Source organism: Serratia sp. Z4, from assembly GCF_009900725.1.
In the GTDB taxonomy this organism is placed as follows: Bacteria; Pseudomonadota; Gammaproteobacteria; order Enterobacterales; family Enterobacteriaceae; genus Serratia; species Serratia nematodiphila.
The window spans coordinates 115035-172705 of sequence record NZ_JAAABD010000008.1 but is presented as its reverse complement, the minus strand read 5'-3'; the positions used below and the strand labels follow the sequence as shown (position 1 = coordinate 172705).

Below are 57671 nucleotides of genomic sequence, written 5' to 3'. Positions count from 1 at the left end.
GGCGCTGACCGTCAACGCCCTGGACTTCACCCCGCAGTTCCGCCAATGGGCGGAAGAAGGCCTGGTGACGCTGGCCGAGGGAGAATTCAGCCCGAGCCTGTTGGCGGAAAAATGGCTGGTGATCGCCGCCACTGACCGGCTGGAGGTCAACGCGCGGGTGTACCAATGCGCCAACCAGCAGCGGGTGTTCTGCAACGTGGTCGACGACCCGAAACGCGCCAGCTTTATCATGCCGTCGATTATCGACCGTTCGCCGATCATGGTGGCGGTGTCCTCCGGCGGCAAAGCGCCGGTGTTGGCGCGGCTGCTGCGCGAGAAGCTGGAAGCGATGCTGCCGCAACACCTCGGCAAGCTGGCCCAACTGGGCGGCTCGCTGCGGCAGCGGGTAAAACAACGCTTCAGCGGCCTCGGCGCACGCCGTCGCTTCTGGGAACGGTTGTTCGCTCACGATCGGCTGGCGCAATCGCTGGCCAACGGCGACGCCGCGCTGGCCGAACGCCAGCTCGAACAGCTGTTCAGCGAACAGCCGGCAGATCGCGGTGAAGTGGTGCTGGTGGGCGCCGGGCCGGGCGATGCCGGTTTGCTGACGCTGAAAGGGCTGCAACAGATCCAGCAGGCCGACGTGGTGGTTTACGACCGGCTGGTCTCCGAAGAGATCATGGCGCTGGTGCGCCGCGACGCCGAGCGCATCTTCGTCGGCAAACGCGCCGGGCACCACTGCGTGCCGCAGGAACAGATCAACCAAATTCTGCTGCAGCAGGCGCTGCAAGGCAAACGCGTGGTACGGCTGAAGGGCGGCGATCCCTTTATCTTCGGCCGCGGCGGCGAAGAGCTGGAGACGCTGGCGGACGCCAACGTGCCGTTCTCGGTGGTGCCGGGCATTACCGCCGCCTCCGGCTGTTCCGCCTACAGCGGCATCCCGCTCACCCACCGCGACCATGCGCAGAGCGTCCGCCTGGTGACCGGCCACGCCAAGGCCGACGGTGGATTGGACTGGGCGACGCTGGCCGCCGGGCAACAGACGCTGGTGTTCTATATGGGGCTGTCGCAAGCGGCGGAAATCCAGCGCCGGCTGATCGCGAACGGACTGCCGGCCGCCACGCCGGTGGCGCTGGTGGAAAACGGCACCTCTTGCCGCCAGCGGGTGATCGAAGGCGAGCTCCACCAACTGGGCGCCTTGTCCCTGCAGGCCGCCAGCCCCAGCCTGATCATCGTCGGCAGCGTGGTCAGCCTGCGCAGCAAGCTCAATTGGTTCGCCAGCGAGGAATCGCCCGCCAGCCTGGCGCAAATGGCGTAATACCGACGTAAAAAAAGCGGCCTTAGGCCGCTTTTTTTATTTGCGCCGGCGTTACGCCTGCGGCGGTACGAAACCGACGGCCTGGTAGACCTTCGCCAGGGTTTCCTGCGCGCGTGCACGGGCCTTGGCGGCGCCGTCGCGCATCACCTGCTGCAGATAGGCTTCGTCGTTGCGGAAGCGGTGGTAGCGCTCCTGCAGCTCAGCCAGCATGCCGGAGACGGCTTCCGCCACCGCGCCTTTCAGGTGGCCGTACATCTGGCCTTCAAACTCGGCTTCCAACTGCGCAATGCTCTTGCCGGTCACGCCGGCGAGGATATCCAGCAGGTTGGAGACGCCCGCCTTGTTGACCACGTCGTAACGCACGACAGGCGGCTCTTCCGAGTCGGTCATTGCGCGTTTGATCTTCTTGGTCACCGCTTTCGGATCTTCCAGCAGGCCGATCACGTTGTTGCGGTTGTCGTCCGACTTGGACATCTTCTTGGTCGGCTCCTGCAGCGACATCACGCGCGCGCCGGATTTAGGAATAAACGGCTCCGGCACTTTGAACACGTCGCCGTACAGCGCGTTGAAACGCTGGCCCACGTCGCGGCTCAGCTCCAGGTGCTGTTTCTGATCTTCGCCCACCGGCACCTGATTGGTTTGATACAGCAGGATGTCCGCCGCCATCAGCACCGGATAGCTGAACAGCCCGGCGTTGATGTTCTCCGCGTAGCGTGCGGATTTGTCCTTGAACTGCGTCATGCGGCTCAGTTCGCCGAAATAGGTGTAACAGTTCAGCACCCAGCTCAGCTGCGTGTGCTCAGGCACGTGCGACTGCACAAAGATGGTGCTTTTTTCCGGATCGATGCCGCAGGCCAGGTACAGCGCCAGCGTATCCAGCGTGGCCTTGCGCAGCTTCTCGGCGTCCTGGCGCACGGTGATGGCATGCAGATCGACGATGCAGTAGATGCAGTCGTAGTCGTCCTGCATCTGCACCCACTGACGCAGCGCACCCATGTAGTTGCCGATGGTCAGTTCGCCGGACGGCTGCGCGCCGCTAAATACGATGGGCTTACTCATGTTTAAATTTCCTGATTCTCTAAAGATGACAGCCCAAGAGCGGGCAACAAATCGGCGAAGCGCTCCAACACCCGATCGGGGTGGCTCAGGGCGATCGATTCACCGTAGTTATAACCGTAGGTAAAGCCGACGCTCGGGCAACCGGCGCCCTGAGCGGCTTGAATATCGTTGCGTGAGTCGCCGACGAACAGCAGTTCATGCGCGCGCAGGCCAAGCTTGCCGAGCACCAGGTACAACGGCGCCGGGTGCGGTTTCTTTTCCGTCACGTCGTCGCCGCCGATCACCAGCGAGAAATAGTCGCCAATGCCCAACGCTGCCAGCAGCGGCGCCACGAACGGCGTCGGCTTGTTGGTCACCAGCGCCATCGGGTAACCGTGCGCGGCCAGGCGGGCCAGCGTCTCTTGCACCTGTGGGAACAGACGGCTGCCGCTGTCGACGGTCTGCGCGTAGAAATGGTCGAAGCGTTCACGCAGCCGGCTGCACTGCTCCGGCGTGCCTTCCGCCTCCGCCCAACGCAGCGCGCGCTGCACCAGCACGTCGGCGCCGTTGCCGATCCAGGTGCCAACCCGCTCCTCACCCGCTTGCGGCAGGCCCGTCTCTTCCAGCGCCATATCGATGGCGGCCGCCAGACCCGGCGCGCTGTCGACCAGCGTGCCGTCCAGATCGAAGGCCAATGCGCGGATCGCGCCGAAATCAGCCATGGGTAACCTTCGCCAGCTCGCTGCGCATTTCGTCAATCACCTTGCGGTAGTCCGGCTGGCCAAAGATGGCGGAACCGGCGACGAACATATCGGCGCCTGCGGCGGCGATTTCGGCGATGTTATCCACTTTCACCCCGCCGTCGACTTCCAGGCGGATATCGCGACCGCTGTCGTCGATCAGTTTGCGTACCTGGCGCAGCTTGTCCAGAGTGCCGTGGATAAACGACTGGCCGCCGAAGCCCGGGTTGACCGACATCAGCAGGATCACGTCAATTTTATCCATCACGTAATCGAGGTAGCTTAGCGGCGTCGCCGGGTTGAACACCAGGCCGGCCTTACAACCGTGCTCTTTGATCAGCTGAATGGTGCGATCGACATGTTCGGAAGCTTCGGGGTGGAAAGAGATATAAGACGCGCCGGCCTTGGCGAAATCTGGCACGATGCGATCTACCGGCTTGACCATCAGATGCACGTCAATCGGCGCGGTAATGCCGTAGTTGCGCAGCGCTTCGCACACCATCGGACCGATGGTCAGATTGGGCACGTAGTGGTTGTCCATGACGTCGAAGTGCACCACGTCGCCGCCTGCGGCCAGCACGTTAGCGGTATCTTCACCTAACCGGGCAAAATCTGCCGACAGAATGGACGGGGCAATCAAAAACTTTTTCATCCGCTTCTCCAAACGTAGGGTCGAGTTGTTATGCGCCGGGGTGCCCCCGGCTTAGCGATACAGCGCCAAAAGCTCGTTCACTTTGCTGCGGCCGAGAATATTGCGGCTGATCGTGCGGCGCGCTTTCACCACATACAGCGCAGCATGCTGGTACCAGTCGCGCGTCAGCTCGGTATCGTGATTGGAGATCAATACCGGTACCTGGCTCTCTACCGAGAGCTGGTGCGCCAGATGCGCCAAACTCTGCTGATCGGCAATGCTGAAGCTGTTGGTGTGGTAAGCGGTGAAATTCGCCGTCGCCGACAGCGGCGCGTAAGGCGGATCGCAATACACCACGGCACCGGCCACGGCCTTCGCCATGGTATCGCGGTAATGCTCGCAGACAAAAGTGGCATTGCGCGATTTTTCGGCAAACCAGTAGAGCTCTTCTTCCGGGAAGTACGGTTTCTTGTACCGGCCGAACGGCACGTTAAACTCGCCGCGCAGGTTATAGCGGCACAGGCCGTTATAGCAGTGACGGTTCAGGTACAGGAACAGCAGCGCCCGGCGGTAAGGCTCGGTGCTAGTATTGAACTCTTCTCGCAGCAGGTAAAACTGATCCGAGTTATTGAATTCATCGGCGAAAAGCGTGCGGGCATCGCGCACGAAGTCATCCGTGCGCAGCTTAACGATGTTATACAGGTTGATAAGATCGCTATTGATGTCGGCGAGAATGTAGGCGTCGTAATCCGTATTCAGAAAGACGGATCCCGCACCCACGAAGGGCTCGATTAAGCAGTCTCCCGCCGGCAGATGGCGACGAATCTCATCTACCAGCGGGTATTTTCCACCAGCCCATTTTAAAAAAGCGCGGTTTTTCTTCATGCCGTCAATTAGCTACTTATACAATTCAGAGCGGCGGATTGTACTCTGTTTCAGACAGCACATCAGCGCACAAATTTAAATGATTTATTTTTTAAGATCTTGCTGCACTTGGTGTACAGGTCGGACCCACGGTTTTTTCGCCTGCACATCCGCCGGCAACGAAGCAATGGCGCGCTTCGCTTCTGCGGAAGAAGCATAGTTGCCGCTCACCAGTACGTACCACGGCTTGCCGTCACGCTTGGTGGCGTACACCAGGTAATTCTGCAGCTTCTGCTGTTTGGCGTAGGCGTTCAGCGTATCGGAACGCGAAGCGCTGCTCAGCTGCAAGGTATAGTGGCTGCCCGGCGCAGACTGCACAGAGCTGCCGCTGCTGGCGACCGCTCCCGCTTTCGCGGTGGAAGACGGCTTGGCCGGCGGCGTATACACCGTGGTCGGTGATTTATGCTGCGTTGCGGTCGGTTTGGCGGCGGCAGTTTTCGCCGGCGTTTTATGCTGTTGCGGCGCGGTTCCCTGCACAGGACGCGTCGCTTCGCGCGCTGCGGCACCGCTCATCACCGTCGCCGGTGCGGTCGGCAACGTCGACGCTGCGCCGGTCATGCCTTGGGTCGCCGCATCCACCTGTCCCTGCTGCTGCGACAACGCATCCGCCATGTTGCCCGGCAAATCGACGCGCTGCTGCGCACCGCCCTGCTGAGGCTGCGTTTGCGCTTCGGTCGGCGTGCCGGAGATCGGCGGAACGCTGACGTTCTGCGGTTGCTGCGGCTGAGTCGCGCTCACGCCGTTGTTATCGTGGGTATCCGTGGTACCGCCCGGCACGCCGTTGTTGGCGGTAGTCAGCGACGAAGAACCGGACAGGTTGATATCGCGGGCTCCGCCGTTTTGCGCGCCGTTCTCCTGAGCCGCTTCATGTTTGGTCGGCGCCTTCAGGGCGGAACCGATGCCGATAATCAGCAGCAGCAGCACCAAAATGCCGATGCCAATCATCAAATGTTGGCGTGAAACGGCGAAGCGCGGCGCGGCGGCCGGCTTGCGCGAGCGCGTAGGGCGACGATCGCTGCTATCAGGTCTGAGATCGTCTTCCGGTTTAAACTCGTCCATCTGAAACCCTCCAACTAGAGGCAAAAGCCCACCACCGTAGACCTACCGTGGCACGGGCAGATTAACCCGATGATGGCAAAGCGACACCCGTCGTGCTCTGCTCACTGTATTAATATAGATGCAAATGGCGGCTAAGCCACTGTTACTTAGTCCGATTTAATTACGCGTCTGCTCAGGCAGGCAGGCGGCGATCGACGCCAACACCAGCTCATGCCCTACGCCTCCGCGCACTTCCGCCGCACCGATCGCGGTCGGCAGCACCAGGCGCAGTTCACCCGCCAGCACTTTCTTGTCGCGCAGCATGTGCGGCAGATAGGATTCCGGCGTCATTTCCTGCGGCCCGCAGACCGGCAAGCCGGCGCGCAGCAGCAGCGTTTTGATGCGTTCGATATCTTCAACGGAGAACTGGCCGAGACGGTGCGCGGTTTCCGCCGCCATCACCATGCCCGCAGCCACCGCTTCGCCGTGCAGCCATACGCCGTAGCCCATTTCGGCTTCGATGGCGTGGCCGTAAGTATGGCCCAGATTCAGCAAGGCGCGCAGGCCGCTTTCGCGTTCGTCGGCGGCCACCACCTCGGCCTTGAGCTCACAGCAGCGGCGGATACAGTAGGCTAACGCCTGCATATCCAGCGCCATCAGCGCATCGATGTTGTTTTCCAACCAGACGAAGAACTCGCGATCGAGGATGATCCCGTATTTGATGACTTCTGCCAGGCCGGAAGAGAGTTCACGCGTCGGCAAGGTTTTCAGGCAATCCAGATCAACCACCACCGAAGCGGGTTGATAGAAAGCGCCAATCATGTTTTTGCCGAGCGGGTGGTTGACGGCGGTCTTGCCGCCCACGGAAGAGTCCACCTGCGACAACAGCGTGGTGGGAACCTGAATGAAGCGCACGCCGCGTTGGTAGCACGCGGCGGCAAAGCCAGTCAGATCGCCGACAACGCCGCCGCCGAGGGCGATCAGCGTGGTATCACGCCCGTGCGGTTTTTCCAGCAGCGCCGAAAACACCTGCTCCAACACCGCCAGAGATTTGTACTGCTCACCATCGGGAAGGATCACCTGATCCACCACGACGCCGCCCTGCTCCAACACCTGCCGGACACGCTCAAGATAAAGCGGCGCCAGGGTCTGGTTGGTGACCAACATCGCTTGCTCACCCGCCTTCAACGGCATAAAAGAAGCCGGATCGTTAAACAATCCGGCGGCGATGGTAATCGGGTAGCTGCGCTCCCCAAGCGTTACAGTAATTCTCTCCATGTCGCGCTCAGTTCTCTGTATGGTGCGGCGGTGGTTGATCCCCGCTGCGGCGGGGAACACAAATCAGTTTTCCGCATTGGCCGACGGCGAACGCGGAAAGCGGCAATCAGTTGCTTTCCAGCATGTTGATGATCTGGTTGGCAACCACTTTAGCGCTCTGATCGTCGGTGCGGATGGTGACATCGGCAATCTCTTCATACAACGGATTGCGCTCTTTCGCCAAGGCTTCCAGCACTTCACGCGGCGGAGAATCGACCTGCAGCAGCGGGCGTTTTTTATCACGCTGGGTACGAGCAAGCTGCTTCTCGATCGTGGTTTCCAGATAGACCACCACACCGCGCGCGGACAGACGGTTGCGCGTTTCGCGCGACTTCACCGAACCGCCGCCGGTCGCCAACACAATCCCTTGTTTTTCCGTCAGTTCATTAATGACTTTTTCTTCACGATCGCGGAAACCTTCTTCCCCTTCCACGTCGAATACCCAGCCCACGTCAGCTCCGGTACGTCGCTCAATTTCTTGATCGGAGTCGAAGAACTCCATATTGAGTTGCTGAGCTAACTGACGGCCAATAGTGCTTTTGCCGGCACCCATAGGCCCAACCAGAAAGATATTGCGTTTCTCTGCCATGTTTTTCGGTATTACTAAGACAATTCGTTAATGTTAACCCGCCCCGCCAATCAAATCAGCGGCGGGACCTAAACTGAAACCTCATGAGCGATAGTGCGAGATCAGACGAAAAATTATCTCAACACTCTTGGTAGTTTGGCAACCGAATAAATCGCAATCCACGCCGCGGGAGGGAAACCATATGTTTTTAACGGCGTCTTGACGCTAACAAAAAACCTCGGTGCTCAATTCGGTAACCCTTGTAAGCTAAATCGGCCGCAGCGTCAAACGCAGATCCCCCCAAGGAGATAAAAAAGTGTATCTGCTCATCAACTTTAGGAGATTTGCCGCCCGGCCGACAGGCCGCCGCTTATCCCTTAATCAGAGTCGGCGTAATGAAGATCACCAGCTCGCGTTTTTGCTGTTGTGCGCCGCTTTGTCGGAACAAGCCTCCCAATAACGGCACATCCCCCAACCCCGGCACCTTGTCCGCCGTCTTGCCGCTATGCCGTTGAAAAATACCGCCGAGCACCAGGGTTTCACCGTTTTTCACCGTGATCTGCGTCTTAATCTCCTGTTTATCGATGGTCAGTGCCTCACCCGCCCCGCGGCTGATAGCGCGCCCCGGCATATTTTGGCTGATGTGCAGCGTCAGCGTGATGCGCCCGTCCGGCAACACTTTCGGTGTCACCTCCATGCCCAGCACCGCCTCTTTGAACTCGATGGCAGTCGCACCGCTGGCGCCGCTTGACACTTCGTAAGGGATCTCGGTTCCCTGCTTGATACTGGCGGTTTGCAGGTGCGCCGTCAGCAGGCGTGGACTGGCGATGATCTCCACCTGATTCTCCTGCTCCAGCGCCGTCAGCTCCAGGCTCAGCAAGCGCCCGCTGATGCGCGCCAGATGGAAACCGGCGTTCACCGCGCTGCGCTCCAGCGGCAGGTTGACACCGACATTGCCCGGCCGCAACGGCCGCGCCGGCCTGTCGTCGGGCGCCAACCCCCAACGCACGCCAAGCTCACGCAGGCTTTCGCGGTTGATGGTCACGATATGCGCCGCCAGTTGCACCTGCGCCAGCGGCGCGTCCATTTCCGTTACCCGCTTTTTCAACTGCGTCAGGATTGGCGCGGTGTCGCGCAGCAGCAGCGTATTGGTGCGTTTATCCGCCAACACGCTGCCACGCTCGCTCAGCAACGCGCCACGTTGGGCGTTGAGGCTTTCGGCAATTTCCGCCGCATCGCCGTTCTGTAACGTCAAGGTCAGGCTGTGCAGCGGTTGCCGCTGCGCCAACGCCTCTCGCTGCTGCCTTTTTTCCTGTGCGTCCGGCTCCGGCGAGATCAGTATCACGTTGCCTTCCCGCGTCATCGCCAGTTTGCCCATGCGCAGGGTCAACGCCAGCGCCTGCGGCCAGGGCACATTCTCCAGCCGCAGCGTCAGGTTGCCGCTCACGCCGGGCGCGGCGATCAGGTTCATTTGCCGATAATCCGCCAACGCCTGCAGGATGACCGTGACCGGCGCATCCTGAAATTCCAGGGAAACCCGCTGTTTATCCTGCGCCTGCGCGGTGCCGAGCGCCAGGCACCACAGCGCCAAGCCCAATCCAGCACATCCTTTCATGGTTTGCCATCCTTGTTGTCCATCATGAGCGAGACGTCGCCCTGGCTCGCCGGGCAATCTGGTTCGGCCGTCAGCGCCGTTAACGTCAGGCTACGCGCCTGCACCTGCGTCACCAGCCAGCGCTCGGCCAGCACCCGTTGCTGCGGCCGCAGGCGCAACCATTGCCCCGCCGGCGTCACCACCCAGCCATAGCGCAGCGTCGGTTGCCCGATGACGCCTTTCAGTCGCCAGCCCGCCGGCGACGCCTCCGTTTGGGCACAAGCAGGCATCGGCAGCGGCGCAAACGGGTCGCGCGGCTCAGCGCACAATGCCCATGGCCATAGCAACCACCACCAACGGCCGGGCCTTTTACTCATTGGGTTGATCCTCGGTGGCATCCTGCAAAACCAACCGCGCCGTCATGCCAAGGGACGGCGTCTCCACGCTCAGCTGCTCAAGGCGTAAATCGGTGGGCAGCGTCTCCAGCAGCGCCAGCAAACCGGCGTAGTCAATGCGCAAGCTCAGCGTTTGCCGCGGCGGTTTTTCCTGCCGCTGCCAGCGCAACAACGCGCCTCCCGCCCGTTGCAGCACGCTCGCCAGATCGCCGGTGGTGGACGGAGGTAGCGGCGCCGCCGGGATAGCGGTTTCCGGCACCTCGTCCAGTTGGCGTTGCACCATGGCGATCTGTTGCAACAGACGCTGTTGCCGCTCCGCCGCGCTTTCCCGCTGACGCCATTCGTCTTGCAGCATCCAGCCGCCGCCCAACAGCGCCAACGTGCCGATACCCAACCCTTGCGACAGCAGTAATAGCCAGCCCGGCAAGCTCAGCCAGAGGCGCAGCCTGGAGGACAAACGGTTATCCATCACGCCCCCACTGCGCCGCCAGATGAAAGGTGTACAGGCCGTCGTCGCGTTGCGCCACCTCAGCCAAACGCAACCGCGGCAACGCAGGCATCCCCGCCAGCCGCCGTTCGAACTGCGTGATGGCCGCAGGAGAGCGGCTCAATCCACGCAGCCGCAGGCCGTTCACCGCATCACTCTCCATCGCCGTGAGCCACAGCGGTGGAGGAATGCTGGAGGACAATTGCTGCAGCAGCTGAAAATAACGCCGGTTATGTTGGGCATTGCTCGCCTGCCGTTCGGCGCGGGCGCGCTGCAGCGCCCGCTGCGCCCGCTCTTGCTGTTGCTGACGGGCGAGCAACGTCAGTGCCGCCAGCTCTTCACCCAGCATCGCCAGCCGCGCCTGCCGCTGCGCCTGTTGGTGACGCAACTGGCCGGCGACCAGGAACAGCGTCAGCAGCAGTGCCGTTAGCTGCAACAGCAGCACGCCCAACCAGAAATAGCCGCGTCGCCGCTCGCGGCGTTGTCGCCAGGGCAGAAAGTTGACCTGATACATCAGCGATCCTCCTCGCGCAGCGCCAGGCCACCGGCCAACGCGAACGCCGAAGGATGCGCAGGCAACGGCGGACGCAGCTGCGTGAAGGCGCTGAGCGGCGACCAGGCAAGGCAACCGGCGGGCAAGGCACCTGCCAGCACGCTGCCGGCATAGATCGGCCGATCGTCACCCGCCGGCATCTGGGCTTGCAGTACCCGCAGCGCCTGCGCGTCATCGTCGCCCGGCGCCAGACCAAAGGCGAACGCGCCGTCGGCCGGCGCCACCCACAGCCATTCTCGTTCGAGACGGTGCATCAGCCCCGCAGCGGGCGGCACGCCTGCCGCCGTCGCCATCATCCGCAGCGCGCAGGGGGTGATATCGACCGCTTGCGGATGCAGGCCAGCCTGACGCAGACAATGCAGCCACTGCTGCAGCTCCTGCCGCCGCGCGGCGGTCAGCAACAGCGCCGCCTCATCCGCCGGCGCGGTGCGATAGTCGAGCGCCAGCGTCTGGCCATCGAGCGGAAACTGCTTCACACCGTGGCCGCCGATATAGTCGCTGCGTTCCGGCTCGCGCAGCCGCGCGTCCGGCTGCGCCATGCGTTGCTGCAACACGCGCTGCGCCGGCAGGGCAATGCGTAAGGAAATATGTCGCGGCAGTTGGACGCGCCATTGCCGCAGCGCCCGGATAAGAAATTCGGAAGGTTCCAGACAGCCATCGCGTAAAACCGCCTGCGGCAGCGCCTGCTGCCACCAGTGGCGCAACTGCCAGCCGTTGCGGCGCCGTTGGGCCGCCACCGCCCGCACGCAGTCGATTTGTATATCCAGCCCCACCTGCCATGCTTGAGGGAACATGTTTCGCAAGCCTCCATAACATCAGATGATAAAAGAACATATCCATGTCGCAGGCTTGCCTTTATACTACCGCGCGGTTGTTTATAAACTGCCCAAATGACTTAGAAATGGGAAATCTCAGGTGAAGTTCGTAAAGTATTTACTAATCCTTGCAGTATGTTGCATCGTGCTGGGAGCAGCCTCGATTTTCGGCTTGTACAAATATGTCGAGCCGCAGCTGCCCGACGTCGCAACGCTGAAAGATGTGCGGCTGCAGATACCGATGCAGGTCTACAGCGCCGATGGCGAACTGATCGCCCAATACGGCGAGAAACGCCGCATTCCGCTGAAACTGGATCAAATTCCGCCGGTGATGGTGCACGCATTCATCGCCACCGAAGACAGCCGCTTCTATGATCACCATGGCGTCGATCCGGTCGGCATCTTCCGCGCCGCCTCCATCGCGTTGGTCTCCGGCCACGCTTCGCAGGGGGCCAGTACCATTACCCAACAGCTGGCGCGTAACTTCTTCTTAAGCCCGGAACGCACCCTGATGCGTAAAATCAAGGAAGCCTTCCTGGCGGTGCGCATCGAGCAGATGCTCACCAAGGATGAAATCCTTGAGCTGTATCTGAACAAGATCTATCTGGGTTACCGCGCCTACGGCGTGGGCGCCGCCGCGCAGGTCTATTTCGGCAAAGACGTCAGCCAGCTGACCCTGAGCGAAATGGCGACCATCGCCGGCCTGCCGAAAGCGCCATCCACCTTCAACCCGCTCTATTCGCACGATCGCGCCGTTGCCCGTCGCAACGTGGTGCTGTCGCGCATGCTGGACGAACACTACATCACGCAGGCGCAGTATGATCAGGCGCGCTCCGAAGACCTGGTCGCCAACTACCATGCGCCGGAAATCAGCTTCTCCGCCCCGTATCTCTCCGAGATGGTGCGTCAGGAGATGATCAAGCGCTACGGTGAAAACGCCTATACCGACGGTTATAAGGTTTACACCACCGTGACCAAGCGGCTGCAGCTGGCGGCGCAGGAATCGGTGCGCAATAACGTGTTGGCCTATGACATGCGCCACGGCTATCGCGGCCCGTCAAACGTGCTGTGGAAAGTCGGCGAAGCGGCCTGGGATCGCAAACAGATTGTCGACTCGCTGAAAAACCTGCCGAACTACGGCCCGCTGGCGCCGGCGGTGATCACCGCCGCCAACCCGCAGGAAGCGACGGCGATGCTGGCCGACGGCAGCAGCATTGCCCTGCCGATGGCGACCATGCGCTGGGCGCGCCCATACCGTTCGGACACTCAGCAGGGCCCAACGCCGAAACGCGTCACCGACGTAGTGCAGGCCGGCCAGCAAGTGTGGGTGCGTAAAGTGAACGAAGCCTGGTGGCTGTCGCAGGTGCCGGACGTCAACTCGGCGCTGGTCTCTATCAACCCGAACGACGGCGCGGTGAAAGCGCTGGTTGGCGGCTTCGATTTCAACCAGAGCAAGTTCAACCGCGTCACGCAGGCCCTGCGTCAGGTGGGCTCGAACATCAAACCGTTCCTGTACACCGCCGCGATGGATAAAGGCCTGACGCTGGCCACCATTCTGAATGACTTGCCGATTACCCGTTGGGATGCCGGCGCCGGCACCGACTGGCGGCCGAAGAACTCGCCGCCGACCTACGACGGCCCGATTCGCCTGCGACAGGGGCTGGGGCAATCGAAGAACGTGGTGATGGTGCGCGCGATGCGCGCGATGGGCGTCGATTACGCGGCGGAATATCTGCAGCGCTTCGGCTTCCCGGCGCAGAATATCGTGCATACCGAATCGCTGGCGCTGGGGTCCGCCTCCTTCACCCCGATGCAGCTGGTACGCGGCTACGCGGTGCTGGCGAACGGCGGTTACCTGGTCGATCCGTACTTCATCACCAAAATTGAAGACGATAACGGCAATACGGTGTTCGAAGCCAAACCGAAAGTGGTGTGCGGCAGCTGTAACCTGCCGGTGATCTACGGCGATACCCACCGTTCGGCGGTGCTGTCCGACGACAACATCGAAAACGTCGCCACCTCGCAGGAAGGCAACAACAGCACGGTGCCGATGCCTCAGCTGGAACAAGTCACCCCGGCTCAGGTACAGCAGGACGGCGACCAACAGTATGCGCCGCACGTCATCAGCACACAGCTGGCCTTCCTGATCCACGACGCGCTGAACAGCAATATCTTCGGTGAACCGGGTTGGATGGGTACCGCCTGGCGAGCCGGGCGCGATCTGAAGCGTCATGATATCGGCGGCAAAACCGGTACCACCAACAGTTCTAAGGACGCCTGGTTCTCCGGCTATGGCCCGGATACCGTGACCTCGGTGTGGATCGGTTTCGACGATCACCGCCGCGACCTGGGCCGTTCGACGGTGTCCGGCGCTATCCCGGATCAGATTTCCGGCGGTGAAGGCGGTGCCAAGAGCGCCCAGCCGGCGTGGGACGACTTTATGAAAACCGCGCTGGAAGGCATCCCTGAGCAGAAAGTCACGCCGCCGCCGGGCATCATCAGCGTCACCATCGACAAGAGCAGCGGCAAGCTCTCAGGCGGTGGCGGCGGCAGCCGTTCCGAGTACTTCATCGAAGGAACGCAGCCGACGGACTACCCATCGCGCGATACCGGCACCACGTTGACCGATCCGGGCGGCGAAAGCCACGAGCTGTTCTGATCGAAAAGGGCCAGAGAAATCTGGCCCTTTTTTTATTCGGCGTGAAGCGTATCAGCGCGACGCGCGCAAAAATGCCTCGGAAAGGAACAGCGCGCTGACGTTGCGCGCCTCACGGAAATCCGGTTCCGCCAGCAGCGCCATCATGTTGGCGATCGGCCAGCGCACCTGCGGCAAGGGCTCCGGCTCATCCCCTTCCAGGCTCTGCGGATAGAGATCGTGCGCCAGCACGATATTCATTTTGCTGGAAAAGTAGGACGGCGCCATCGTCAGCTTACTGAGAAAATCAAAGCGTTTCGCGCCGTACCCCACCTCTTCCATCAGCTCGCGGTTGGCCGCCTCCAGCACCCCTTCACCGGGATCGATCAGCCCTTTCGGGAACCCCAGCTCATAGGATTCGGTGCCGACCGCATATTCGCGGATCAGCAGCAGGTCATCGCCAATCACCGGCACGATCATCACCGCTTCGCGATCCGAAGGCCGCATGCGCTCATACACCCGCCGAACACCGTTGCTGAATTCCAAATCGACCGACTCGACGTTAAACAAACGCGAACGCGCGACCGTTTCCACTTTCAGAATTTTAGGTTTTTGCAGGTGTTTATCCATGATTGCCTCAAAGAGGTTACCCAGGCGCGGACGGGGCAACCGAAAAAATGATTGGCGTAACGCACGGCTCGTTGGCGCTCAAACGCTGACCAAATTCGATCCTGATCACATTGTGCGTTAAGGGCAAGCTCCGCCGCAACGCGCATGAACAGTAATTTACTTTCTTTTAACAAGCGTAGCCAGCGGCCGGCGATTTTCCGTACTGATTCAGCAAACAGCGCGCAAGAAAATAGGATAATACCGATATCGACGACAGAGGCCGGTTGCTAGTATCACGCAGGCAAGAATCAGTGATAAAATGGCCTTGCGTCATGAAGGAATGAGATCCAGAGCGAGAATCTGTTTGTTCCCTCATTAGTTCTGGGTGCCTCCTGGCGGTTTACTCCGTATAATATTCAGCTTTTCATCAGGTTGGCGAAATTCACGGGTGTGAGATGGGGATTGCATGAGCACAATAGTGTTGATATTGGCCTTAGTGCTTGTCTGCCTGATTGCCGCCGGCCTGTACCTGTGGTTCAAGGCCCGCAACCCGTCGGCGCTGGCGCACGCATTGCCGTTTATCAAGCCTGCCCACCGCAAGCTGACCGACGAAGAGCGCGCCGCGGTCGAGTTCTATCTCAGTCAGCAAAACAAACTGAGCAACAAACTGTTGCCCGGCGGCGGCGCTACGCTGCCCGCGGCCAAGCTGGCGCTCACCCCGCAAAGCGATAACGTATATCCGGTCACGCACGCCATCACCCGCTACGGGCTGGCCAGCGACGATCCCAATAAATGGCGCTATTACCTCGACGCGGAAGAGGTGCATCTGCCGCCGTTTTGGGAACCCTATATCACCGCCGACAACCATGTGGAAGTGATCAGAACCCAGACGCTGCCGCTGGTGATTTCGCTCAACGGGCACTCGCTGAAAGATCACATTCACGACCGGCCGCAGCCGCCGGTGGTGGCCGCCACGCCGACCAAAAACGCGTCCATCCGCAAGGAAGAGAGCGAGCATGTCGAGCTGGTCAATATTCGCAAGGAAACGCCGGAAGAGCATGCGCTGAACCGGCCGAACGGCATCCGCGAAGCCGTCATCATCTCCGCCGCACTGCTGCTGCTGTTCTTCAGCCTGATAAGCCCGGTGCTGGTTATCCCCTGGATGATTTTTGTGGCGGTGCTGATGATCGCCTGGGGATGCTGGAACCTGTTCCGCCGTCCGGCGTCGCGTGAGCTGAAAGAGATCCACTGCCTGCGCGGCACGCCGAAGCGCTGGGGCCTGTTCGGCGAGTCCGATCAGGGGCAGATCAGCAACATTTCGCTCGGCATCATCGATCTTATCTACCCACCGCATTGGCAGCCGTACCTGACTCAGGATCTGGGCAAGACCACCGATGTGGACGTCTACCTCAATCGGCAGGTAGTGCGCCAGGGGCGCTTCCTCTCGCTGCATGACGAAGTGAAGAATTTCCCGCTGCAGCAGTGGGGCCGCAACGCGGTGCTGGTCGCCAGCTCGGCGCTGGTACTGCTGTTGCTGTTGATCTATATCCCGCTCAACCTGCCGCTGACCCTCAGCATGGCCTGGCTGCAGGGTGCGCAAAAAGTGGAAGTGACCAGCGTGCAGGCCCTGGAAGCCACGCCGCTGCGCATCGGCGACACGCTGAAAGTGCGCGGCAGCGGCATGTGCTATGTGCCGCCGCCGGCCAACGGTGGCGGCACCGTCAATTTTGCGCCGTTCGACTGCTCCGGCATCTATTGGAACAACGCTGCCCCGCTCCCGCAGCCGGAATCGGAAGTCATAGACAAAGCGACGGCCCTGCTGGCCACGGTCAACAGCCAGCTGCATCCGAGCGGCGCCGATCAGAAGGTCAACCCGCAGCTGGCCAGCGCCATCGAGAAATCCGGCATGATCCTGTTGGATGACTTCTCTGATATCGTTTTGAAAACCCAGGATTTATGTCAGGCAGAAAACGACTGCGTGCGGTTAAAAAACGCCTTGGTCAACCTGGGCAACGCCAAAAACTGGAGCGGCCTGATGAAACGCGCCAGGTCCGGCGCGCTGCAAGGCGTCAACGTTCTGCTGCGCCCGGTGAGCGCCGAGTCGCTGGAAAGCCTGACCAAAGTGGCCACGTCATCGTTCATCTTCAATGAAACGCGCCTGGCCGCCGCGGCGCTCAACAGCCCGCCACCGGGCGGTTTCCTGATCCGCAGCGACGAAGGCCGCCAACTGGTCAGCCACCCGCAATCCTCGGTGCCGCAAAGCGAATACAACGCCCTCGACCAGTGGAATGAGCTGCAGCGCCTTTCCACTCTGCTGTTGCATACCCCGTTCCAGGCCCAGGGGGTGATCACCAGCCTCAGCGTCGATGCCAACGGCACCCGCCACGTGGCGCTGCACAGCGAACCGGACATGATCACCCTGTGGCGTTACCTCGGCACCAGCCTGCTGTTGCTGGCGGTGGTCGTCAGCCTGGGCTATAACGCCTGGCGGCTGGTGCAGCGTCGGCGCATAAATCAACACCGCGTCGCCGATATCCAGCGTTACTACGACAGCTGCTTCAACCCGCAGCTCAATCCGATGTCGATGCGGCCGATGCCCTGAACCTGACACCGGGGCCTCCGCCCTGTCATCTGCTTATGCTACGCTAACGCTATTATTCTCATCTGCGGACCGCCCGTCGGTTCGCCCGTGGAGTTTTTATGGTTCCCGAGTTTGATTGGCCGCAGATCGATACCGTGCTGCTGGATATGGACGGCACCTTGCTGGATCTGGAATTCGACAGTCACTTTTGGCTCAGCCTGGTGCCGCAAGCGCTGAGCGAAAGGCGCGCCATTCCGTTTGACGAAGCCCGCAATATTATTGAGCGGGAATATCAGGCGGTGCAGCACACCATGAATTGGTATTGCTTCGATTACTGGAGCGAGCGGTTGGATCTGGATATCTACCGCATGACCAGCGAAGTGGGCAGCCGCGCCCGGCTGCGCGAGGACACCGAGCCATTTTTGCGGGCGCTGCGCGGCGCCGGCCTGCAAACCATTTTGCTGACCAACGCCCATCCGCACAGCCTGGCGGTGAAAATCGAGCATACCGGTCTGGATCGGCACCTTGATTTATTGTTTTCCACCCACACATTTGGTTATCCGAAAGAAGATCAGCGTCTGTGGCAGGCGGTGCAACAGCACACCGGGTTCAACCCGCAGCGCACGCTGTTCGTCGACGACGGCGAGCCGATCCTCGACGCGGCGCGCACTTTCGGCATTCGTTACTGCCTGGGCGTGCAAAACCCGGACTCCAGCACGGCGGAGAAAAGCTTCCAGCGCCATCCGTCGATGCGCGACTATCGCCTGCTGATACCGGCGCTGGCCAAGGGGGAAGCATGAAGGAAAAAGCGACGCGCGACGACGCGGTCCGGCTGGATAAGTGGCTGTGGGCCGCACGCTTCTACAAGACCCGTGCGCTGGCGCGCGAAATGATCGACGGCGGCAAGGTGCATTACAACGGCCAGCGTGGCAAGCCGAGCAAGATTGTCGAACTTAACGCCGAGCTCAAGCTGCGGCAGGGCAACGAAGAACGTACGGTGATCGTGCTGGCGCTGACCAGCCAACGCCGCGGCGCCGGCGAGGCGCAGCAAATGTATCAGGAAACCGAAGCCAGCATCGCCAACCGCGAAAAAATGGCGCTGGCGCGCAAGATGAACGCGTTGACCATGCCGCATCCGGACCGTCGTCCGGACAAAAAGGAGCGGCGCGACCTGATGAAATTTAAATTTGGTGAGCCGGAATAACCCCTCACCGCAATGAGAGAAGATTATGTCCAACCATGACCAATTGCACCGTTACCTGTTTGAAAACTACGCGGTGCGCGGCGAGCTGGTTACCGTCAGCGAAACCTATCAGCAGATCCTGAATAACCACGACTACCCGGCGCCGGTACAAAAACTGCTGGGCGAGCTGCTGGTCGCCACCAGTCTGCTGACCGCGACCCTGAAGTTCGACGGCGACATCACCGTTCAGCTGCAAGGCGACGGCCCGCTGAAGCTGGCGGTGATCAACGGCAACAACCGCCAGGAGATGCGCGGCGTTGCGCGCACCCAGGCGCCTATCGCCGACGACAGCACCTTGCATCAGATGATCGGCAACGGCGTCATGGTCATCACCATTTCCCCGACGGAAGGCGAGCGCTATCAGGGCGTCGTCGGCCTGGAAGGTGAAACCCTGGCCGAATGCCTGGAAGCCTACTTCCGCCAGTCCGAACAGCTGCCAACCCGCCTGTTCATCCGCACCGGCGAAGCGGAAGGCAACGCCGCGGCGGCCGGTATGCTGCTGCAGGTGCTGCCGGCGCAGGACGGCAACCTCGATGATTTCGATCATCTGGTGCAACTGACCAACACGGTCAAAAGCGAAGAGCTGTTCGGCCTGCCGGCCAACGAAGTGTTGTACCGCCTGTACCATCAGGAAGAGGTCACCTTGTACGAACCACAGGACGTGCAGTTCCGCTGCACCTGTTCTCGCCAGCGTTGCGCCGACGCGCTGCTGACCCTGCCGACCGACGAAGTGGCGGACATGCTGGAGCAGGACGGCAATATCGACATGCACTGCGACTACTGTGGCAGCCACTATGTCTTTGATCCGGTTGATGTTGCCGCGCTGTATGCGGGTAACACCGGCGAAAGCGACCAGTTGCACTAAGTTACACCCTTTCGGCGGGCGCGCCCGGCGCCCGCCAACGCCCGCCGTTTGCACGTTTGCTTTTTTCCGTGTGCTATCTCTCAGATCGTAACGAAATACCGCCTAAAACGTTAAATATTTGATACCCATCGCGGTTACGCACCGTTAGATCCCTACAATTGCCGCCAGAAATTCTGTGACCAAGGAGTAGTAACATGCGCGTTAAAGGTATAACCCCTCAGGATCTGGCCGCTTACGGCATTCACGACGTTAGCGAAATCGTTCACAACCCGAGCTATGAACTGCTGTTTAAGGAAGAAACAGACCCATCTCTGGAAGGTTTTGAGCGTGGGGTAGTCACCAAGCTGGGTGCCGTCTCCGTCGATACCGGCATCTTCACCGGCCGTTCGCCGAAAGACAAATACATCGTCCGCGACGACATCACCCGCGATACCGTGTGGTGGGCCGATCAGGGCAAAGGCAAGAACGACAACAAACCTCTCAGCCCGGAAGTGTGGGCCGATCTGAAACACCTGGTCACCGAGCAACTGTCCGGCAAGCGCCTGTTCGTGGTGGATACCTTCTGCGGCGCCAACGCCGACTCGCGCCTGAAAGTGCGCTTCATCACCGAGGTGGCCTGGCAGGCGCACTTCGTGAAAAACATGTTTATCCGCCCGAGCGACGAAGAGCTGGCTGACTTCGAACCGGACTTCGTGGTGATGAACGGCGCCAAATGCACCAACCCGAACTGGCAGCAGCAAGGCCTGAACTCGGAGAACTTCGTCGCCTTCAACCTGACCGAGCGCATGCAGCTGATCGGCGGCACCTGGTACGGCGGCGAAATGAAGAAAGGCATGTTCTCGATGATGAACTACCTGCTGCCGCTGAAAGGCATCGCCTCGATGCACTGCTCGGCCAACGTGGGCGAGAAAGGCGACGTGGCGGTGTTCTTCGGCCTGTCCGGCACCGGCAAGACCACCCTCTCCACCGATCCTAAGCGTCAGCTGATCGGCGATGACGAGCACGGCTGGGACGACGACGGCGTGTTCAACTTCGAAGGCGGCTGCTACGCCAAGACCATCAAGCTGTCTGAAGAAGCCGAGCCGGACATCTACCACGCCATCAAACGCGATGCGCTGCTGGAAAACGTCACCGTGCTGGCCGACGGCAGCATCGACTTCAATGACGGTTCGAAAACCGAAAACACCCGCGTTTCTTACCCGATCTATCATATCCAGAACATCGTCAAGCCGGTGTCCAAGGCGGGTCACGCCACCAAGGTGATCTTCCTGACCGCCGACGCTTTCGGCGTGCTGCCGCCGGTATCGCGTCTGACCGCCAACCAGACTCAGTACCACTTCCTGTCCGGCTTCACCGCCAAACTGGCCGGCACCGAGCGCGGCGTAACCGAACCGACGCCAACCTTCTCCGCCTGCTTCGGTGCCGCGTTCCTGTCGCTGCACCCGACGCAGTACGCCGAAGTGCTGGTGAAACGCATGCAGGCCGCCGGTGCCCAGGCTTACCTGGTCAACACCGGCTGGAACGGCACCGGCAAACGCATCTCGATCAAAGATACGCGCGGCATCATCGACGCCATCCTGAGCGGTGAGATCGACAAGGCGGAAACCGTCACTCTGCCGATCTTCGATCTGGCGATGCCGACCGCGCTGCCGGGCGTGAATCCGGAGATCCTCGATCCGCGCAATACCTACGCCAGCCTCGAGCAGTGGCAGGAAAAAGCGCAGGATCTGGCCGAGCGCTTCATCACCAACTTCGACAAATACACCGACACGCCTGCAGGCGCCGCGCTGGTCAGCGCTGGCCCGAAGCTGTAATTCGGTAGCATTACCTCTTCAGCTAAGGCGCGGATCCCGCGCCTTTTTTTATTTTTTCGTGATTGCTTTTTGACCAGTGAGACGAGAAAATAAGTCAATGCAATCATTGATAGCAAAGGAGGTTTAAATGGCGACTATCACCGTCAGAAATCTGGACGACGAAATCAAAGAACTGCTGCGTATTTCAGCGGCGAAAAACGGCCACTCCATGGAAGAGGAAGCGCGCATGATCCTGAAGCAGGCGCTGGTGAAAAAGCCGCCGCGCTATGGGTTAGGAACACGCATGCATCAGTACTTCGCCGAATTCGGCGGCGTTGAGTTGGAGATCCCCCCACGTGATGAGGCCCCTCATCGTATCGTCAACTTTGATGAAGATGATGAAAAATGATTGTGCTGGATACCAACGTCGTTTCGGAATTGCTGCGGCCGGCGCCTCACTACAATGTATTGCGCTGGTTAGATGAGCAGGATACGTATCGGTTCTATTTGAGCGCCATCGTGGTTGCGGAGTTGTATACGGGCATCGCCTGCATGCCTCACGGCAAGAAACAGCTCGAACTGCAAACTAACCTCGGCGACATGCTGCAGGAAGAGTTTTCAGACAGAATCTTACCCTTTGACGTCGGCTGTGCGATGCAGCATGCGGAATTAATGGGCGCCAATCGCCGCCGAGGCATTGGCGTCAGCATGCCCGATACCCAAATCGCCGCCACCTGCCTGCATTATGGCGCCACCCTGGCCACCCGCAATACCAAAGACTTCCTCCACTGCGGCATCGAGTTAATCGATCCGTGGCAGGCGCCGACCGGCCGTCGGTTGCATGAAGATGCGGCGGAATACTACGTGATGAGCAGAAAGTCCTGACGGGGCCGCAGCGGCGCGGCCCACACCAGAGGTCAGGCGTTTTCCCTAGCCGTTTGATGGCCGTTGGTCGACTCTTTTTTCTCCATCGGCAACGGAATATACGCGCGGATCAACAGCCCGCCGCGCTCGCTGGTGCCGATATCCAGTTCGCCGTCATGCGCGTCGATAATGCGCTGCACGATCGCCAGCCCCAGACCGGTGCCGCTGGTGCTGCGCGCGCTGTCTCCGCGTACGAACGGCTGCAACAGGTGCTTCAACTCTTCCGGCTTGATGCCCGGCCCGTCATCTTCCACCTGGAACCAACCGCGCTGCAGCTCACGGCCGCTGCTGACCTTGATCCAGCCGTTGCCGTAACGCGCCGCGTTCACCACCATATTCACCGCCGCCCGCTTAATCGACAGCGGATGCACATTCATCATCAGCTCGCCCGGCGACAGCGCGGTTTCAATCACCCGCTCATAGCCGCTCTCGGCCGCGACCACTTCGCCTAAAATGGCGTTCAGATCGCTGCTTTCGGTCGGCATTTCCTGCCCGGTGCGCAGATAATCGATGAACTGCTCGATGATGGCGTTGCACTCTTCGATGTCTTTATTGATCGACTCAGCCAGATAGCCGTCTTCGGCGCTCATCATCTCCGTCGCCAGCCGGATGCGCGTCAACGGCGTGCGCAGGTCGTGGCTGACCCCGGCCATCAGCAACGTGCGGTCATCCGCCAGCTGTTTGACGCCCGACGCCATCTGATTGAATGCGCGAGTCACCGACCGCACTTCGGAAGCGCCATACTCGCGCAGCGGCGGCGGAATAATGCCCTTGCCCACCTGCAGCGCCGCATGTTCCAGCTCCACCAGCGGGCGGTTTTGAATACGAATAAACAGCCAGGCGCCGCCGATCGCCAGCAGCATGATCGCCAGCGTATAGCGGAACAGCGGCGAGAAGTCGCCCTGGTGGATTTCCGTCAGCGGCACGCGCACCCAGATATCGGGCTGCAGCCAGGTTTTCAGCCACACCACCGGGGAGTTCTTGTTCACCTCCACCCGCACATCGGTCGGCCCGCCGAGCTGCTGCGCCATCTGCTGGCTGAGGAACTGGTAGTGCTGCGCCCAGCGCAGGCCGCTCTCCTCCGCCGCCGAGTTGGTGTAGAGAGAGATGCCCAGTTCGCGGTAGATCTCACGGCGGAACGCCGGCGGCACTTCCAGCAACGTGCCGTCTTCCAGCTGCAGCCGATCGGTCATCAGCATACGCACTTCGTAGGCCAATACCTTGTTGAACTGCTGCAGGCTGGGCAGGATGGCGAAGTTCAGCACCACCAGATAGGTCGTCACCAGGCTGACAAACAGCAAGGTGACGATCAACAACAGGGTTCGGGCAAACGAGCTACGCGGTGAAAAGCGCAATCGCCTCATGCCTTACTGCCGTCCGGGACGAAGACGTAGCCGAGACCCCACACGGTCTGGATATAACGCGGATGCGCCGGATCTTCTTCAACCATACGGCGCAGACGAGAGATCTGCACGTCGATGGAGCGTTCCATGGCGCTGTATTCGCGGCCACGCGCCAGGTTCATCAGCTTATCGCGCGACAGCGGTTCACGCGGGTGGCTGACCAGCGCCTTCAGTACCGCGAACTCGCCGCTGGTCAACGGCATCGGTTCGTCTTCGCGGAACATCTCGCGGGTGCCGAGGTTCAGTTTGAATTTGCCGAACGCGATCACCGCCTCTTCCTGCGAAGGCGCGCCCGGCAGTTCGTTCGCCTGACGGCGCAGCACCGCGCGGATACGAGCCAACAGCTCACGCGGGTTGAACGGTTTAGGAATGTAGTCGTCGGCGCCGATTTCCAGCCCCACGATGCGATCGACCTCTTCGCCTTTGGCGGTGACCATAATGATTGGCATCGGGTTGCTCTGGCTGCGCAGGCGGCGGCAGATGGACAGGCCGTCTTCACCCGGCAACATCAGATCGAGCACCATCAAATGGAAGGATTCACGAGTCAGCAAGCGATCCATTTGCTCAGCGTTGGCAACGCTGCGAACCTGGAAGCCCTGCTCGGTTAAATAACGTTCTAAAAGCGCGCGCAGGCGCATGTCATCATCGACAACCAGGATCTTATGATTCTCTTGCATGGTATTACTCCCAAAGGCTTTATTGCCTGACTCGAATATTGTTAGAAAACCTTGCCATTTGAGACAGCGTTTAATGGTATGTATTCTAGACGAAATTGTTACAAAGCTTATTCTTTTCCCCATTTATCAACAATTTTCAGTGAATGTCGACGGGGGTTCGTTAAAATTTCGCCCTTTATCGGCGCAATGTGGGGTGACGGCCCAATTTTGCACAATTTCGCCACCGGCGAACCGACCGGTGGCGTTCAGCTGTCGGGTCAGGAAGTCTGCAGGAAACGCGCCAGCTGCCGGCGCAACTGCCGGTTCTCTTGCTGTAGGGCGTCAACCCGGTCGAGCAGCGTTAGCGCCATGGCGATCCCCGGCCAATCCAGATCCAGCTCGGCCCGCAGCCTGCGCGCGCGCTGCAGGTGGCTCAGCGCCGGATAATCGAACTCCCAGCGCGGCTGCGCCGGCTCCAGCGGCACGATAACGCCCAGGCCGACGATCTCGACCAATTCATCCTCTGAAATCTCCACCCTCTGACACAATTCCACCACGGTGAAAGTGATCTCTTTTTTCATCATCTGCTTTACTCCCATTCCGCGCGCGGGTTGAACGCCGCCTGTTCAGCCAGTTCCCGCCACAGGGCGCTGGCCTTCTCGTTCGGCTTCGGCGGCATCACCACCTTGAGAATAACGTACAGGTCACCGGGCTCTTTCTTGCCCGCCAGCCCTTTGCCCTTGACCCGCAGCCGTTTGCCGCTCTGGCTGCCGGCCGGCACGGTCAGCGCGATTTTGCCGGTCAGCGTCGGCACCTCAATGCTGGCGCCGAGCGCCGCTTCCCACGGAGCGAGCGGCGCCACGATGCTCAGGTTGTGGCCGTCGATCTCGAACAGCGGATGCGGCGCAAGGCGGATGACCAGATACAGGTCGCCGTTCTGGCCGCCGCCCACGCCGGCAACGCCCTGCCCCTTGAGGCGAATGCGCTCGCCGTCGCCCACGCCGGCCGGAATTTTCACGTTCAGCGTCTTGCTGGCTTCGCTTACCTGCCGCCCCAGTTCGTCGTACACCGGCAGCGTGTAGGAAATCTCGCGGCTTTGGCCATGCAGCGTTTCCTCGAGGAACAGCGGCACCTCCATCTCCAGATCCTGGCCGCGGAAGCCATGCCCGCCGTGCGAGTGCGAAGCAGAGCGATGCCCGCCCGCCGCCCGCCCGCCGAACATGCTTTCGAAGAAATCGGAGAAGTCTTGCGCGTCGGCGCCGCCGCCGTGCCATGAAGCGCTCTGCTGATAGCCGCCGCGATCGCCGCGCGCCTGGCGGCCAAAGTTCGGATCGTTGCGGTGCAGCCGGATCTGATCGTACTCGGCGCGGCGCTCCTCGTCCTTCAGCACCTCATAGGCTTCGGCCACTTCCTTGAACTTGCTTTCGGCATCGTCTTCAGTGCTCACGTCAGGGTGATATTTACGCGCCAGCCGACGGTAGGCCGTTTTGATGGTTTTCAGATCGGCGTTGGGCTCAACGCCCATCGTGGCGTAGTAATCTTTAAATTCCATGCGGTAATACCTTCAATGTGTTGGGTTGTGCGCCAAAATTCCTTGTCTCTCTCGCCAGATATCCTCCTTTCGTCACATTCCTTTTCCGCTACGCTAAGCATACTCCCGATCGTTAAAAGCTGCGCAAACTGAATAAAAACCGTGCGACAAGGCACAGGCCCGCGCGCCATTTCTAAAGCCCCCCGCATTCACGTACACTGTGGCGGTGGCCCCATAAAGATAAATCACGATGAGAACTCAACTGATAACCCGTGAAGGGTATGACAAGCTCAAACAAGAGCTGGATTACCTCTGGCGCGAAGAACGCCCCGAGGTGACCAAGAAAGTGACCTGGGCCGCCAGCCTGGGCGACAGAAGCGAAAACGCCGACTACCAATACAACAAGAAGCGGCTGCGCGAGATCGATCGCCGCGTCCGCTATCTGACCAAATGCCTGGAGCAGTTGAAGATCGTCGATTATTCACCGCAGCAGGAAGGCAAAGTGTTCTTCGGCGCCTGGGTAGAGGTGGAGAACGAAGACGGCGAAACCAAACGCTTTCGCATCGTCGGTTACGACGAGATTTTCGGCCGCAAGGATTACATCTCCATTGATGCGCCGATGGCGCGCGCCCTGCTGAAAAAAGAGGTCGGGGACGTCGCCACCGTCAATACCCCGCTGGGCGAGGCGCAGTGGTACGTTAACGAGATAAACTACCCGAAGTAAGCTTTCAGCTTTTTCCTAACCGCCGCCAACGCCGCCGTCTGCGCTGTTCTCCATGCCGCGGCCGCGCGGCGGCGGCCCGCTTCGCTGGCATTTTCCGCGATCAATCCGTATAACTGTCCCCTGTTTATTCACCGTTCTCAATACAGATACCAGACCTATGAATGACCCACTGAGCCGCATTATTGCAACAGAACTGCAGGCCCGGCCGGAGCAAGTCGACTCCGCCATCCGTCTGCTGGATGAAGGTAATACCGTGCCCTTTATTGCACGCTATCGTAAGGAAGTCACCGGGGGCCTGGACGACACCCAACTGCGCCAGCTGGAAACCCGCCTGGGTTATCTGCGTGAACTGGAAGATCGTCGTCAGACCATCCTGAAGTCGATCGATGAACAGGGCAAACTGACTGAACAATTGGCGGGGGCGATCAACGCCACGCTGAGCAAGACCGAACTCGAAGACCTCTACCTGCCGTACAAACCGAAGCGCCGCACCCGTGGCCAGATCGCCATCGAAGCCGGCCTGGAACCGCTGGCGGATACGCTGTGGCAGGATCCGCAACAGCAGCCGGAACAACTGGCTGAACGCTACGTCGACGCCGACAAGGGCGTGGCGGACGTGAAAGCCGCCCTCGACGGCGCGCGCTATATCCTGATGGAGCGCTTCGCCGAAGACGCCGCGCTGCTGGCCAAGGTGCGCGACTACCTGTGGAAAAACGCCCATCTGGTGTCCAAAGTGGTCGAAGGCAAGGAAGAAGAAGGCGCCAAGTTCCGCGACTATTTTGATCACCACGAACCGATTTCTCAGGTGCCTTCACACCGCGCGCTGGCGATGTTCCGCGGCCGCAACGAAGGCGTGCTGCAGCTGGCGCTGAACGCCGATCCGCAGTTTGAGGAAGCCCCGCGCGAAAGCCAGGCGGAGCTGATCATCATCAATCACCTCAACCTGCGCCTGAACAACGCCCCGGCCGACGCCTGGCGCAAGGCGGTGGTCAACTGGACCTGGCGCATCAAGGTGTTGCTGCACCTGGAAACCGAGCTGATGGGCACGGTGCGCGAGCGCGCGGAAGATGAAGCAATCAACGTTTTCGCCCGCAATATGCATGATCTGCTGATGGCCGCGCCGGCCGGCATGCGCGCCACCATGGGCCTCGATCCGGGCCTGCGCACCGGGGTGAAAGTCGCCGTGGTCGACGCGACCGGCAAGCTGGTCGCCACCGACACCGTCTACCCGCACACCGGGCAAGCGGCGAAAGCCGCCGCCATCGTCGCGGCGCTGTGCATCAAACACAACGTGGAGCTGGTGGCCATCGGCAACGGCACCGCTTCACGTGAAACCGAGCGCTTTTATCTCGACCTGCAAAAGCAGTTCGGCGAAGTCCGGGCGCAGAAAGTGATCGTCAGCGAAGCGGGCGCGTCGGTGTATTCCGCGTCTGAATTGGCGGCGCAGGAATTCCCGGATCTCGACGTATCGCTGCGCGGTGCGGTGTCCATCGCTCGCCGCCTGCAGGATCCGCTGGCGGAGCTGGTGAAGATCGACCCGAAATCCATCGGCGTCGGCCAGTATCAGCACGACGTCAGCCAGAGCCAGCTGGCGAAGAAACTGGACTCGGTGGTGGAAGACTGCGTAAACGCCGTCGGCGTCGATCTGAACACCGCGTCGGTGCCGTTGCTGACCCGCGTGGCCGGCCTGACGCGCATGATGGCGCAGAACATCGTCAATTGGCGCGACGAGAACGGCCGCTTCAGCAACCGTGAACAGCTGCTGAAGGTCAGCCGTCTGGGGCCGAAGGCCTTCGAACAGTGCGCCGGCTTCCTGCGTATCAACCACGGCGACAACCCGCTGGATGCTTCCACCGTTCACCCGGAAGCCTATCCGGTGGTGCAACGCATCCTGGCCGCCACCGAGCAGGCGCTGCAGGACCTGATGGGCAACGCCTCCGCGGTGCGCAGCCTGAAAGCGGTTGATTTCACCGACGACAAGTTCGGCGTGCCGACGGTCACCGACATTCTGAAAGAGCTGGAGAAGCCGGGCCGTGACCCGCGTCCGGAATTCAAAACCGCCACCTTCGCCGAAGGCGTGGAAACCCTCAACGATCTGCAGCCGGGCATGATCCTGGAAGGCTCGGTGACCAACGTCACCAACTTCGGCGCCTTCGTGGATATCGGCGTGCATCAGGACGGCCTGGTGCACATCTCCTCGCTGGCGGACAAATTCGTCGAAGATCCGCACACCGTGGTGAAAGCCGGCGACATCGTCAAAGTGAAGGTGATGGAAGTCGATCTGCAGCGTAAACGCATTGCGCTGAGCATGCGCCTGGATGAGCAACCGGGCGAGGGTTCACCGCGTCGCGGCGGCAACGCGCCTGCCCAGACGCGCGACAACGCCAACCGTTCGGCAGGCGGCAACAAGGCCAAACCGCGCAACGCGGCGCCGGCCGGCAACAGCGCCATGGGCGACGCGCTGGCGGCGGCATTCGGCAAGAAACGCTAAGTCGGAACCGACAGGGCGGAGCCTGCTCCGCCCTTTCCGAGAAAGAAAACTTGCGGCATTTTTTTGACCCGCCTCAATAAACCGTTATCTTTTTATTTCCCGTTGCTGCGTGACCGCCCTCCCATTGTTAAAGCGGCAAACATCCCTTCTGCAGCCGTTTATTAACAACGTCGTTAACACACATTTTTCATTCTGCGAATTGTGAGCGAAACACAAATGGTTACCGCTCGTATTACGGCGGAATAATGTTATTGAATTGCCTTTCATCAGAAATAAATAAGGGAAAAACGCCATCAATATTTGCAAACGAGAAAACTCGGCTACAAATACGCAACTGATTTAACTCACCATTCTCATTTGTCGCCGAGTAAAAGCAGTGGTAAAACGGGGCTTATCAAGACGACACAACCAAAAACTGTCGACGCCATAATAATTGGTTACAATACCCCTACTTTTTGTATTGAACGCGATAATGATAATTACTATTATTTGCGCTCACTTTATTGCATGACCTTATGGATGAATACCGCCGACGGCGTGGCATTTTCGCCGGCAACGTCCAATTATCATCAGCCCGATGTTCATCGGCACCCGGAAGGTTAATCACATGCAGCTTCAACCTAAACACACATATAAGATTGTCGGCTTTTCCGGTGAAATTGCGCCGGCCTACCGCCAGAAACTGTTATCGCTCGGCATGCTGCCCGGCTCTTCGTTCGACGTGGTGCGCGTCGCGCCGCTGGGCGATCCGATAGAAATAAAAACCCGCCGCGTCAGCCTGGTGCTGCGCAGGAAGGATCTGGCGCTGCTGCAGCTCGACGGCCAGTCCTGAACCGGCGCACCTCCATTTGCCGACGCGTCCTTGCGCCGGCGCGGCTCTCCTTGAAGACGACACGCAGAACTATGAAAAAACTCACCATCGGCTTAATCGGTAACCCGAACTCCGGCAAAACCACGCTGTTCAACCAGCTGACCGGCGCACGCCAACGGGTCGGTAACTGGGCGGGCGTGACGGTCGAACGCAAAGAAGGCCATTTCACTACCCCGCAGTCCGACGTGCGGCTGGTCGATTTGCCCGGCACCTACTCCCTGACCACCATTTCAGAGCAAACCTCGCTCGATGAGCAGATCGCCTGCCACTACATTTTGAGCGGCGACGCCGATCTGCTGATCAACGTGGTCGACGCCTCCAACCTGGAGCGCAATCTCTACCTGACGCTGCAGCTGCTGGAGCTGGGCATTCCCTGCATCGTGGCGCTGAACATGCTCGACATCGCCAAAAGCCAGCATATCGATATCGACGTCGCCGCGCTGTCGGCGCGCCTCGGCTGCCCGGTAGTGCCGATGATCTCCACCCGCGCCGACGGCATCGGCGTGCTGAAACAGATGATCGACAATCATCGCCTCAACGAACAGCAGGCGTTGGTAAACTACCCGCCGTTGCTGCTGAAAGCGGTCGCCACGCTGAGCGATGCCATGCCGCAAACGCTACCGGCGGTGCAACGCCGCTGGCTGGCATTGCAGATGCTGGAAGGCGACATCTACAGCCACCGGCTGGCCGGTCCCGCCGTCGCGCTGCTGCCTGCGGCCATTCAGGCGTTGCAACAGCAGCAGCAAGAAGACCCGGCGCTGGTGATCGCCGACGCGCGCTACCAGTCTATCGCCACCCTGAGCGACGCGGTCAGCAACTCGCAGCAGGCGATGCCCAACCGCCTGACCGACATGCTGGATAAAGTGATCCTCAACCGCTGGCTGGGCGTACCGATCTTCCTGTTGGTGATGTACCTGATGTTCCTGCTGGCGATCAACATCGGCGGCGCGCTGCAGCCGATCTTCGATATCGGCTCGGCGGCGATCTTCATTCAGGGCATTCAATGGCTCGGCTACACCCTGCACTTCCCCGACTGGCTGACCGTTTTCCTGGCGCAGGGCGTCGGCGGCGGCATCAACACCGTGCTGCCGCTGGTGCCGCAGATCGGCATGATGTACCTGTTCCTGTCGTTCCTGGAAGACTCCGGCTACATGGCGCGTGCGGCGTTCGTGATGGATCGCCTGATGCAGGCGCTCGGGCTGCCGGGCAAATCCTTTGTGCCGCTGATCGTCGGTTTCGGCTGCAACGTGCCGTCCATCATGGGCGCCCGTACGCTGGACGCCCAACGCGAGCGCCTGATCACCATCATGATGGCGCCGTTCATGTCCTGCGGCGCCCGGCTGGCGATCTTCGCGGTGTTTGCCGCCGCCTTCTTTGGCCAGGACGGCGCAGGGGTGGTGTTCTCGCTGTACATGCTCGGCATCGCGGTGGCGATCCTCACCGGCCTGGTACTCAAATACACCCTCATGCGCGGCGAAGCCTCGCCGTTCGTGATGGAGCTGCCGGTTTACCACGTGCCGCACCTGAAAAGCCTGCTGCTGCAAACCTGGCAGCGGTTGAAAGGGTTCGTGTTGCGCGCCGGTAAGGTGATCGTGGTGGCCAGCATATTCATCGGCGGCCTGAACAGCTTCTCGTTCAGCGGCAAAACGGTCGACAACATCAACGACTCCGCGCTGGCCACGGTTTCCAAGGTGCTGACGCCGTTGCTGCAGCCGATGGGCGTCCACCGCGATAACTGGCAGGCCACCGTCGGCCTGGTGACCGGCGCGATGGCGAAAGAAGTGGTGGTCGGCACGCTGAATACGCTGTATACCGCCGAGCACATCAACAAAGAGGCGTTCGACGCCGCCAACTTCAACCTGCTCGATGAGCTGGGCGGCGCGCTGCAGGAAACCTGGGACGGCCTGAAAAACACCTTCAGCCTGAGCGTGCTGTCCAACCCGATCGAAGCCAGCAAGGGCGACGGCGAGATGGGCGTCGGCTCGATGGGCGTGATGAGCAGCAAATTCGGCTCCGGCATCTCCGCCTACAGCTATCTGATCTTCGTGCTGCTGTATGTGCCCTGCGTCTCGGTGATGGGCGCCATCGCCCGCGAATCGAGCCGCGGCTGGATGATATTCTCCATCCTGTGGGGGCTGAACGTGGCCTACTCGCTGGCGACGCTGTTCTACCAAGCGGCGACCTTCAACCAACATCCGCAGTACAGCCTGACGGCGATCCTGGCGGTGCTGCTGGTGAATCTGCTGGTGCTGTTCGGCCTGCGCCGGGCGCGCAGCCGCGTCACGGTGCGCCTGGGCAACGCCACGCCGGCGGCCTGTTGTCAGGGCGCCAAAGGGAGCTGTCACTGATGGCCGGGCTGCTGCAGGTGCGCGATGCGCTGGCGCTGCGCGGCAGCGCCCAGGCGCAGCAGCTCAGCCAATCGCTGGCGACGCCGCTGCCGCTGGTGCAGGCGATGCTGGATCGTTTGACGGCGATGGGGAAAGTGGAGCGCATCGAACAGGATGACGGCGCCTGTTTGAGCGGCGGCTGCAAAAGCTGCCCGCAGGGCCAGGGGTGCAGCACGGTGTTCTACCGACTGAAAGCCTGAAGATAAGGGGCGCCAATGACGGGCGCCCCATTACCGTTCAAGGCTTATTGTTTGTCTTTGTAAACTTCGGCGATGGCGCTGAATTTACCGTGTTCGCGGCCTGCCAGGATCACGTAGTATTGACCGCCCTTTTCGTCAGCCAGTTTGGACAGCTCTTCCTTGGCGTCCATCGGTGACGTGGTTTCCGCCGTCGTGGTGACGGTGCCGATCTTCTCGTATTTACCCGGGTTCTTATCCAGATCTTCCTTGGTCAGCAGGGTTGCCGCCATGGAGCCGAAAGACACCGAACCCAGCACTGCCGCTGCAATAATCATCTTCAATGATTTCATGACACTAACCTCTCAATGGATAATTTATCTGTTATGAAAGCCGTCAAAAATCCATGCGTAGTACCGCAGGCTGCCGCGACATCCTCAGGCCTCGTTGCTTTCCCTGACGGGGCCCGTTTCCCAGAGACGAAACGCCAAAATGAAAAGCGCCGCACGCGGTCTTTTCATTTTGCAGCCAACGCATTGACTCACTAAGTATTGAACAGCTTTGTCTTTTATCCACCCGGCAGCGTTTTTTTTCGCGCTCTATCGTGCGTTTTCCCACTGCATTCAATGTGCTGCAATAAACGCTTCGATCATCGTCACAAATTCATCGGGATGAGAGATAAACGGCGCATGGGCGGCTTTGGCCACTATCTGCGACGTGGAGTTCGGCCAGGCGGCATCGAGCAGCTCGGCGACCTTGCGCGGCACTAACCCGTCCAGATAGCCGTAAATCCGCAGCAGCGGCAGATTCAACTCCGCCAGCGGCGCGCGCAGATCGGCGGTGCGCAGGATCTCCAGCCCGCCGTTCAACACCTCGACGCTCGGCGTCGGCTGATTAAGCACCACCGCTTTCAGCTGGCGCGCATCCTGACGCGCGCTCTCGGTGCCCAGCGTTTGCAGCGCCAGAAAACGCTCGACGGTGCGCTGGAAATCCAGGCTCAGCTGATGCTGGAAACCGCTCAGCACGTCCGGGCGGATCCCCGGCCACGCATCGCGAGCGGCAAAACACGGCGAGGAGGCCACGGTGATAAGCCCCTTGACCCGCCCGGGCTGCATCAGCGCCGCCTGGCTGGCCACCAGCCCGCCGAGCGACCAGCCAAGCCACCAGGCCTGCGGCGGGGCGGTCGCCAGCACGATATCCGTCATCTGCTCCAGCGACAGGGCGCCGAACCCCTGGCTGCGGCCGTATCCCGGCAGATCGACCAGGTGCAGGCGAAAATGCGGCGTCAGTCGCGCCTGGATGCAACTCCACACTTCGGCGTTCAATCCCCAGCCGTGCAGCAGCACAAGATCGCGTTCGCCTTCGCCTATTGTTTGCCAGTACAGCGCTGTCATTGGTTACTGTCCTTTCATGCTTATCCGTGTCGGAGACCCTATGCTATCAATCCGCAGCCGCTGTTGGCTATGCCGACAGCCGTTGAGCCTGGTGCGTCATGGCATCTGCAGTTGCTGCCTGCGCCATCTGCCGGTCAACCCTCCGTGTTGCCCGCGCTGCGGATTGCCCGCCGGCGAGACGCAAATGCCCTGCGGCCGCTGCCTGCAACGGCCGCCGCCCTGGCAGCGGCTGGTGTTCGTCGGCGACTACGTTGCGCCGCTCAGCCAACTGGTAAAAAGGTTCAAGTTCCACCGCGCGCCCGAGCTGGCGCCGACGCTGGCGCGCCTGATGCTGCTGCGGTGGCAGCAGGCGCGAAGAGAGCAGTATCTGAACAGACCCGACCTGATTTTAGCGGTACCCTTGCATGCATCACGCTGCTGGCGCCGTGGCTATAATCAGAGCGATCTGCTGGCCCGGCCGCTGGCGCGCTGGCTGGGCTGCGCCTATCGGCCCGCCGCCTTGCGCCGGGTGCGCAAAACCGCCCTGCAACAGCGGCTGAGCGCCCCTGCCCGCAGACGCAATCTGCAGCGCGCGTTCGCCTGTACCGTGCCGGTCGCCGGCCGGCATATCGCCCTGGTGGATGACGTGGTGACCACCGGCAGCACCGTCGCGGCGATCGCGGCGCTGCTGCGGCGGCAAGGCGCCGCTTCGGTGCAGATATGGTGCGTTTGCCGCACGTTGTAGTGCCACGGCAATGGGCGTATTATAACCGACTATAGAAGTCAACTATTGAGCTAATGCTATGATCCGTATAACAGATGCTGCACAGGAACACTTTGCCAAACTGCTGGCAAATCAAGAAGAAGGCACCCAAATCCGCGTATTCGTGATCAACCCGGGCACGCCGACGGCCGAATGCGGTGTCTCTTATTGCCCGCCGGACGCGGTAGAAGCGACGGATACCGAACTGAAGTTCGACAAACTGTCCGCCTATGTCGATGAGCTGAGCGCGCCGTATCTGGAAGACGCCGAAATCGACTTCGTGACCGACCAGCTGGGTTCTCAGCTGACGCTGAAGGCGCCGAACGCCAAGATGCGCAAGGTCGATGACGACGCACCGCTGATGGAGCGCGTGGAATACGTGCTGCAGTCGCAGATCAACCCGCAGCTGGCGGGCCACGGCGGCCGCGTAACGCTGATGGAGATCACCGACGACAACATGGCTATTCTGCAGTTCGGCGGCGGTTGCAACGGCTGTTCGATGGTGGACGTCACGCTGAAAGAAGGCATCGAGAAAGAGCTGCTGCAGAAATTCCCGGAGCTGAAGGGCGTGCGTGACCTGACCGAGCACCAGCGCGGCGAGCACTCCTACTATTGATACCCGGCGTTCGCGCCACGGTAGATAACACAATGCCGGAAGGGGGAACCCGTTCCGGCATTGTCGTTTTCAGCCCACCGACACCTTGCGGCGCCGCTTGTCCAAATCCTTCAGTAAGCGGTTTATGTGCGGGTCGGCAAACATCTCCTCCAGCGTCTGGGTCAGCTTGCGCCGCCAGTTAGGGTATTGATCGCTGGTGCCGGGAATATTGACCGGATCGGCCATATCCAGCCAGTCTTCCGGCTGCAGGCCGAGCAAGGCGCTGGCGCTGTCGGCAACATAGCGCTGCAGGCCGCGGTTGAGCAGCGGGCTCATGCCGAGCAGCGCCGCCTTCTTGCCCACCTTCTGCGGCACGCAGCCATAGCGATGCAATCCGTCCAGCAACCCCTGTTTGGCGCGTTCCCGATCGGCGAACAGCGCCCGCAGGATCTCCGCATCCGGGTAAAGGCCCAGCCGATTGCCGAGCGTCAGATCGTCGCTTTGCCAATAGCCGCGCAGCGTCGGCAGATCGTGGGTGGTGATGGTCGCCATCGCCTGCACCGGATAGGCCTGCGGCGCGCGGAAATGGTGCTCGCCGTCGCTTTCGAAATAGAGCACTTTGTAGGAGTAGACGCCGCTGTCGCGCAGCTTGCCGACGATCTCCACCGGCACCGTGCCGAGATCCTCGCCGATCACCATGCAACGGTGGCGCTGGCTTTCCAGCGCCAGCACCGCCAGCAGATCGTCCACCGGGTATTTGACATAGGCGCCGCGATCGGCGGTTTCGCCATACGGGATCCACCACAGCCGCAGCAGCGCCATGACGTGATCGATGCGCAGCGCGCCGCAGCTGGTCATGTTGGCGCGCAAAAGATCGATGAACGGCTGATACCCGCGCGCCGCCATCACGTGCGGATCCATCGGCGGCAGGCCCCAGTTTTGCCCCAGCGGCCCCAGAATATCCGGCGGCGCCCCGACCGACGCTTTCAGGCAGTACAGCTCACGGTCACACCAGGTTTCCGCCCCGCCTTCCGCCACCCCGACCGCCAGATCGCGATACAGGCCAATCGGCATCTGCTGCTGCCTGCTCTGGTCAAAACACTGCGCGAACTGGGTGGCCGCCAGCCATTGCAGCCACAGGTAAAAGCGGACCGCGTCCTGATGTTCGGCGCAGAACTGCCGCACCGCGTCGCTCTGCCCCTGCCGATAGCGCTCGGGCCAGGCCGGCCAGCCCCACTGGCTGGCGTCTTTGGCCGCCAGATGGGCATGCAGCGCATCAAACGCCGCCTGCTGATACAGGCTGTCGCCCCCCTCAGCCACGAACTGCTCGAACGCCTGACGCTGCGCGTCGTTCGGCTGGCGCGCCTGAAACAGCGGGAACGCCAGCTTCAGCGCCGCCAGCTTCAGCTGCATCACGGCGGTGTAGTCCACCCACTCTGCGGCGCGCGCCTTGGCCAGCTGCTTCTGCGTCGCCGGCTTCTGCCACCAGCGCTGCGCCGCGTCGCTGCGCTGGAAGTCCTCCACCGCGTTGACGTCGATATACGCCAGATTCAGCCAGCGGCGCGATGAGGGGCTGTAGGGGCTGGCGCTCTCAGGGTTGGCCGGATACAGCGCATGGATCGGATTGAGGCCGACGAAGGCACCGCCGCGTTCCCCCACCTGCTCCACCATCAGGCGCAGATCGCCGAAATCGCCGATGCCCCAGTTGCGATCGGAACGCAGCGTATACAACTGAACGCAGGCGCCCCACAGTTTCTTGCCGGTCAGCAAGGCGTCCGGCTCGAAGCAGCGTCTCGGCGCGACGATCACTCGGCATGGCCACTGCTGCTCGCCCTGGCTCAGCGTCAATTGGTGGTACCCCATCGGCAGATCGCCGGGCAGCGTCAGGGTCTTGCGCGCGCCGACGCGCCCCTGCAGGCATTCGCCGTCTTCACGCCGCAGCGCCCACAGGTACTCGCCTTCACCCGCCGGGGTCAACGCCAGCGGCGCGCCCTGATAGAACACCTTGACCGCCGGTAACGGTGATGCCGCGCCTTCCTGCGCGCCATCGGCCCGATTCATGGCCGCCAACAGCTTGCGCTTGGTCTCCGGTTCAATCGCCTGCCGCTTGCCGTGGGCATTGATAAAATCGGCAGCGATCCCCGCCTGCGCTGCCGCCTGATCGATACGCTTGCGATCCATTCGCTCTCCTTAACGTTTGGCTTGCCAGATACGCTGCTGATAATCGCGGATCGAGCGATCCGAGCTGAACATGCCGACGCGCGCGGTGTTAAGGATAGTCCGCCGCGTCCATTCGTCCCGATCGCGATACAGCTCGTCGACCCGGCGCTGCGCCTGGCAGTACGAGGCAAAGTCCGCCAGCACCAGGTAGGGATCGCCGCCTTCCAGCAGGCTGTGCAGCATCATGTCGAACGCGTGCTTGTCGCCGTGGCTGAAGGCACCGCTCGCCAGCTCGTCCAGAATCGCCTTCAGGTGCTTGTCTTTCTTGCGGTAGCTGAGCGGATCGTAACCCTTCGCCACTATCGCCTTCACCTGCTCCACGGTATTGCCGAAGATAAAGATATTGTCTTCGCCCACCTGCTCGGCGATTTCGACGTTGGCGCCGTCCAGCGTGCCGACCGTCAGCGCGCCGTTCAACGCCAGCTTCATGTTGCCGGTGCCGGAAGCCTCTTTGCCGGCGGTGGAGATCTGTTCGGAGATATCCGCCGCCGGGATCATCAATTCGGCTACCGACACACGGTAGTCAGGGATGAACGCCACTTTCAGGCGATCCTTCACCAGCGGATCGTTGTTGATCTTCTCGGCCGCCTGGTTAATGGCGTAGATGATGTTCTTCGCCAGGTAGTAACCCGGCGCCGCCTTGGCGCCGAACAGGAACACGCGCGGCACGATGTCCAGGTTCGGGTTGTCGCGCAGCTGGCGATACAGCGACAGGATATGCAGCAGGTTCAGGTGCTGGCGTTTGTACTCGTGCAGGCGTTTGATCTGCACGTCGAAGATCGCGTCCGGGTCGAGCGTCAACCCCATCACGCCGTGCACGTACTGGGCCAGCGCCACCTTGTTGTCGCGTTTGATCTGCTGATAACGCTGGCGGAACGCCGCGTCGTCAGCGAATTTCTCCAGCCCGCGCAGCGCGTCGAGATCGTTCGCCCACTCCACCTTCAGCGTCTCATCGATCAGGCCCGACAGCGCCGGGTTGCACTGTTTCAGCCAGCGGCGCGGCGTGATGCCGTTGGTGACGTTATGGAATTTATTCGGCCATAGCTGGTGGTATTCCGGGAACAGATCTTTCACCACCAGATCCGAATGCAGCTGCGCCACGCCGTTGACCGCAAAGCCGCTGACCACGCACAGGTTGGCCATGCGCACCTGCTTGTCATGGTGTACAGCCAGCTTGGCCCACACCGCCTCGTCGCCCGGCCAGTGCTTATCCACCAGCTTTTTGAACCTGGCGTTGATCTGTTTGATGATGGAGAAATGGCGCGGCAGCAGGCTGCGCACCAATTTTTCATCCCAGCATTCCAGCGCTTCCGGCATCAGGGTGTGGTTGGTATAGGCGAAGGTGTTGCTGGTGATCGCCCAGGCCGCCTCCCACTCCAACTGGTGCTCGTCCAGCAGAATGCGCAGCATTTCCGGAATCGCGATGGTCGGGTGGGTGTCGTTCAGCTGGATCACTTCATACTTCGGCAGTTCTTCAATCTTGCGGCCGGCCTGATGATGCTTGCGTAAAATATCCGCCACCGAGCAGGCGCACTGGAAATACTGCTGCATCAGGCGCAGGCGTTTGCCGGCTTGATGGTTGTCGTTCGGGTAGAGCACCTTGGTCAGCTTGTCGGCTTCTACGCCCTGCTTCTCAGCCTGCAGGAACTTGCCGTCGTTGAAATCGCTCAGGTTGAACGGATGCTGATGAGTCGCCTGCCACAGACGCAGCGGCTGCGCCACGCCGTTGCGATACCCCAGAACCGGCAGATCCCAGGCTTCGCCGCGCAGGGTGAAGGCCGGGCGCCACAGTTCGCGGCCGTCGGCCTGCTTTTCCAGCTTGCCGCCGATGCCCACGTCCACCGCCAGCGCGGCGTTGTGGCGGAACCACGGGTAGCTCTCGCGCTGCCAGTTATCCGGCGCCTCTTGCTGCTGCCCATCGCGGAACGACTGGCGGAACAGCCCATACTGATAATTCAGCCCATAGCCGGTGGCCGGTTGTTCCACCGTCGCCATCGAGTCGAGGAAACAGGCCGCCAGCCGCCCCAACCCGCCGTTGCCCAGCGCCGGATCGGTTTCCTGTTCCAGCAGGTCCGCCAGCTTGATGTTCTGCTCGGCCAGCGCCTGCTCGACGGTGTCGTACCAGCCCAGGTTGATCAGGTTGTTCGCCGTCAGCCGACCGATCAGAAACTCCATCGAGATGTAGTTCACGTGACGCAGCGGTTTGGCGCTTTTGCGCGGCGCCGGCTGTGCGGCCAGTTGCTCGGCCAGCGCCGCACTGACGGCTTCCCACCATTGATGTTGCGTCATTTGCTGCGCGGAACTGAGGCCGAACCGTTGCCACTGACGGGCGAGCGCCGCCAGAAAAGCATCCTTCTTGAGCGTAGGCTGTGACATAAGGAAAACTCTCTATCCAGTAAGTGGGTCAAATTGCCGCTATCGTGCCGGTGAGAAAGCCTGACGGCATCATCCCGCCTGGGGATTAGCTGGGGAGGAGGATTGGGGCGTAGCTGGAATTGTGATCTCAGGCACTTTTTGACTCCCTTGCAACGATGCAAAAAAGCCCGCCAACGCGTGCGGCGAGCACTGAGAACGTTAACCCTGACGTTAGCACAAGTATTCGCGCTGCTGAAGTTTTGTCCATGGCCGGAAATGCGATCCGCCACCGTATCGCCGTACTCCGACGCCAAACGTAAAAAAGTGTGATCGATAGCAACTTAACTCCAAGCCGATGCGGAAGCTTGTTGCAATACGTTTAGGGTTGGCAGAAGTTAGGGGGAGCTATTAATTACGAACCATAAAATAATTAGCGCCACTCCAATCCCGGCGGGAACCGCGATTTATACCCTGGAATACTATGCTGATCCCATCAAAACTGAGCCGCCCGGTACGGCTGCAAAATACCGTGATCCGCGATCGCCTGCTGGCCAAACTGGCCAGCGCGGGCAACTATCGTCTGACACTGGTCAATTGCCCGGCGGGATACGGGAAAACCACGCTGATCGCCCAATGGGCGGCCGGCAAGGCCGATCTGGGCTGGTATTCCCTGGATGAGAGCGACAACCAGCCGGAGCGCTTCGCCAGCTACCTGATCGCCGCGCTGCAGCAGGCCAGCGGCGGCCGCTGCGTCAAGAGCGAGGCGCTGAGCCAGAAACACCAGTACGCCAGCCTGTCGGCGCTGTTCGCCCAACTGTTTATCGAGCTGGCCGACTGGCATCAGCCGCTGTACCTGGTGATCGACGACTACCACCTGATCACCAACGACGCCATCCATGAAGCCATGCGCTTTTTCCTGCGCCATCAGCCGGAAAACCTGACGCTGATCCTGCTCTCGCGCACTCTGCCGCCGCTCGGCATCGCCAACCTGCGGGTGCGCGATCAGCTGCTGGAAATGGGCACGCAGCAGCTGGCGTTCACCCATCAGGAAGCCAAACAGTTCTTCGATTGCCGCCTGGCGGCGCCGATGGAGCAGCAGGACAGCAGCCGCCTGTGCGACGAAGTCGAAGGCTGGGCCACCGCGCTGCAGCTGATCGCGCTGTCGGCTCGCCAATCCGCCTCCTCGGCTCAGCTGTCGGCCAAGCGGCTGGCGGGGCTGAACGCCAGCCATCTGTCCGACTATCTGGTGGACGAAGTGCTGGACCACGTCGATGGCGATGCGCGCGCCTTCCTGCTGCGCTGTTCGGTGCTGCGCTCAATGAACGATGCGCTGATCGTGCGGCTGACCGGCGAAGACAACGGCCAGCAGCGGCTGGAGGAGCTGGAGCGCCAGGGGCTGTTTATCCACCGCATGGACGACACCGGCGAATGGTTCAACTTCCATCCGCTGTTCGCCTCTTTCCTGCGCCAGCGTTGCCAGTGGGAGCTGGCGCTGGAGCTACCGGGGCTGCACCGCGCCGCCGCCGAAGGCTGGCTGGCGCTGGGGTATCCGGCGGAGGCCATTCACCACGCGCTGGCGGCCAGCGACGTCAGCATGCTGCGCGATATCCTGCTGCAACACGCCTGGTCGCTGTTCCACCACAGCGAACTGGCCTTGCTGGAGGAGTGCCTCAACGCGCTGCCGTATGAGCGCCTGATCCAAAACCCCAAGCTGGCGCTGCTGCAGGCCTGGCTGGCGCAGAGCCAGCACCGCTACAGCGAAGTCAACACTCTGCTGGAGCGCGCCGAGCGCACCATGCGCGAACAAAAAATCGAGATAGACCAAACGCTGCACGCCGAGTTTGACGCCTTGCGCGCCCAGGTGGCGATCAACGCCGGCAAACCGGAAGAAGCCGAGCGGCTGGCGAGCGAAGCGTTGAAATTCCTGCCGCTGTCGAGCTATTACAGTCGCATCGTCGCCACCTCGGTGACCGGCGAAGTGCACCACTGCAAGGGCGAACTGGCGCGCGCGCTGCCGATGATGCAGCAGACCGAGCAGATGGCGCGTCGTCATCAGGCCAACCATTACGCGCTCTGGGCGCTGCTGCAGCAGAGCGAAATCCTTATCGCCCAAGGCTTCCTGCAGGCCGCTTACGAAACCCAGGACAAGGCGTTCGAACTGATCCGCGAGCAGCACCTGGAACAGCTGCCGATGCACGAGTTCCTGCTGCGCATCCGCGCCCAGATCCTGTGGTCATGGTCGCGGCTGGACGAAGCGGAAGACGCGGCGCGCGCCGGGCTGAAAATCCTGGCTAACTACCAACCGCAGCAGCAGTTGCAGTGCATCGCCATGCTGGCCAAATGCTCGCTGGCGCGCGGCGATCTGGACAACGCCAACACCCACCTGCAGCGCTGCGAAACCCTGCTGCACGGCGCGCACTATCATCGCGACTGGCTGACCAACACCGACAAATCGCGGGTGATCCACTGGCAGATGACCGGCGACACCGCCGCCGCCGCCCAGTGGCTGCGCCACACCGAAAAACCCGGCATGGCGGACAACCACTTCACGCAGGGCCAATGGCGCAACATCGCGCGGGTGCAGCTCCTGCTCGGCCAGTATGAAGAGGCCGGCGTAGTGCTGGATGAACTGAACGAAAACGCCCGCCGCCTGCGGCTGGTGAGCGATCTCAACCGCAACCTGCTGCTCAGCAACCAGCTCTACTGGCTGCAAGAGCGCAAGGGCGAAGCGCAGCAGGCGCTGATCGAAGCGCTGTCGCTGGCCAACCGCACCGGCTTTATCAGCCACTTCGTCATCGAAGGCGAAGCGATGGCGCAGCAGCTGCGCCAGCTGATCCAGCTCAACACGCTGCCGGAGCTGGAACAGCATCGCGCCCAGCGCATCCTGCGCGACATCAACCAGCATCATCGGCACAAGTTCGCGCATTTCGACGAGAACTTCGTCGATAAGCTGCTGACCCATCCGCAGGTGCCGGAACTGATCCGCACCAGCCCGCTGACCCAACGCGAATGGCAGGTGCTGGGGCTGATCTATTCCGGTTACAGCAACGACCAGATCGCCGGTGAGTTGGATGTGGCGGCCACCACCATCAAGACGCACATCCGCAACCTGTATCAGAAACTGGGCGTGGCTCATCGCCAGGAGGCGGTGCAGCAGGCGCAGCAACTGCTGAAAATGATGGGGTACGGCGCGTAAAAACCCTGATATCCCTCTGGTCTTAAACGCCGCAGAGTTGGTTACAATAGCGGCGTCCCCCTATTACGAGGCAGTCAGCAGTATGGAACAGTTCGAAGCGATCAACGTTGAGCAGGCGTACACCCGCTGGAAAGAGGGCAGCGCCGCCCTGGTCGACATCCGCGATCCGCAAAGTTTTGAAGCCGGGCATACGCCGGGCGCTTTTCACCTCACCAACGCCACCCTGTCGGCCTTTATGCAGCAAAACGACTTCGAGCGGCCGGTGATGGTGATGTGCTACCACGGCAACAGCAGCCGCAGCGCGGCGCAGTACCTGCTGCACCAGGGGTTCGACGCGGTCTACAGCATCGACGGCGGCTTCGAAGCCTGGGCCCGCCAGTATCCGCAAGACGTGGAAACCTCTGCCTGATCCCCGCCGCCCGCCGTGCGTCGGCGGGCTTCCCCTTGGTTTTTGTGCGCGTTTTCGCGGGTTTTTCGCAGATCCGTTTGCCAGCGCTCAGGATTTCGACGTTATAATCGGCCGTCAGGGTCGCCGGCGAGCAAGCCGCGGCCAAAATCATTCACTTACGACGGAAGAGCAATGGTTAGAGTAATCGCCATATCCAACCCGCGCCTGGCGCTGGCCTTTGTCGACTATATGGCGACCCAGGGCATCCGGCTTGAGCTGCGCAACAGCGGCGAGGCGGCGGAAATCTGGCTGGCCGACGACGGTCACCTCGAGCAGGTGCAACACGAGCTGCAGCAGTTTCTGGCCGATCCGCTCAACCGCCGTTATCAGGCCGCCAGCTGGCAGACCGGCCATACCGACGCCGGCCTGCATTATCAGAGCGAATCCTACCTGCACACCCTGCGCAGCAAGGCCGGGCCGCTGACGCTCGGCGTGATGGTGCTGTGCATCGCGGTCTATATTCTGATGCAGGCGCTGGGCGACGATACCGTGATGTACTGGCTCTCCTGGCCGCAGGACAGCAGCCAATACACCCAGCTGTGGCGCTGGGTCAGCCATGCGTTCCTGCATTTCTCCCTGCTGCATATCCTGTTTAACCTGATGTGGTGGTGGTATCTCGGCGGCCAGATGGAAAAACGCCTCGGCGCCGGCAAGCTGTTCGTGCTGGCGGTGGTGTCGGCGTTCTTCAGCGGCTGGGCGCAATCTCTGTTCAGCGGCGCGCTGTTCGGCGGGCTGTCGGGCGTGGTTTATGCGCTGATGGGCTATGTCTGGCTGTCGGGCGAACGGGCGCCGGAGCGCGGCCTGATGCTGCCGCGCGGCCTGATGGTGTTCTCGGTGCTGTGGCTGGTGGCCGGATATTTCGATATTTTAGGAATGTCGATCGCCAACGCGGCACACATAGCCGGTTTAGTGTTAGGGTTATTGATGGCATTTTGGGATACGCGTCATCGCGCACACAACGAACAATAACAGCCGGGAGCTATGCCCCAATGGGCATAGCGGGCGTTTTAGGGGATTATCGTGAAGCAAACACAGCGTCATGACGCAATTATCGAGCTGGTGCGCCTGCAGGGTTACGTCAGCACGGAAGAGCTGGTCGAACATTTTGACGTCAGCCCGCAAACGATTCGCCGCGATTTGAATGACCTGGCAGACCAGAACAAGATCCAGCGTCACCACGGCGGCGCGGCGCTGCCTTCCAGCTCGGTCAACGCTGCCTATAACGATCGCAAGGTGATGTGGTCGGAAGAGAAGGCCCGCATCGCGCAGCGCGTCGCCAGCCAGATCCCGGACGGCGCCACGCTGTTCATCGATATCGGCACCACGCCGGAGGCGGTGGCCCATGCGCTGATGAACCACAAGAACCTGCGCGTGGTCACCAACAACCTTAACGTCGCCACCCTGCTGACCGCCAAGGAAGACTTCCGCCTGATCCTGGCCGGCGGCGAAGTGCGCACCCGCGACGGCGGCATCATGGGCGAAGCCACGCTGGACTTCATCTCCCAATTCCGTCTCGATTACGGCATTCTCGGCATCAGCGGCATCGATATGGACGGCTCGCTGCTCGAATTCGACTATCACGAAGTGCGCACCAAACGCGCGATTATCGAAAATTCCCGCTGCGTGATGCTGGTGACCGACCATTCCAAATTCGGCCGCAACGCCATGGTCAACCTGGGCAACATGAACCTGATCGACTACCTGTTTACCGACCAACTGCCGCCGCCGAGCGTGATGAAAATCATCGAACAGTACGACGTGCAGCTGGAGTTGTGCTGATCCGGCCTTAACCTGCGGGGCGCGCCGCCGCCCCGTTTCATCCCTTCAGACTCCCCTCACCGACAGCCGTTTGCGCGCCCGCGCCATATCCATACTATTTATGTGACTATCATCACCAAACTGTTACCTCTATCACGCCTAAATGTTTTTGTTTGGTTAACTCTTGGCTTGCTTGTTGGTTTTTGATTACAATCATGAGCGAAAACGAACATGAAAGAGCTATTTCGAACATCTGGAGGAAGATGACGTGGAAACCAAAGACTTGATCGTTATCGGTGGCGGCATCAACGGTGCCGGCATCGCGGCGGATGCTGCCGGGCGCGGGCTGTCGGTACTGCTACTGGAAGCGCAAGACTTGGCCTGTGCTACGTCTTCCGCCAGTTCCAAACTGATCCACGGTGGCCTGCGCTACCTGGAACACTACGAATTCCGTCTGGTGAGCGAAGCGCTGGCCGAACGTGAAGTGCTGCTGAAACTGGCGCCACACATCGCGTTCCCGATGCGTTTCCGCCTGCCGCACCAGCCGCACCTGCGTCCGGCCTGGATGATCCGCATCGGCCTGTTCCTGTACGATCACCTGGGCAAACGCACCAGCCTGCCGGGCAGCAAGGGTTTGCGCTTTGGACCAGAGTCGGTGCTGAAGCCTGAACTGAAGCGCGGTTTCGAATATTCCGACTGCTGGGTCGACGATGCTCGCCTGGTGGTGCTGAACGCGCAGGAAGTGGAAAAACGCGGCGGCGAAGTGCGCACCCGCACCAAAGTGACCCGCGCATGGCGTGAAAACGGCCTGTGGATGGTGGAAGCGGTCGATATCGACAGCGGCAAAACCTTCACCTGGCGCGCCAAAGGCCTGGTGAACGCCACCGGCCCGTGGGTGAAAAACTTCTTCGACGACGGCCTGAAGCTGAAATCGCCTTACGGCATCCGCCTGATCAAAGGCAGCCACATCGTGGTGCCGCGCGTGCACGATCAGCCGCAGTCTTACATTCTGCAGAACGAAGACCACCGCATCGTGTTCGTGATCCCGTGGAATGACGAGTTCTCCATCATCGGCACCACCGACGTGGAGTACAAAGGCGATCCGAAAGACGTGAAGATCGACGAGAACGAAATCGCTTATCTGCTGAAAGTGTACAACGATCACTTCAAGAAGCAGCTGGGCCGCGACGACATCGTCTGGACTTACTCCGGCGTGCGTCCGCTGTGCGACGACGAATCCGATTCACCGCAGGCGATCACCCGCGATTACACGCTGGACGTGCACGATGAGCAGGGCAAAGCGCCGCTGCTGTCGGTGTTCGGCGGCAAGCTGACCACCTACCGCAAGCTGGCCGAACATGCGATGGAAAAACTGGCCCACTACTACCCAGGCTGCGGCCCGGCGTGGACCAAAAATGCCACGCTGCCGGGCGGTGACATCGACGGCGACCGCGACGGTTACGCGGCCAAACTGCGCCGTGCGCACGGCTGGCTGCCGGAAGCCCTGGCGCGCCGCTATGCCCGCACCTACGGCAGCCAGAGCGAGCTGATCCTGGCCGGCGCCAACGGCCTCGCCGATCTGGGCGAAGATTTCGGCCACGGTCTGTATGAAGCCGAGCTGCGCTACCTGACCGAGAAAGAGTGGGTCGTAGAGCTGGACGACGCCATCTGGCGCCGCACCAAGCTGGGCATGTGGCTGGACGAAGCGCAGCAGGCGCGAGTGAAAGCCTGGCTGGCGGAACACGCGAAAACGAAAGCGCTGTCTCTGGCTTCCTGAGCTGCAGCGTAACGAAAAAGGGCCGGTTATCCGGCCCTTTGCTTTTTTCCTCTCTCGCTTTACAGTTTCACCGGCTTAATGTGCCAAATTTCATCCGCGTATTCCTGAATGGTGCGATCGGATGAGAAGTAGCCCATATTGGCGATATTCAGCACCGCGCGCCGCGTCCACTCGTCCTGATTGAGATAGACCTCGTCCACCTTGTCCTGCGTGTCCACATAGCTGCGGTAATCCGCCAACAGCTGATAGTGATCGCCGAGGTTGACCAGCGAGTCGAACAAATTGCCATAGCGTTTCGGCTCTTCCGGGCTGAACACCCCGGTGGCGATCTGCGTCAGCGCCTGATGCAGCTCCGGGTCCTGCTCATAGTACTGGCGCGGGTTGTAACCGTTGCGGCGCAGTTCCTCAACCTGCTCGGCGGTATTGCCGAAAATAAAGATATTCTCCTCCCCCACGTGCTCACGCATCTCGACGTTGGCGCCGTCCAGCGTGCCGATGGTCAGCGCGCCGTTCAGCGCGAACTTCATGTTGCTGGTGCCCGAGGCCTCGGTGCCCGCCAGCGAGATCTGTTCCGACAGATCCGCCGCCGGGATAATGATCTGCGCCAGGCTGACGCCGTAGTTCGGAATGAACACCACCTTCAGTTGGGTATGCACGCGCGGATCGTTGTTGATCACTTTGGCCACGTCGTTGATCAGACGGATGATCTGCTTGGCGGCATAGTAGGCTGAGGCCGCCTTGCCGGCGAAGATCACCACCCGCGGCACGCGCTCGATGTCAGGGTCAGCCAGCAAACGATTATACAGCGTGATGACGTGCAGCACGTTGAGCAGCTGCCGTTTGTACTCGTGGATGCGCTTGATTTGCACATCGAACAACGCATCCGGGTTGACCACCACGTTGAGCGTTTTGGCAATGTACAGCGCCAGCCGCTCCTTGTTCTGCCGTTTGGCGCGCTGCACCGCCTGCAGGAAGCTCGGGTAATCGACGTTGGTTTTGATCTCGCTCAGTTGGCTGAGATCGGTGCGCCAGGTTTGACCGATGCAGTCGTCCAGCACCGCCGCCAGCGGCGGGTTGGCCAGCGCCAGCCAACGGCGCGGCGTCACCCCGTTGGTTTTGTTGCAGAAACGGGTCGGGAATAGCCGGGCGAAGTCGGCGAACAGCGACTGCACCATCAGTTCGGAATGCAGGGCGGAAACGCCGTTGACCTTGTGGCTGGCCACCACCGCCAGCCAAGCCATGCGCACCCGGCGGCCGTTGGTTTCGTCGATGATCGAGACCCGCGCCAGCAGATCGTTGTCGTCCGGCGCCACTTCCTGCACCATCTTGAGGAAGTGATCGTTGATTTCGAAAATCAGCTGCAGATGGCGCGGCAAGATGCGGCCAATCATATCCAGCGGCCAGGTCTCCAGCGCCTCGCTCATCAGCGTGTGGTTGGTGTAAGAGAACACCTGCTCCACCACTTCCCAGGCGTCGAGCCACTTGAATTTATGCTCGTCGATCAGCCGGTGCATCAGCTCCGGAATCGACAACACCGGGTGAGTGTCGTTGAGGTGAATGGCGATCTTGTCCGCCAGGTTGTCGAAGGTTTTGTGCATCAGCCAATGGCGATTGAGAATATCCTGCACCGTGGCCGACACCAGGAAATACTCCTGCCGCAGCCGCAGCTCGCGCCCGGACGAGGTCGAATCGTCCGGATAAAGCACGCGCGACACGTTCTCCGAATGGTTTTTATCTTCCACCGCCGCGAAGTAATCGCCCTGGTTGAACTTGCCGAGGTTGATCTCGTTACTGGCCTGCGCGCCCCACAACCGCAGCGTGTTGGTGGCGTCGGTGTCGAAACCGGGGATCACCTGATCGTAGGCGATGGCCACGATTTCTTCGGTCTCCAGCCAGCGGGCCTTGGCCCCCTCCTGCTGCACGCGGCCGCCGAAGCGCACCTTGTAGCGGGTGTTATGGCGCGGAAACTCCCACGGATTGCCGTACTCCAGCCAGTAGTCCGGCGATTCCATCTGTTGGCCGTTGACGATGTTCTGCTTGAACATGCCGTACTCATAGCGAATGCCGTAGCCGCGCCCCGGCAGCGCCAGCGTCGCCAGCGAGTCAAGGAAGCAGGCCGCCAGCCGGCCCAGGCCGCCGTTGCCGAGCCCGGGGTCGTTCTCTTCCTCCAGCAGCTCCGCCAGGTTCAGCCCCATCTCGTTCAACGCGTTGTCGATGTCCTGATAAATGCCCATCGACAGCAGCGCGTTCGACAACGTGCGGCCGATCAGAAACTCCATCGACAGGTAATACACCTGCCGCACGTCTTGAGACAGCTGGGCGCGGTTGGAACGCAGCCAGCGCTCCACCATGCGATCGCGTACCGCGAACAGCACGGCGTTCAGCCAATCGTGCCGGTTGGCGATGGCCGGATCCTTGCCGACGATAAACATCAGCTTATAGGCGATGGAGTGTTTCAGCGCTTCCACACTGACCGTAGGTGAGGTGTAACTAAACGGTGAAGTCATGGCTTTTTAATCCCTTGTAGGGAGCCCCGCCATTCGCCGCGGAATAGCGGGCTCCGCTGAACATGGACGCGGCACGCCGCGCCCCGACAATCTACCCTTACGGCTGCCCGCCGCGCGTCAACCCGAAACGCGAAACGCGGGCTACAAGCGTTGATAAAGCGATAAATACTCTTTCGCCGCCACCGGCCAGCCGAAGTCCACGCTCATGGCGTGGCGCTGAACGTGGCGCCAGTGTTTCGGCCGGCTCCACAGCACCATGGCGCGGCGGATGGCGTTGCCCAGCGCGACAGCGTCGCAATCGTCGAACACGAATCCGCTGGCGGTGCCGTCGGCCAGGTTCTCCAGCGCGCAGTCCACCACCGTGTCCGCCAGCCCGCCGGTACGGCGCACCAGCGGCAGCGTGCCGTATTTCAGGCCGTAGAGCTGCGTCAGGCCGCAGGGCTCGAAGCGGCTCGGCACCAGAATGACGTCGGCACCGCCGATGATGCGGTGGGAGAAGGATTCGTGATAACCGATCTGCACGCCGACCTGTTCAGGGTAGTCGGCGGCGGCGGCCAGAAACGCCTGTTGCAGCACCGCATCGCCGGCGCCCAGCAGCGCCAGCTGCCCGCCCTGCGCTAGCAGTTCAGGCAACGCCTGCAGCACCAGATCGAGGCCTTTCTGGCTGGTCAATCGGCTCACTACCGCGAACACCGGCAGTGATTCGTCCACCTTCAGCCCCATGGCCTTTTGCAGATGCAGCTTGTTTTTGACCTTGCTTTTCAGATCGTCGGCGTCATAGCGGGCGCTCAGCCGCGGGTCGTGGGCCGGATCCCAAATCTTGTCGTCCACCCCGTTGAGGATGCCGCTCAGCCTGCCCTGCCGCTGCCGCTCCTGCAGCAGCCCCTCCATGCCGTAGCCGAACTCCGGCCGGGTGATCTCACGCGCATAGGTCGGGCTGACGGCGGTCACGTGGTCGGCATAAAACAGCCCGGCCTTGAGGAACGACATCTGGCCGTAGAACTCCAGGCCATAGACGTTGTAGAACGACGCCGGCAGCCACAGCTCGGTCACGTGATGGGCGGAGAACAGCCCTTGATAGGCCAGGTTATGCACCGTGAACACCGAACGCGCCGGGTGGCCGTTGGCGGCCAGATAGGCGCAGCTAAGACCGGCGTGCCAGTCGTGGGCATGCACCAGCTGCGGGCGCCAGTAGCGATCCAGCCCCTTGGCCAGCTCGCAGGCCATCCAGCCCAGCAGCGCAAAGCGGCGGTGGTTGTCGGGGTAGGCATACATGGACTGATCGTGGTACGGGCTGCCCGGCCGGTCATACAGCCAGGGTGCATCGATGAGATAGATGCCCACACCATGGTAGGTGCCGTAACGCAGGCCAACCCGGCCGGCGAACGAGTCGATTTCCGCCACCAGCACGGTGTCGGGTATGCCGTTGCGTACGTCAGGAAAAGCGGGCAATAGCACCCGAACATCGGCGCCTTCGGCGATTTGCGCCGCCGGCAGCGCGCCAACCACGTCTGCGAGTCCGCCCGTTTTCAGCAGGGGGAACATTTCAGAACATACGTGTAAGACCTGCATTATCACTCCTGAAAGTCGGCCGAAGGCCTCTGGATAAGAAATAAAGCAGGCTTGCCGCTGTTATGTGTGCCGCGTTGCGCAAGCCATCGAACCGTTCATCGGGCGGCAGGCTATCGTTCTGCCCCCCACGTTAACTCACAATTTTGACAACATTTCGCGCGTCACCAGCACGATGCCGCCTTCCGAGCGATAGAAACGCTTGCTGTCCTCATCGGCGTTTTCCCCGATCACCATGCCCTCCGGAATGTGGCAGGCGCGGTCGATGATGCAGCGCCGCAGGCGGCAGGAACGGCCGACGTTCACGTCCGGCAACAATACGGTAGAGTCGATGGTGCAGAACGAGTTCACTCGCACGCGCGGGAACAGCACCGAATGCACCACCACCGATCCGGACACGATGCAACCGCCGGACACCAGCGAGTTCATGGTCATGCCGTGGCTGCCGGAGCGATCCTGCACAAACTTGGCCGGCGGCAGCGGCTCCATGTGGGTGCGGATCGGCCAGGCGCGGTCGTACATGTCCAGCTCCGGCGTCACCGACGCCAGATCGAGATTGGCGCGCCAATAGGCGTCCAGCGTGCCCACGTCGCGCCAGTACGGCGGCAGATCGGGGTTGGACGTCACGCAGGACAAGGTAAACGGATGCGCCCACGCCGCCTGCTGCGCGGTGATTTTCGGGATCAGATCCTTGCCGAAATCGTGGCTGGAGCCGGGGGTCGACATATCCTCTTCCAGCAGTTGGAACAGATAGGCGGCATTAAAAATATAGATGCCCATGCTGGCCAGCGACATATCCGGATTGCCCGGCATCGCCGGCGGATCGGCGGGCTTTTCCAGAAACTCGATGATACGGTCGCTTTCATCCACCTTCATCACGCCGAATTCGCCGGCTTCGCTGCGCGGCACCGGCAGGCAGGCCACGGTGCACTGAGCGCCTTTCTCGACGTGATCGATCAGCATGCGTGAGTAATCCATCTTGTAGATGTGATCGCCCGCCAGGATCACCACGTATTCGGCCTCGTAGCGGCGGATGATATCCAGGTTCTGGTACACCGCGTCGGCGGTGCCCTTGTACCAATGCTCGGTGCTGAGGCGCTGCTGGGCCGGCAGCAGATCGACGAACTCGTTCATCTCCTCGTTGAGGAACGACCAGCCGCGCTGAATGTGCTGCACCAGCGTGTGCGACTGGTATTGGGTGATCACGCCGATGCGGCGGATGCCGGAGTTCAGGCAGTTCGACAAGGCGAAATCGATGATGCGGAATTTGCCGCCAAAGTGGACGGCGGGCTTGGCGCGGGTGGAGGTCAAATCTTTCAAACGTGAGCCGCGGCCGCCGGCCAGGATCAGCGCTACGGATTTAATCGGCAACTGGCGCGCCAACATCAGGGGGTCTTTATTTTCAAACCTAACCATAGCGGACTCCTTTTATTATTTCCGTACCAGAACGCAAAGCGAACGCGCGGCCTGGTGCCAGGCGGGCAATACCGCCCGTGAGTCTTCCTGAGTGAACGGGGCGACAACCTGCCAATCGCCTTCCGGCAATCTCATCTCCGTCGTTTGCGGCGTGGCGTTGACCAGCAACAGCCAGCGCTGCGACAGCAGGATCTGCATGAGCAGCTCGCCCCGCTCCCACTGCTGCGCGTCGAGCGGCTGGCCTTGCGCGTTCAGCCACTGCACGCTGCCGTCGTCCTGCTGCCACCAGCGGTCCTGCTGCAGCGCGGGGATCTGGCGGCGCAGCGCGATCAGCGCCGCGACGTAATCGGTCAGCGCGTCATCCGCCGTGGCCCAATCGAGCCAGGTGGTGGCGTTGTCCTGACAATAGGCATTGTTGTTCCCCTGCTGGCTGTGTCCCTGTTCATCGCCGGCCAGCAGCATCGGCGTGCCCTGGGACAGCAACAGCGTGGCGAGCATCGCCCGCTGGCTGGCCCTGCGGCGTTGCACAATGGCGTCGTCGGCGACCAGGCCTTCCACGCCGTGGTTGTTGCTGAAATTGCGATCGCTGCCGTCGCGGTTGCCCTCGCCGTTGGACTGATTGTGTTTCTCGTTGAAACTGACCACGTCTTGCAGGGTAAAACCGTCATGGGCGGTCAGCATGTTGACGGTGGCGTAAGGCGCCCGCCCGCGCTGGTTGTACAGATCGCTGGAAGCGGCAAAACGCCGGGCGAACTGGCCGAGCGACACGCCGCTCTGCAGCCAGAAACGGCGCATGTCGTCGCGGTAATGATCGTTCCATTCGGCGAAGCGGCCGGGAAATGCCCCCACCTGATAGCCGCCGGGGCCAATGTCCCAGGGTTCGGCGATCAGCTTGCAGCGCGACAGCAGATCGTCCGCCAGCATCGCCTGGAACAGCGGCGCATCGCGATCGAACCCCGGCGTGCGGCCCAGCACGCTGCCCAGATCGAAGCGGAAACCGTCGACGTGGCACTCCCGCACCCAAAAATGCAGGCAATCCATCACCCAGGCTACGCCCTGCGGCTGATCCAACCGCAGCGTGTTGCCGCAGCCGGTGTCGTTGACGTAGTCCCCTTCGGGCGTCAGCCAGTAGTAACTCAGATTATCGATGCCGCTCAGCGACAACATCGGCCCATCCCTGTCCAGCTCGGCGCTGTGGTTGAACACCACGTCAAGGATCACCTCAATGCCGGCTTGGTGCAGCGCCTTGACCGCATCGCGAAATTCGTTGAGCGGCGTGGCATCGGTGCTCAGGCTGGCGTAGCGGTTGTCCGGCGCATAGGGCGCCAGCACGTTATAGCCCCAGTAGTTGATCAGCCCCAGCCGCTGCAGGCGCGGTTCGGAGGTATGTTGCTGCACCGGCAGCAATTCCAGCGCGGTGATGCCGAGGCGTTTGAAGTGGGCGATCATCGCCGGGTGCCCCAGCGCGGCGAAACTGCCGCGCAGCGCCGGCGGGATCTGCGGGTGCAGCAGCGTCAGGCCGCGCACGTGCGCTTCGTAAATCACCGTCTGTCCCCAGGGCGTGGCGGGCGGGCGATCGTCCTGCCAGTCATACTGTTCGTCCACCACCACGCACTTCGGCATCAGCTCGGCGCTGTCGTGCGGGTCCGGCTGCTCGTAACCGCCGTGCAGGTGCGGGTGGTCCGCCACCGGCCCTTCCACCGCGCGCGCGGCCGGATCGAGCGCCAGCTTGTTGGGGTTGAAGCGCTGCCCGTTCGCCGGATCAAACGGGCCGTAGACCCGGTAGCCGTAACGTTGCCCCGGCCTGCCGCCCGGCAAATAGCCATGCCAGATATCGCCGCTGCGCGCCGGCAGCGGCAGGCGCACTTCGCGCTGTTGGCCGTCGAACAGGCACAGCTCCACCCGCTCGGCATGCGCCGAATACAGGGTAAAATTGATGCCTTCGCCGTCGTAATGCGCGCCCAGCGGCGCGGCGAGGCCAGCCGTCAGCTCGGTCATGGCGCCTCCCGCAGCAGATAAATGGTCGACAATGGCGGCAACGTCACGCTGATAGAGAAATCGCGGCCATGGCTGCCGACCATTTCGGAAGAGACCCGCCCCTGATTGCCGGCGTTGCTGCCGTGATAGTGGTGCGAATCGGTATTGAGGATCTCGCGATAGTCACCGGCGCGGGAAATGCCGATGCGGTAGCGATAGCGCGGCACCGGGGTAAAGTTGCTGATGGCGATCAGCTCATTGCCCTGCGAGTCGTAGCGCGCAAAGGCGAACACCGAGTTGTCGTGATCGTCAACCACCAGCCACTCGAAGCCATCCGGGAAGTAGTCGCGCTCGTACAGCGGCGCCTGCTGCCGGTAGCAGTGGTTCAGATCGCGCACCAGCCGCTGCACGCCGTTATGCCAGTTATCCAGCCCTTCCAATAAATGCCAGTCGAGGCTGGTATCGAAATTCCACTCGCGCCCCTGCGCAAATTCGCAGCCCATAAACAGCAGCTTTTTGCCCGGATGCGCCCACATAAAGCCGTAATAGGCGCGCAGGTTGGCGAACTTTTGCCAGGCATCGCCCGGCATACGGTCTAGGATCGATTTTTTGCCGTGCACCACTTCATCGTGCGAGATAGGCAATACAAAGTTCTCGGTATAGGCGTACAGCATACCGAAGGTCATCTGGTTGTGGTGATACTTGCGGTGCACCGGATCGCACTTCATATAATTGAGCGTGTCGTGCATCCAGCCGAGGTTCCATTTGTAGTGGAATCCCAGGCCGTTGGCATCCGGCGGCAGGGTGACGCCGGGATAGTCGGTGGACTCCTCCGCCAGCGTCACCGCCCCCGGCTGCGCCTGGCCGATAGTCTGGTTGGTATAACGCAGGAAGGCGATGGCCTCCAGGTTCTCGTTGCCGCCGTAGTAATTCGGCACCCACTCGCCGTCGGCGCGGCTGTAATCGCGATAGATCATCGACGCCACCGCATCGACCCGCAGCGCGTCGATGCCGAAACGCTCCAGCCAATACAGCGCGTTGCCCGCCAAGTAGTTGCGCACCTCGTGACGACCGTAGTTGTAGATCAGGGTATTCCAGTCCTGATGGTAGCCCTCGCGCGGATCGGCGTACTCGTACAGCGCAGTGCCGTCGAAATTCGCCAGGCCGTAGGCGTCGCTCGGGAAGTGCCCCGGCACCCAGTCGAGGATCACGTTGATGCCCGCCTCATGCGCCGCCGCCACAAACGCCCTGAAGTCAGCCGGCGTGCCGAAGCGCCGGGTCGGCGCATACAGCCCCAGCGGCTGATAGCCCCAGCTGCCGTCGAACGGGTGCTCGTTGATCGGCAGCAGCTCGATATGGGTGAATCCCATGTCCTTCACATAATCGATCAGCTGCACCGCCAGCTCGCCGTAGCTGAGCCAGAAGTGGTTGTCAGTGTGGCGGCGCCATGAGCCGAGATGCACCTCGTAGATGGCGATCGGCTGGTCAAAATCGTTGGCGCGGCGGCGCGCCGGCGTCGACGGCACCACCTCCGGCAGCGGCGCCACCAGCGAGGCGGTATCCGGGCGCATCTGCGCCTCGAAGGCGTAAGGATCGGCTTTCAACTGAGTATTGCCGTAGCAATCGACGATTTCATATTTGTACAGCTGGCCGGCCTGCACGCCGGGCAAGAACAGCTCCCAGATGCCGTTTTCACGCCGCAGACGCATCGGGTGGCGGCGGCCGTCCCAGAAGTTGAATTCCCCCACCACCGAAACACGCTGGGCGTTGGGCGCCCAGACCGCAAAGCTGACGCCGTCGATGCCATCCAGCGTGACGAGGTGGGCGCCCAGCCGTTCATAGGGGCGCAAATGCGTACCCTCAGCCAATAGCCAACTATCGATATCCTGCAGCAGCGGACCGAACCGATAAGGATCGTCGACGATCTGTTGATGATCGCGCCAGCTGACCTGCAGCTGATAGCGGAAAGGATTTTTGCGCCGCGGCACCACCGCGCTGAAGAAACCGCGCGGATCGTCGCAGTTCAGCTGCACCAACCGCCGGCCGGTTTGCTGTTCCACCAACCAGACTGCGCCGGCGTCCGGCAGCAGCGCGCGCACCTGCAGACCGTTATCGGTCGCATGCATGCCAAGCAGAGCGAAGGGATCGGCGTAATGGCCGGCGATGATCTGATCAATCACGTCACGATCGGGAAGTACAGGCATAGTCTTCTTCCTTAGATTAACAGCATGATCTAAGCACGGCTTGTTGATTATTCCTTGGCCGTTTTGGTCATCATGCAATGCATTCGGACTCTAAAGCGTGATTGCGGTCGGTTATTGACCAATCTTTACTCTACCGACCTGAATTTCGCTCTTTATGCTTATTTTTTGAAATATTTCAGTCATGGTGAAAAATTGTCCACCCATGCGTTAAGCATAGCCAATGTCTGTTAAAAACTGCTCAGCATTGCTCAGGAAAATTCTTCATTAAGAAAACTGCCAGCCTGGCGGCGTTTGCATGCGGCGGCTGACGAGGAGATAGGCGGGATCCCGCCCATTGAAACGAGGCTGGCGATGACGCTGCCCGACGCGGTGCGCGGCGAACAAAAAAGCGGAAAATAAGGCATTAGGGGGCTGAAAGCAGCCAGCCCCCTGGAAGTGCGGGTTTACAGCAGGATGCGCAGCATGCGGCGCAGCGGCTCGGCCGCGCCCCACAGCAGTTGGTCGCCCACGGTGAACGCCGACAGGTACTCCGGCCCCATATTCAGCTTGCGCAGACGGCCGACCGGCGTATTCAGCGTACCGGTCACCGCCGCCGGCGTCAGTTCGCGCATGGTCAGTTCGCGGTCGTTCGGGATCACGCGCACCCAGTCGTTGTGCGTCGCCAGCATCTGCTCGATTTCCGGCAGCGACACGTCTTTTTTCAGCTTCAGCGTGAACGCCTGGCTGTGGCAGCGCAGCGCGCCGACGCGCACGCACAGACCGTCGACCGGGATCACGCTGGCGGTGTTCAGGATCTTGTTGGTTTCAGCCTGGCCTTTCCACTCTTCGCGGCTCTGGCCGTTGTCGAGCTGCTTGTCGATCCACGGGATCAGGCTGCCGGCCAACGGCACGCCGAAGTTGTCGGTCGGCAGTTTGCCGCTGCGGGTGGCTTCGGTCACCTTGCGTTCGATATCCAGAATCGCGGAGGCCGGGTTCTGCAGCTCTTTCGCCACGTCGGCGTGCAGCATGCCCATTTGGGTCAGCAGTTCGCGCATGTGGCGCGCGCCGCCGCCGGAGGCCGCCTGGTAGGTGGCGACCGACGCCCACTCCACCAGATCGTTGGCGAACAGGCCGCCGAGCGACATCAGCATCAAGCTGACGGTGCAGTTGCCGCCGACGAAGGTTTTGATGCCTTTGTCCAGGCCCTGCTGGATCACCGCGTGGTTGACCGGATCCAGGATGATGATG

48 protein-coding genes (2 of these 48 cut by a window edge) are annotated in these 57671 nt (G+C 61.2%); 21 read left to right on the top strand and 27 right to left on the bottom strand.

Annotated elements, in window-relative coordinates:
* Positions 1-1297 carry the 3' portion of a siroheme synthase CysG gene (cysG, locus tag GT753_RS22015; protein ID WP_160125954.1) on the top strand. 107 nt of this gene lie to the left of the window's left edge, so only the last 1297 of its 1404 coding nucleotides appear in the window; its start codon lies beyond the left edge, outside the window; it ends in the stop codon at positions 1295-1297.
* A gap of 51 nt (positions 1298-1348) precedes the next feature.
* Here cysG and trpS read toward each other — a convergent pair whose 3' ends face one another.
* The 12 genes from trpS to pilM form a co-directional block, all read right to left on the bottom strand.
* Complete coding sequence (gene trpS / locus GT753_RS22010; protein ID WP_004930324.1) at positions 1349-2356, bottom strand: tryptophan--tRNA ligase; 1008 nt, start codon at positions 2354-2356, stop codon at positions 1349-1351.
* A 2-nt stretch (positions 2357-2358) separates the two neighbouring features.
* Positions 2359-3057 (bottom strand): phosphoglycolate phosphatase, encoded by a 699-nt coding sequence (locus GT753_RS22005; RefSeq protein WP_015379295.1) that lies wholly within the window; start codon positions 3055-3057, stop codon positions 2359-2361.
* Entirely contained in the window at positions 3050-3727 is a 678-nt protein-coding gene (rpe, locus tag GT753_RS22000; RefSeq protein ID WP_004930320.1) for a ribulose-phosphate 3-epimerase, read from the bottom strand. The genes GT753_RS22005 and rpe overlap by 8 nt, the downstream gene beginning before the upstream one ends.
* A 51-nt stretch (positions 3728-3778) precedes the next feature.
* Complete coding sequence (dam, locus tag GT753_RS21995) at positions 3779-4591, bottom strand: adenine-specific DNA-methyltransferase (protein WP_004930319.1); 813 nt, start codon at positions 4589-4591, stop codon at positions 3779-3781.
* An 84-nt stretch (positions 4592-4675) separates the two neighbouring features.
* Positions 4676-5689 (bottom strand): SPOR domain-containing protein, encoded by a 1014-nt coding sequence (locus GT753_RS21990; RefSeq protein WP_021504768.1) that lies wholly within the window; start codon positions 5687-5689, stop codon positions 4676-4678.
* A gap of 156 nt (positions 5690-5845) precedes the next feature.
* Complete coding sequence (gene aroB / locus GT753_RS21985) at positions 5846-6946, bottom strand: 3-dehydroquinate synthase (RefSeq protein WP_160125953.1); 1101 nt, start codon at positions 6944-6946, stop codon at positions 5846-5848.
* A 106-nt stretch (positions 6947-7052) separates the two neighbouring features.
* A complete protein-coding gene (gene aroK / locus GT753_RS21980) occupies positions 7053-7574 on the bottom strand; it encodes a shikimate kinase AroK (RefSeq protein ID WP_004391482.1) in 522 nt (173 codons plus the stop codon).
* A gap of 349 nt (positions 7575-7923) precedes the next feature.
* Positions 7924-9168, bottom strand: a complete 1245-nt coding sequence (gene hofQ / locus GT753_RS21975) for a DNA uptake porin HofQ (protein WP_015379298.1) — start codon at positions 9166-9168, stop codon at positions 7924-7926.
* Positions 9165-9524 carry a HofP DNA utilization family protein gene (locus tag GT753_RS21970; protein ID WP_031300059.1) on the bottom strand — a complete coding sequence of 120 codons (360 nt, stop codon included), beginning with the start codon at positions 9522-9524 and terminating at the stop codon, positions 9165-9167. Before GT753_RS21970 ends, hofQ begins: the two co-directional genes overlap by 4 nt.
* On the bottom strand, positions 9517-10011 hold the full coding sequence (locus tag GT753_RS21965; RefSeq protein WP_075684667.1) for a hypothetical protein: 495 nt from the start codon (positions 10009-10011) through the stop codon (positions 9517-9519). Before GT753_RS21965 ends, GT753_RS21970 begins: the two co-directional genes overlap by 8 nt.
* Positions 10004-10543 (bottom strand): PilN domain-containing protein, encoded by a 540-nt coding sequence (locus GT753_RS21960; RefSeq protein WP_015379301.1) that lies wholly within the window; start codon positions 10541-10543, stop codon positions 10004-10006. The genes GT753_RS21965 and GT753_RS21960 overlap by 8 nt, the downstream gene beginning before the upstream one ends.
* Positions 10543-11376: a pilus assembly protein PilM gene (pilM, locus tag GT753_RS21955; protein WP_015379302.1), complete on the bottom strand. Its 834-nt coding sequence runs from the start codon at positions 11374-11376 to the stop codon at positions 10543-10545. The genes GT753_RS21960 and pilM overlap by 1 nt, the downstream gene beginning before the upstream one ends.
* Positions 11377-11497: 121 nt before the next feature.
* Between pilM and mrcA the strand changes: the two genes are divergently transcribed.
* Positions 11498-14056, top strand: a complete 2559-nt coding sequence (mrcA, locus tag GT753_RS21950; protein ID WP_031300057.1) for a peptidoglycan glycosyltransferase/peptidoglycan DD-transpeptidase MrcA — start codon at positions 11498-11500, stop codon at positions 14054-14056.
* 51 nt (positions 14057-14107) lie between these two features.
* On the opposite strand, the gene nudE is transcribed toward mrcA, so the two are convergent.
* Positions 14108-14662, bottom strand: coding sequence for an ADP compounds hydrolase NudE (gene nudE / locus GT753_RS21945; RefSeq protein WP_015379304.1), 555 nt, complete (start codon positions 14660-14662; stop codon positions 14108-14110).
* A gap of 445 nt (positions 14663-15107) precedes the next feature.
* On the opposite strand from nudE, the gene GT753_RS21940 reads away from it, so the two are divergent.
* From GT753_RS21940 to GT753_RS21910, 7 genes are all read left to right on the top strand, one after another.
* Entirely contained in the window at positions 15108-17243 is a 2136-nt protein-coding gene (locus GT753_RS21940) for an intracellular growth attenuator family protein (RefSeq protein WP_015379305.1), read from the top strand.
* 98 nt (positions 17244-17341) lie between these two features.
* The gene (yrfG, locus tag GT753_RS21935; RefSeq protein ID WP_004930298.1) at positions 17342-18022 is read left to right on the top strand and encodes a GMP/IMP nucleotidase; all 681 of its coding nucleotides are present in this window, start codon (positions 17342-17344) and stop codon (positions 18020-18022) included.
* Positions 18019-18426: a ribosome-associated heat shock protein Hsp15 gene (hslR, locus tag GT753_RS21930; RefSeq protein WP_015379306.1), complete on the top strand. Its 408-nt coding sequence runs from the start codon at positions 18019-18021 to the stop codon at positions 18424-18426. The genes yrfG and hslR overlap by 4 nt, the downstream gene beginning before the upstream one ends.
* 25 nt (positions 18427-18451) lie before the next feature.
* Positions 18452-19330 carry an Hsp33 family molecular chaperone HslO gene (hslO, locus tag GT753_RS21925; RefSeq protein ID WP_015379307.1) on the top strand — a complete coding sequence of 293 codons (879 nt, stop codon included), beginning with the start codon at positions 18452-18454 and terminating at the stop codon, positions 19328-19330.
* A 194-nt stretch (positions 19331-19524) separates the two neighbouring features.
* Positions 19525-21144, top strand: a complete 1620-nt coding sequence (pckA, locus tag GT753_RS21920; protein ID WP_015379308.1) for a phosphoenolpyruvate carboxykinase (ATP) — start codon at positions 19525-19527, stop codon at positions 21142-21144.
* A gap of 127 nt (positions 21145-21271) precedes the next feature.
* Positions 21272-21532 carry a plasmid stability-like protein gene (locus GT753_RS21915; protein WP_015379309.1) on the top strand — a complete coding sequence of 87 codons (261 nt, stop codon included), beginning with the start codon at positions 21272-21274 and terminating at the stop codon, positions 21530-21532.
* Positions 21529-22008, top strand: a complete 480-nt coding sequence (locus GT753_RS21910; RefSeq protein WP_076741273.1) for a type II toxin-antitoxin system VapC family toxin — start codon at positions 21529-21531, stop codon at positions 22006-22008. The genes GT753_RS21915 and GT753_RS21910 overlap by 4 nt, the downstream gene beginning before the upstream one ends.
* Before the next feature lie 32 nt (positions 22009-22040).
* On the opposite strand, the gene envZ is transcribed toward GT753_RS21910, so the two are convergent.
* From envZ to cbpA, 4 genes are all read right to left on the bottom strand, one after another.
* Entirely contained in the window at positions 22041-23411 is a 1371-nt protein-coding gene (gene envZ, locus GT753_RS21905) for a two-component system sensor histidine kinase EnvZ (RefSeq protein ID WP_015379311.1), read from the bottom strand.
* Positions 23408-24127 (bottom strand): two-component system response regulator OmpR, encoded by a 720-nt coding sequence (ompR, locus tag GT753_RS21900; protein WP_004709363.1) that lies wholly within the window; start codon positions 24125-24127, stop codon positions 23408-23410. Before ompR ends, envZ begins: the two co-directional genes overlap by 4 nt.
* A 257-nt stretch (positions 24128-24384) precedes the next feature.
* The gene (locus GT753_RS21895) at positions 24385-24690 is read right to left on the bottom strand and encodes a chaperone modulator CbpM (protein WP_004930739.1); all 306 of its coding nucleotides are present in this window, start codon (positions 24688-24690) and stop codon (positions 24385-24387) included.
* Positions 24691-24695: 5 nt separating this feature from the next.
* On the bottom strand, positions 24696-25658 hold the full coding sequence (cbpA, locus tag GT753_RS21890; protein WP_015379312.1) for a curved DNA-binding protein: 963 nt from the start codon (positions 25656-25658) through the stop codon (positions 24696-24698).
* Between the two features lie 229 nt (positions 25659-25887).
* Between cbpA and greB the strand changes: the two genes are divergently transcribed.
* The 5 genes from greB (at position 25888) to GT753_RS21865 (ending at position 32310) form a co-directional block, all read left to right on the top strand.
* On the top strand, positions 25888-26361 hold the full coding sequence (gene greB / locus GT753_RS21885) for a transcription elongation factor GreB (RefSeq protein ID WP_004930745.1): 474 nt from the start codon (positions 25888-25890) through the stop codon (positions 26359-26361).
* A 157-nt stretch (positions 26362-26518) separates the two neighbouring features.
* Positions 26519-28852 (top strand): Tex family protein, encoded by a 2334-nt coding sequence (locus GT753_RS21880; protein WP_021504764.1) that lies wholly within the window; start codon positions 26519-26521, stop codon positions 28850-28852.
* A gap of 607 nt (positions 28853-29459) precedes the next feature.
* Positions 29460-29684 carry a ferrous iron transporter A gene (feoA, locus tag GT753_RS21875; RefSeq protein ID WP_004930752.1) on the top strand — a complete coding sequence of 75 codons (225 nt, stop codon included), beginning with the start codon at positions 29460-29462 and terminating at the stop codon, positions 29682-29684.
* 71 nt (positions 29685-29755) lie between these two features.
* Positions 29756-32071: a Fe(2+) transporter permease subunit FeoB gene (gene feoB, locus GT753_RS21870; protein WP_160125952.1), complete on the top strand. Its 2316-nt coding sequence runs from the start codon at positions 29756-29758 to the stop codon at positions 32069-32071.
* On the top strand, positions 32071-32310 hold the full coding sequence (locus GT753_RS21865; protein ID WP_004930758.1) for a FeoC-like transcriptional regulator: 240 nt from the start codon (positions 32071-32073) through the stop codon (positions 32308-32310). Before feoB ends, GT753_RS21865 begins: the two co-directional genes overlap by 1 nt.
* Before the next feature lie 44 nt (positions 32311-32354).
* On the opposite strand, the gene GT753_RS21860 is transcribed toward GT753_RS21865, so the two are convergent.
* Positions 32355-32639 (bottom strand): YdgH/BhsA/McbA-like domain containing protein, encoded by a 285-nt coding sequence (locus GT753_RS21860; protein WP_004930765.1) that lies wholly within the window; start codon positions 32637-32639, stop codon positions 32355-32357.
* A 270-nt stretch (positions 32640-32909) separates the two neighbouring features.
* A complete protein-coding gene (gene bioH / locus GT753_RS21855; RefSeq protein WP_160125951.1) occupies positions 32910-33680 on the bottom strand; it encodes a pimeloyl-ACP methyl ester esterase BioH in 771 nt (256 codons plus the stop codon).
* Between the two features lie 40 nt (positions 33681-33720).
* Here bioH and gntX point away from each other — a divergent pair, with 40 nt between their 5' ends.
* Both gntX and nfuA read left to right on the top strand, forming a co-directional pair.
* On the top strand, positions 33721-34404 hold the full coding sequence (gene gntX / locus GT753_RS21850; RefSeq protein WP_103086222.1) for a DNA utilization protein GntX: 684 nt from the start codon (positions 33721-33723) through the stop codon (positions 34402-34404).
* 58 nt (positions 34405-34462) lie between these two features.
* Positions 34463-35038 carry a Fe-S biogenesis protein NfuA gene (gene nfuA / locus GT753_RS21845; RefSeq protein ID WP_004930777.1) on the top strand — a complete coding sequence of 192 codons (576 nt, stop codon included), beginning with the start codon at positions 34463-34465 and terminating at the stop codon, positions 35036-35038.
* 69 nt (positions 35039-35107) lie between these two features.
* Here nfuA and malQ read toward each other — a convergent pair whose 3' ends face one another.
* Positions 35108-37198 carry a 4-alpha-glucanotransferase gene (gene malQ / locus GT753_RS21840; protein ID WP_160125950.1) on the bottom strand — a complete coding sequence of 697 codons (2091 nt, stop codon included), beginning with the start codon at positions 37196-37198 and terminating at the stop codon, positions 35108-35110.
* A 9-nt stretch (positions 37199-37207) separates the two neighbouring features.
* Positions 37208-39613, bottom strand: a complete 2406-nt coding sequence (gene malP, locus GT753_RS21835; protein ID WP_160125949.1) for a maltodextrin phosphorylase — start codon at positions 39611-39613, stop codon at positions 37208-37210.
* A gap of 460 nt (positions 39614-40073) precedes the next feature.
* On the opposite strand from malP, the gene malT reads away from it, so the two are divergent.
* From malT to glpD, 5 genes are all read left to right on the top strand, one after another.
* Entirely contained in the window at positions 40074-42788 is a 2715-nt protein-coding gene (gene malT, locus GT753_RS21830) for an HTH-type transcriptional regulator MalT (protein ID WP_015379320.1), read from the top strand.
* Between the two features lie 82 nt (positions 42789-42870).
* Entirely contained in the window at positions 42871-43197 is a 327-nt protein-coding gene (gene glpE, locus GT753_RS21825; RefSeq protein ID WP_004930790.1) for a thiosulfate sulfurtransferase GlpE, read from the top strand.
* A gap of 171 nt (positions 43198-43368) precedes the next feature.
* Positions 43369-44205, top strand: coding sequence for a rhomboid family intramembrane serine protease GlpG (gene glpG, locus GT753_RS21820; protein WP_015379321.1), 837 nt, complete (start codon positions 43369-43371; stop codon positions 44203-44205).
* Positions 44206-44256: 51 nt separating this feature from the next.
* Entirely contained in the window at positions 44257-45015 is a 759-nt protein-coding gene (locus GT753_RS21815; protein ID WP_004930797.1) for a DeoR/GlpR family transcriptional regulator, read from the top strand.
* A gap of 247 nt (positions 45016-45262) precedes the next feature.
* On the top strand, positions 45263-46771 hold the full coding sequence (gene glpD, locus GT753_RS21810) for a glycerol-3-phosphate dehydrogenase (protein WP_004930801.1): 1509 nt from the start codon (positions 45263-45265) through the stop codon (positions 46769-46771).
* A 59-nt stretch (positions 46772-46830) separates the two neighbouring features.
* Here glpD and glgP read toward each other — a convergent pair whose 3' ends face one another.
* From glgP to asd, 6 genes are all read right to left on the bottom strand, one after another.
* On the bottom strand, positions 46831-49278 hold the full coding sequence (glgP, locus tag GT753_RS21805) for a glycogen phosphorylase (RefSeq protein WP_160125948.1): 2448 nt from the start codon (positions 49276-49278) through the stop codon (positions 46831-46833).
* A gap of 141 nt (positions 49279-49419) precedes the next feature.
* Positions 49420-50850 (bottom strand): glycogen synthase GlgA, encoded by a 1431-nt coding sequence (gene glgA / locus GT753_RS21800; RefSeq protein ID WP_004930807.1) that lies wholly within the window; start codon positions 50848-50850, stop codon positions 49420-49422.
* A gap of 135 nt (positions 50851-50985) precedes the next feature.
* Positions 50986-52263, bottom strand: a complete 1278-nt coding sequence (gene glgC, locus GT753_RS21795; RefSeq protein ID WP_004930810.1) for a glucose-1-phosphate adenylyltransferase — start codon at positions 52261-52263, stop codon at positions 50986-50988.
* Positions 52264-52278: 15 nt separating this feature from the next.
* The gene (gene glgX, locus GT753_RS21790; protein WP_160125947.1) at positions 52279-54261 is read right to left on the bottom strand and encodes a glycogen debranching protein GlgX; all 1983 of its coding nucleotides are present in this window, start codon (positions 54259-54261) and stop codon (positions 52279-52281) included.
* On the bottom strand, positions 54258-56444 hold the full coding sequence (glgB, locus tag GT753_RS21785; RefSeq protein ID WP_075684686.1) for a 1,4-alpha-glucan branching enzyme: 2187 nt from the start codon (positions 56442-56444) through the stop codon (positions 54258-54260). The genes glgX and glgB overlap by 4 nt, the downstream gene beginning before the upstream one ends.
* A 443-nt stretch (positions 56445-56887) precedes the next feature.
* Positions 56888-57671 carry the 3' portion of an aspartate-semialdehyde dehydrogenase gene (gene asd / locus GT753_RS21780; RefSeq protein ID WP_004930820.1) on the bottom strand. The gene runs 320 nt beyond the window's last position, so only the last 784 of its 1104 coding nucleotides appear in the window; its start codon lies off the right edge, out of view; it ends in the stop codon at positions 56888-56890.

Excerpts from the sequence above, each read along its gene's own strand:
- bioH (WP_160125951.1), bottom strand. The coding sequence starts at position 33,680 with ATGACAGCGCTGTACTGGCAAACAATAGGCGAAGGCGAACGCGATCTT.
- envZ (WP_015379311.1), bottom strand. The coding sequence starts at position 23,411 with ATGAGGCGATTGCGCTTTTCACCGCGTAGCTCGTTTGCCCGAACCCTG.
- glgX (WP_160125947.1), bottom strand. The coding sequence starts at position 54,261 with ATGACCGAGCTGACGGCTGGCCTCGCCGCGCCGCTGGGCGCGCATTAC.
- nfuA (WP_004930777.1), top strand. The coding sequence starts at position 34,463 with ATGATCCGTATAACAGATGCTGCACAGGAACACTTTGCCAAACTGCTG.
- glgP (WP_160125948.1), bottom strand. The coding sequence starts at position 49,278 with ATGACTTCACCGTTTAGTTACACCTCACCTACGGTCAGTGTGGAAGCG.
- GT753_RS21910 (WP_076741273.1), top strand. The coding sequence starts at position 21,529 with ATGATTGTGCTGGATACCAACGTCGTTTCGGAATTGCTGCGGCCGGCG.
- hslO (WP_015379307.1), top strand. The coding sequence starts at position 18,452 with ATGTCCAACCATGACCAATTGCACCGTTACCTGTTTGAAAACTACGCG.
- feoB (WP_160125952.1), top strand. The coding sequence starts at position 29,756 with ATGAAAAAACTCACCATCGGCTTAATCGGTAACCCGAACTCCGGCAAA.
- nudE (WP_015379304.1), bottom strand. The coding sequence starts at position 14,662 with ATGGATAAACACCTGCAAAAACCTAAAATTCTGAAAGTGGAAACGGTC.
- pilM (WP_015379302.1), bottom strand. The coding sequence starts at position 11,376 with ATGTTCCCTCAAGCATGGCAGGTGGGGCTGGATATACAAATCGACTGC.
- feoA (WP_004930752.1), top strand. The coding sequence starts at position 29,460 with ATGCAGCTTCAACCTAAACACACATATAAGATTGTCGGCTTTTCCGGT.
- glgA (WP_004930807.1), bottom strand. The coding sequence starts at position 50,850 with ATGCAGGTCTTACACGTATGTTCTGAAATGTTCCCCCTGCTGAAAACG.
- GT753_RS21970 (WP_031300059.1), bottom strand. The coding sequence starts at position 9,524 with ATGAGTAAAAGGCCCGGCCGTTGGTGGTGGTTGCTATGGCCATGGGCA.
- glpE (WP_004930790.1), top strand. The coding sequence starts at position 42,871 with ATGGAACAGTTCGAAGCGATCAACGTTGAGCAGGCGTACACCCGCTGG.
- malP (WP_160125949.1), bottom strand. The coding sequence starts at position 39,613 with ATGTCACAGCCTACGCTCAAGAAGGATGCTTTTCTGGCGGCGCTCGCC.
- GT753_RS21895 (WP_004930739.1), bottom strand. The coding sequence starts at position 24,690 with ATGATGAAAAAAGAGATCACTTTCACCGTGGTGGAATTGTGTCAGAGG.
- GT753_RS21915 (WP_015379309.1), top strand. The coding sequence starts at position 21,272 with ATGGCGACTATCACCGTCAGAAATCTGGACGACGAAATCAAAGAACTG.
- pckA (WP_015379308.1), top strand. The coding sequence starts at position 19,525 with ATGCGCGTTAAAGGTATAACCCCTCAGGATCTGGCCGCTTACGGCATT.
- rpe (WP_004930320.1), bottom strand. The coding sequence starts at position 3,727 with ATGAAAAAGTTTTTGATTGCCCCGTCCATTCTGTCGGCAGATTTTGCC.
- GT753_RS21940 (WP_015379305.1), top strand. The coding sequence starts at position 15,108 with ATGAGCACAATAGTGTTGATATTGGCCTTAGTGCTTGTCTGCCTGATT.
- malQ (WP_160125950.1), bottom strand. The coding sequence starts at position 37,198 with ATGGATCGCAAGCGTATCGATCAGGCGGCAGCGCAGGCGGGGATCGCT.
- cbpA (WP_015379312.1), bottom strand. The coding sequence starts at position 25,658 with ATGGAATTTAAAGATTACTACGCCACGATGGGCGTTGAGCCCAACGCC.
- GT753_RS21860 (WP_004930765.1), bottom strand. The coding sequence starts at position 32,639 with ATGAAATCATTGAAGATGATTATTGCAGCGGCAGTGCTGGGTTCGGTG.
- GT753_RS21990 (WP_021504768.1), bottom strand. The coding sequence starts at position 5,689 with ATGGACGAGTTTAAACCGGAAGACGATCTCAGACCTGATAGCAGCGAT.
- GT753_RS21865 (WP_004930758.1), top strand. The coding sequence starts at position 32,071 with ATGGCCGGGCTGCTGCAGGTGCGCGATGCGCTGGCGCTGCGCGGCAGC.
- hofQ (WP_015379298.1), bottom strand. The coding sequence starts at position 9,168 with ATGAAAGGATGTGCTGGATTGGGCTTGGCGCTGTGGTGCCTGGCGCTC.
- trpS (WP_004930324.1), bottom strand. The coding sequence starts at position 2,356 with ATGAGTAAGCCCATCGTATTTAGCGGCGCGCAGCCGTCCGGCGAACTG.
- greB (WP_004930745.1), top strand. The coding sequence starts at position 25,888 with ATGAGAACTCAACTGATAACCCGTGAAGGGTATGACAAGCTCAAACAA.
- GT753_RS21880 (WP_021504764.1), top strand. The coding sequence starts at position 26,519 with ATGAATGACCCACTGAGCCGCATTATTGCAACAGAACTGCAGGCCCGG.
- aroB (WP_160125953.1), bottom strand. The coding sequence starts at position 6,946 with ATGGAGAGAATTACTGTAACGCTTGGGGAGCGCAGCTACCCGATTACC.
- glgB (WP_075684686.1), bottom strand. The coding sequence starts at position 56,444 with ATGCCTGTACTTCCCGATCGTGACGTGATTGATCAGATCATCGCCGGC.
- aroK (WP_004391482.1), bottom strand. The coding sequence starts at position 7,574 with ATGGCAGAGAAACGCAATATCTTTCTGGTTGGGCCTATGGGTGCCGGC.
- glgC (WP_004930810.1), bottom strand. The coding sequence starts at position 52,263 with ATGGTTAGGTTTGAAAATAAAGACCCCCTGATGTTGGCGCGCCAGTTG.
- dam (WP_004930319.1), bottom strand. The coding sequence starts at position 4,591 with ATGAAGAAAAACCGCGCTTTTTTAAAATGGGCTGGTGGAAAATACCCG.
- ompR (WP_004709363.1), bottom strand. The coding sequence starts at position 24,127 with ATGCAAGAGAATCATAAGATCCTGGTTGTCGATGATGACATGCGCCTG.
- glpG (WP_015379321.1), top strand. The coding sequence starts at position 43,369 with ATGGTTAGAGTAATCGCCATATCCAACCCGCGCCTGGCGCTGGCCTTT.
- GT753_RS21965 (WP_075684667.1), bottom strand. The coding sequence starts at position 10,011 with ATGGATAACCGTTTGTCCTCCAGGCTGCGCCTCTGGCTGAGCTTGCCG.
- malT (WP_015379320.1), top strand. The coding sequence starts at position 40,074 with ATGCTGATCCCATCAAAACTGAGCCGCCCGGTACGGCTGCAAAATACC.
- GT753_RS21960 (WP_015379301.1), bottom strand. The coding sequence starts at position 10,543 with ATGTATCAGGTCAACTTTCTGCCCTGGCGACAACGCCGCGAGCGGCGA.
- GT753_RS22005 (WP_015379295.1), bottom strand. The coding sequence starts at position 3,057 with ATGGCTGATTTCGGCGCGATCCGCGCATTGGCCTTCGATCTGGACGGC.
- gntX (WP_103086222.1), top strand. The coding sequence starts at position 33,721 with ATGCTATCAATCCGCAGCCGCTGTTGGCTATGCCGACAGCCGTTGAGC.
- hslR (WP_015379306.1), top strand. The coding sequence starts at position 18,019 with ATGAAGGAAAAAGCGACGCGCGACGACGCGGTCCGGCTGGATAAGTGG.
- yrfG (WP_004930298.1), top strand. The coding sequence starts at position 17,342 with ATGGTTCCCGAGTTTGATTGGCCGCAGATCGATACCGTGCTGCTGGAT.